The 57,671-nt window shown below is 42.5% G+C and carries 49 protein-coding genes (2 of these 49 cut by a window edge); all 49 read left to right on the forward strand.

Translation table 11 applies throughout. The features are described from left to right. Window positions 1-202 carry the 3' portion of a 1-deoxy-D-xylulose-5-phosphate reductoisomerase gene (locus D0469_RS02065; protein ID WP_117325003.1) on the forward strand. The gene continues 950 nt to the left of window position 1, outside the view, so the window shows 202 of its 1,152 coding nt (coding positions 951-1,152); its start codon lies off the left edge, out of view; it ends in the stop codon at window positions 200-202. A 21-nt stretch (window positions 203-223) separates the two neighbouring features. Continuing rightward, complete coding sequence (rseP, locus tag D0469_RS02070; protein WP_117325063.1) at window positions 224-1,483, forward strand: RIP metalloprotease RseP; 1,260 nt, start codon at window positions 224-226, stop codon at window positions 1,481-1,483. A 199-nt stretch (window positions 1,484-1,682) separates the two neighbouring features. After that, a complete protein-coding gene (locus D0469_RS02075; protein ID WP_117325004.1) occupies window positions 1,683-3,389 on the forward strand; it encodes a proline--tRNA ligase in 1,707 nt (568 codons plus the stop codon). 187 nt (window positions 3,390-3,576) lie between these two features. Beyond that, window positions 3,577-7,896 (forward strand): PolC-type DNA polymerase III, encoded by a 4,320-nt coding sequence (locus tag D0469_RS02080; protein WP_117325005.1) that lies wholly within the window; start codon window positions 3,577-3,579, stop codon window positions 7,894-7,896. A 495-nt stretch (window positions 7,897-8,391) separates the two neighbouring features. After that, window positions 8,392-8,865 (forward strand): ribosome maturation factor RimP, encoded by a 474-nt coding sequence (gene rimP, locus D0469_RS02085; RefSeq protein WP_117325006.1) that lies wholly within the window; start codon window positions 8,392-8,394, stop codon window positions 8,863-8,865. A gap of 39 nt (window positions 8,866-8,904) precedes the next feature. Further along, on the forward strand, window positions 8,905-10,026 hold the full coding sequence (gene nusA / locus D0469_RS02090) for a transcription termination factor NusA (RefSeq protein WP_117325007.1): 1,122 nt from the start codon (window positions 8,905-8,907) through the stop codon (window positions 10,024-10,026). A 16-nt stretch (window positions 10,027-10,042) separates the two neighbouring features. Continuing rightward, window positions 10,043-10,327 carry an RNase P modulator RnpM gene (gene rnpM, locus D0469_RS02095; RefSeq protein ID WP_117325008.1) on the forward strand — a complete coding sequence of 95 codons (285 nt, stop codon included), beginning with the start codon at window positions 10,043-10,045 and terminating at the stop codon, window positions 10,325-10,327. Next, entirely contained in the window at window positions 10,324-10,626 is a 303-nt protein-coding gene (locus tag D0469_RS02100) for a YlxQ family RNA-binding protein (RefSeq protein ID WP_101593918.1), read from the forward strand. Before rnpM ends, D0469_RS02100 begins: the two co-directional genes overlap by 4 nt. Window positions 10,627-10,647: 21 nt before the next feature. Further along, window positions 10,648-12,876 carry a translation initiation factor IF-2 gene (gene infB / locus D0469_RS02105; RefSeq protein WP_117325009.1) on the forward strand — a complete coding sequence of 743 codons (2,229 nt, stop codon included), beginning with the start codon at window positions 10,648-10,650 and terminating at the stop codon, window positions 12,874-12,876. Then, window positions 12,873-13,151 carry a DUF503 domain-containing protein gene (locus D0469_RS02110; protein WP_117325010.1) on the forward strand — a complete coding sequence of 93 codons (279 nt, stop codon included), beginning with the start codon at window positions 12,873-12,875 and terminating at the stop codon, window positions 13,149-13,151. Before infB ends, D0469_RS02110 begins: the two co-directional genes overlap by 4 nt. A 17-nt stretch (window positions 13,152-13,168) precedes the next feature. Further along, window positions 13,169-13,540, forward strand: coding sequence for a 30S ribosome-binding factor RbfA (gene rbfA / locus D0469_RS02115; protein ID WP_117325011.1), 372 nt, complete (start codon window positions 13,169-13,171; stop codon window positions 13,538-13,540). 157 nt (window positions 13,541-13,697) lie between these two features. Next, on the forward strand, window positions 13,698-14,612 hold the full coding sequence (truB, locus tag D0469_RS02120; protein WP_117325012.1) for a tRNA pseudouridine(55) synthase TruB: 915 nt from the start codon (window positions 13,698-13,700) through the stop codon (window positions 14,610-14,612). 367 nt (window positions 14,613-14,979) lie between these two features. After that, a complete protein-coding gene (ribF, locus tag D0469_RS02125) occupies window positions 14,980-15,930 on the forward strand; it encodes a bifunctional riboflavin kinase/FAD synthetase (protein WP_117325013.1) in 951 nt (316 codons plus the stop codon). 131 nt (window positions 15,931-16,061) lie between these two features. Further along, window positions 16,062-16,331 (forward strand): 30S ribosomal protein S15, encoded by a 270-nt coding sequence (rpsO, locus tag D0469_RS02130; protein WP_101593931.1) that lies wholly within the window; start codon window positions 16,062-16,064, stop codon window positions 16,329-16,331. A gap of 179 nt (window positions 16,332-16,510) precedes the next feature. Next, the gene (gene pnp / locus D0469_RS02135; protein WP_117325014.1) at window positions 16,511-18,631 is read left to right on the forward strand and encodes a polyribonucleotide nucleotidyltransferase; all 2,121 of its coding nucleotides are present in this window, start codon (window positions 16,511-16,513) and stop codon (window positions 18,629-18,631) included. Between the two features lie 379 nt (window positions 18,632-19,010). Next, a complete protein-coding gene (locus D0469_RS02140; protein ID WP_117325015.1) occupies window positions 19,011-19,970 on the forward strand; it encodes a polysaccharide deacetylase family protein in 960 nt (319 codons plus the stop codon). 134 nt (window positions 19,971-20,104) lie between these two features. Beyond that, window positions 20,105-21,334 (forward strand): M16 family metallopeptidase, encoded by a 1,230-nt coding sequence (locus D0469_RS02145; RefSeq protein WP_117325016.1) that lies wholly within the window; start codon window positions 20,105-20,107, stop codon window positions 21,332-21,334. 185 nt (window positions 21,335-21,519) lie between these two features. Next, window positions 21,520-21,765, forward strand: a complete 246-nt coding sequence (locus D0469_RS02150) for a YlmC/YmxH family sporulation protein (RefSeq protein WP_117325017.1) — start codon at window positions 21,520-21,522, stop codon at window positions 21,763-21,765. Between the two features lie 384 nt (window positions 21,766-22,149). Further along, window positions 22,150-23,052, forward strand: coding sequence for a dipicolinic acid synthetase subunit A (gene dpaA / locus D0469_RS02155; protein WP_117325018.1), 903 nt, complete (start codon window positions 22,150-22,152; stop codon window positions 23,050-23,052). Next, window positions 23,049-23,648 carry a dipicolinate synthase subunit B gene (dpaB, locus tag D0469_RS02160; protein WP_117325019.1) on the forward strand — a complete coding sequence of 200 codons (600 nt, stop codon included), beginning with the start codon at window positions 23,049-23,051 and terminating at the stop codon, window positions 23,646-23,648. Before dpaA ends, dpaB begins: the two co-directional genes overlap by 4 nt. 192 nt (window positions 23,649-23,840) lie before the next feature. Further along, complete coding sequence (gene asd / locus D0469_RS02165; RefSeq protein WP_117325020.1) at window positions 23,841-24,893, forward strand: aspartate-semialdehyde dehydrogenase; 1,053 nt, start codon at window positions 23,841-23,843, stop codon at window positions 24,891-24,893. A gap of 57 nt (window positions 24,894-24,950) precedes the next feature. Next, on the forward strand, window positions 24,951-26,198 hold the full coding sequence (gene dapG, locus D0469_RS02170) for an aspartate kinase (RefSeq protein WP_117325021.1): 1,248 nt from the start codon (window positions 24,951-24,953) through the stop codon (window positions 26,196-26,198). A 29-nt stretch (window positions 26,199-26,227) separates the two neighbouring features. Further along, the gene (gene dapA, locus D0469_RS02175; protein WP_117325022.1) at window positions 26,228-27,106 is read left to right on the forward strand and encodes a 4-hydroxy-tetrahydrodipicolinate synthase; all 879 of its coding nucleotides are present in this window, start codon (window positions 26,228-26,230) and stop codon (window positions 27,104-27,106) included. Between the two features lie 249 nt (window positions 27,107-27,355). Further along, entirely contained in the window at window positions 27,356-29,020 is a 1,665-nt protein-coding gene (locus tag D0469_RS02180) for a ribonuclease J (protein ID WP_117325023.1), read from the forward strand. 421 nt (window positions 29,021-29,441) lie between these two features. Beyond that, entirely contained in the window at window positions 29,442-30,185 is a 744-nt protein-coding gene (locus D0469_RS02185) for a ClpP family protease (protein ID WP_117325064.1), read from the forward strand. Continuing rightward, window positions 30,182-30,406 (forward strand): YlzJ-like family protein, encoded by a 225-nt coding sequence (locus tag D0469_RS02190; protein WP_117325024.1) that lies wholly within the window; start codon window positions 30,182-30,184, stop codon window positions 30,404-30,406. Before D0469_RS02185 ends, D0469_RS02190 begins: the two co-directional genes overlap by 4 nt. 578 nt (window positions 30,407-30,984) lie before the next feature. Next, on the forward strand, window positions 30,985-33,351 hold the full coding sequence (locus D0469_RS02195) for an FtsK/SpoIIIE family DNA translocase (protein ID WP_117325065.1): 2,367 nt from the start codon (window positions 30,985-30,987) through the stop codon (window positions 33,349-33,351). Between the two features lie 511 nt (window positions 33,352-33,862). Next, the gene (locus D0469_RS02200) at window positions 33,863-34,588 is read left to right on the forward strand and encodes a GntR family transcriptional regulator (protein ID WP_117325025.1); all 726 of its coding nucleotides are present in this window, start codon (window positions 33,863-33,865) and stop codon (window positions 34,586-34,588) included. Between the two features lie 59 nt (window positions 34,589-34,647). Then, window positions 34,648-35,742 (forward strand): BMP family lipoprotein, encoded by a 1,095-nt coding sequence (locus tag D0469_RS02205; protein WP_199478309.1) that lies wholly within the window; start codon window positions 34,648-34,650, stop codon window positions 35,740-35,742. Between the two features lie 315 nt (window positions 35,743-36,057). Beyond that, window positions 36,058-36,213 (forward strand): hypothetical protein, encoded by a 156-nt coding sequence (locus D0469_RS20920; RefSeq protein WP_158553325.1) that lies wholly within the window; start codon window positions 36,058-36,060, stop codon window positions 36,211-36,213. A 122-nt stretch (window positions 36,214-36,335) separates the two neighbouring features. Continuing rightward, the gene (locus tag D0469_RS02215) at window positions 36,336-37,871 is read left to right on the forward strand and encodes an ABC transporter ATP-binding protein (protein WP_117325027.1); all 1,536 of its coding nucleotides are present in this window, start codon (window positions 36,336-36,338) and stop codon (window positions 37,869-37,871) included. After that, window positions 37,864-38,907: an ABC transporter permease gene (locus tag D0469_RS02220; protein WP_117325028.1), complete on the forward strand. Its 1,044-nt coding sequence runs from the start codon at window positions 37,864-37,866 to the stop codon at window positions 38,905-38,907. Before D0469_RS02215 ends, D0469_RS02220 begins: the two co-directional genes overlap by 8 nt. After that, complete coding sequence (locus D0469_RS02225) at window positions 38,908-39,867, forward strand: ABC transporter permease (RefSeq protein WP_117325029.1); 960 nt, start codon at window positions 38,908-38,910, stop codon at window positions 39,865-39,867. Window positions 39,868-40,205: 338 nt separating this feature from the next. After that, window positions 40,206-41,483, forward strand: coding sequence for an EF-P 5-aminopentanol modification-associated protein YfmF (gene yfmF / locus D0469_RS02230; protein ID WP_117325030.1), 1,278 nt, complete (start codon window positions 40,206-40,208; stop codon window positions 41,481-41,483). Beyond that, complete coding sequence (gene yfmH / locus D0469_RS02235) at window positions 41,483-42,772, forward strand: EF-P 5-aminopentanol modification-associated protein YfmH (protein WP_117325031.1); 1,290 nt, start codon at window positions 41,483-41,485, stop codon at window positions 42,770-42,772. Before yfmF ends, yfmH begins: the two co-directional genes overlap by 1 nt. A gap of 102 nt (window positions 42,773-42,874) precedes the next feature. After that, window positions 42,875-43,600: an elongation factor P 5-aminopentanone reductase gene (ymfI, locus tag D0469_RS02240; protein WP_117325032.1), complete on the forward strand. Its 726-nt coding sequence runs from the start codon at window positions 42,875-42,877 to the stop codon at window positions 43,598-43,600. A gap of 89 nt (window positions 43,601-43,689) precedes the next feature. Next, window positions 43,690-43,947 carry a DUF3243 domain-containing protein gene (locus D0469_RS02245; protein ID WP_117325033.1) on the forward strand — a complete coding sequence of 86 codons (258 nt, stop codon included), beginning with the start codon at window positions 43,690-43,692 and terminating at the stop codon, window positions 43,945-43,947. 260 nt (window positions 43,948-44,207) lie between these two features. After that, window positions 44,208-44,999 carry a DUF3388 domain-containing protein gene (locus D0469_RS02250; RefSeq protein ID WP_117325034.1) on the forward strand — a complete coding sequence of 264 codons (792 nt, stop codon included), beginning with the start codon at window positions 44,208-44,210 and terminating at the stop codon, window positions 44,997-44,999. A gap of 9 nt (window positions 45,000-45,008) precedes the next feature. Further along, the gene (locus tag D0469_RS02255) at window positions 45,009-45,920 is read left to right on the forward strand and encodes a helix-turn-helix domain-containing protein (protein WP_325048924.1); all 912 of its coding nucleotides are present in this window, start codon (window positions 45,009-45,011) and stop codon (window positions 45,918-45,920) included. 108 nt (window positions 45,921-46,028) lie between these two features. Next, on the forward strand, window positions 46,029-46,607 hold the full coding sequence (pgsA, locus tag D0469_RS02260) for a CDP-diacylglycerol--glycerol-3-phosphate 3-phosphatidyltransferase (RefSeq protein ID WP_117325036.1): 579 nt from the start codon (window positions 46,029-46,031) through the stop codon (window positions 46,605-46,607). 21 nt (window positions 46,608-46,628) lie between these two features. Continuing rightward, window positions 46,629-47,873 (forward strand): competence/damage-inducible protein A, encoded by a 1,245-nt coding sequence (locus D0469_RS02265; RefSeq protein ID WP_117325037.1) that lies wholly within the window; start codon window positions 46,629-46,631, stop codon window positions 47,871-47,873. Window positions 47,874-48,377: 504 nt separating this feature from the next. Then, entirely contained in the window at window positions 48,378-49,421 is a 1,044-nt protein-coding gene (recA, locus tag D0469_RS02275) for a recombinase RecA (RefSeq protein ID WP_117325039.1), read from the forward strand. Window positions 49,422-49,691: 270 nt separating this feature from the next. Then, entirely contained in the window at window positions 49,692-51,251 is a 1,560-nt protein-coding gene (gene rny, locus D0469_RS02280) for a ribonuclease Y (protein WP_117325040.1), read from the forward strand. Window positions 51,252-51,420: 169 nt separating this feature from the next. Next, on the forward strand, window positions 51,421-52,218 hold the full coding sequence (locus D0469_RS02285) for a TIGR00282 family metallophosphoesterase (RefSeq protein ID WP_117325041.1): 798 nt from the start codon (window positions 51,421-51,423) through the stop codon (window positions 52,216-52,218). A 494-nt stretch (window positions 52,219-52,712) separates the two neighbouring features. After that, window positions 52,713-52,973: a stage V sporulation protein SpoVS gene (spoVS, locus tag D0469_RS02290; RefSeq protein ID WP_101593997.1), complete on the forward strand. Its 261-nt coding sequence runs from the start codon at window positions 52,713-52,715 to the stop codon at window positions 52,971-52,973. A gap of 330 nt (window positions 52,974-53,303) precedes the next feature. Then, complete coding sequence (locus D0469_RS02295; RefSeq protein WP_117325042.1) at window positions 53,304-55,055, forward strand: 2-oxoacid:acceptor oxidoreductase subunit alpha; 1,752 nt, start codon at window positions 53,304-53,306, stop codon at window positions 55,053-55,055. After that, window positions 55,042-55,908 carry a 2-oxoacid:ferredoxin oxidoreductase subunit beta gene (locus D0469_RS02300; protein ID WP_117325043.1) on the forward strand — a complete coding sequence of 289 codons (867 nt, stop codon included), beginning with the start codon at window positions 55,042-55,044 and terminating at the stop codon, window positions 55,906-55,908. Before D0469_RS02295 ends, D0469_RS02300 begins: the two co-directional genes overlap by 14 nt. Window positions 55,909-56,421: 513 nt before the next feature. Further along, window positions 56,422-57,462, forward strand: coding sequence for an L-threonine 3-dehydrogenase (tdh, locus tag D0469_RS02310; protein WP_117325045.1), 1,041 nt, complete (start codon window positions 56,422-56,424; stop codon window positions 57,460-57,462). 94 nt (window positions 57,463-57,556) lie between these two features. Then, window positions 57,557-57,671 carry the 5' end (the start) of a glycine C-acetyltransferase gene (locus D0469_RS02315; RefSeq protein ID WP_117325046.1) on the forward strand. It continues 1,061 nt past the right edge of the window, so only the first 115 of its 1,176 coding nucleotides appear in the window; the start codon lies at window positions 57,557-57,559; its stop codon lies off the right edge, out of view.

A 57,671-nucleotide genomic window follows, 5' to 3' on the forward strand; every position in this document is an offset into this window, starting at 1 on the left:
CGGTACAATGACTACCGTCCTAAATGCTGCAAATGAGGAAGCAGTTGCCGCTTTCCTTAAGGGGAAAATTTCTTTTCTTGACATTGAGAGTTTGATCGCCAACGCTTTGGATTGGCATCAGGTTATCTACAACCCAGGATTAGACGCCATTCAAGCTTCTGATTCTGTAACAAGAAATTATATTCAAACTTTATTAAAATGAGGTGGTTAACAGGTGCAATCTTTGGAAACGGTGATTTCCTTCATAGTAATTTTTGGGGCTCTGGTGTTTTTCCATGAACTAGGACACCTAGTCTTTGCAAAGCGCGCCGGCATCCTCTGCCGGGAATTCGCGATCGGGTTTGGTCCTAAGGTTTTTACCTTCAAAAAGGGTGAAACAATTTATACAATCCGGCTGCTTCCCCTTGGCGGATTTGTCAGGATGGCAGGCGAAGATCCGGAAACGGTTGAAATTAAACCGGGTCACCGAGTTGGATTGCTGCTCGATAGGGAAGGCCGGGTTCAAAAAATTATTGTCAATAACAAAGAAAAATACCCAAATGCTGTTATTATTGATGTGGAAGCTGCCGATCTTGAACATAAATTAAGAATTGAAGGATACGAAGAGGGCGATGATAATTCGTTGCGCTCATACTCACTCCTTCCTGATGCAGTAGTGGTGGAAGATGGAGTCCCAACCCAAATTGCTCCGTATAACAGGCAGTTTGCTTCTAAAACACTTCTACAACGGACGATGGCCATTTTTGCCGGACCGATGATGAACTTCATTCTGGCAATTGTAGTATTTATCATTATTGGATTGTTCCAAGGTGTTGTAGTAAATGAGGCCAAGCTTGGAAAGCTAACCACCGACGGGGCGGCTATTGCCTCAGGGTTAAAGGGAGGAGACTCAGTCCAATCCATCAACGGGCAGGAGGTCAATTCCTGGGCTGATATCCAAGAAACGATTCAGCAAAACCCTGGCAAAGAAATAGAATTTGTGGTTGAGCGGGATGGCAAAACGCTTGAAGTTCCTGTTACACCTAAGGAAATTGAGCGGGAAGGAGAAAAAATTGGGGTGATAGGTGTCTATCCGCCGGTTGAAAAATCTCCTTTGAAAGCTATCTCATATGGTTTTACAGAAACATATTTTTGGACAAAACAAATCTTCGTGATGCTTGGACAGCTAGTGACTGGGCAATTTTCTATTGATGCACTGTCAGGCCCTGTTGGAATATATGTTTCAACAGAGCAAGTTGCAAAGTCTGGCTTTTTCTACCTAATGAAATGGGCTGGGGTGCTTAGCATTAATCTAGGCATCATGAACCTCTTACCAATACCTGCTTTGGATGGCGGAAGACTGATGTTTTTCCTGGTGGAAGCTTTGAGAGGAAAGCCTATCGACAGGCAAAAAGAAGGATTGGTGCATTTTATTGGCTTTGCCTTGCTAATGCTGCTGATGCTGGTTGTAACATGGAATGATATTCAGCGGTTTTTCTTATAGGAACATGAAAAGTAGCCGGACTTGGGGCGATATTTTTCAAGTCCGGTTTCTTATTGGCGGATGAAAAGTTTGTATTTATTACAAATTGCAGAGTAGTTGGAGGCTAACCAGGATTATCTTTCGGCTTTTACCAGACACGCCAATCGGCTATAATTTTAAAAAGATCTTTTTCGGACTATTTCATAAGAGGTGCTAATAAATGAAGCAAAGTATGACGTTAATCCCGACTCTAAGAGAGGTACCGGCGGATGCAGAGGTAAAAAGCCATCAACTGCTTCTAAGGGCCGGTTTCATGAGGCAGAATTCCAGCGGGATATATAGCTATCTGCCTTTAGGCAGGCAAGTATTGCAAAAAATTGAAGCAATTGTACGTGAAGAAATGGATGGAGCAGGGGCTGTTGAGCTGTTAATGCCTGCTTTGCAGCAAGCTGAACTGTGGCAGGAATCCGGAAGATGGTATACATACGGACCGGAGCTTATGAGAATGAAGGACCGCCACCAGCGTGATTTTGCTCTTGGTGCAACTCATGAAGAAGTAATTACCAGCCTTGTTCGTGATGAGGTTAAATCTTATAAGCGCTTGCCTTTGACGCTTTACCAAATCCAAACGAAATTCAGGGATGAAAAACGTCCACGGTTCGGACTGCTTCGCGGACGTGAATTTATTATGAAGGATGCATATTCCTTCCATGCTAATCAGGAAAGTCTTGATGAGGTGTACAATAAATTATTTACTGCCTATTCAAATATTTTCCGCCGTTGCGGCCTAAATTTCAGGGCAGTAATCGCTGATTCAGGTGCAATGGGTGGTAAGGATACTCATGAATTTATGGTTCTTTCTGATATTGGAGAAGACACTATTGCTTATTCCGATACATCTGATTATGCTGCTAATATTGAAATGGCGCCGGTTACGGCCACTTATCAGAAAGCTGATGAGCCGTACCGGGAATTGGAAAAGGTTCACACTGAGAACCAAAAAAGCATTGAGGAAGTATCTTCATATTTAAAGGTAAGCCCGGAAAGCTGCATCAAGTCCCTGCTTTTCCGTATAGACGAAAAGCTGGTTCTGGTTCTCGTGCGGGGGGACCATGAAGTTAATGATATTAAATTGAAAAATTTGTTTAACGCAGGAACAGTTGACTTGGCGACTCCTGAAGAAACAAAAGCAGCGATGAATTGTGCTGTTGGATCACTGGGCCCAATTGGTTCAGGAGATAACATTGAAATTGTGGCAGACCATGCGGTTCGTGCGGTAGTAAATGGTGTCTGCGGTGCAAACCAAGAGGACTTCCACTTTGTGAATGTGAATTCAGACCGGGATTTCTCACATGTGAAATTTGAAGATCTCCGTTTTATCCAGGAGGGCGATCCGTCCCCGGATGGCGAAGGGACCATTAAATTTGCAATGGGAATCGAGGTTGGGCATGTTTTCAAGCTGGGAACAAGATACAGCGAAGCGATGCAGGCAACATTCCTGGATGAAAACGGGCGTACTCAGCCAATGATCATGGGATGTTATGGAATTGGAGTTTCTCGTACTCTTGCGGCAGTTGCTGAGCAATTCAATGATGAAAAAGGATTGGTCTGGCCGGCAAATCTTGCACCGTTCCAGCTGCACATCATTCCTGTTAATATAAAAGATGAAATACAGTCGTCATTGGCTTCAGAATTATATAGCAGTTTGAAGGTTAGTGGCTATGAAGTATTGTTCGACGACAGGCAGGAAAGACCTGGCGTGAAATTCGCAGATTCAGACTTAATTGGAATTCCTGTTAGAATCACTGTCGGCAAAAGAGCAGCTGAGGGTATTGTGGAAATGAAGATCCGTAAGACCGGTGAGGTCCTTGAGCTTCATAAAGATGAACTCCCTGCTGTTATTGAAAAGTTCATTTCGAATCGATAAGATTATATTAATTAATACATTCGATCCCTGCCCTTATTTTGGCGGGGGTTTTTGATTTCCAGTAGTGGCTGCGGTGTATTGGATATTTTTGCAGTCATGTTTTTAGGATAAACCATCTAAGAATTTTAATTGGGTATGGTATAATTACCTCTGAATTAAAAGAGATTTTTAGGTTAGGAGAGAGGGAATGGATTCAAATCCACAAAACGGAAGAGAGAGATTTCAACTCTTGCTCCAGCAGCTGGATTTAACGGAGGATGCTTTCGTAAAGTTTTTTTCAGGTGCTGAAATTGAGAAGCTATCGATTGAAAGAGAATCTAAAAAATGGCATTTTGTTTTTCGCCTGCAAGAGCTGATTCCATGCAGTGTATATACCCGTCTGTCCATGCATCTTATGAGTGCATTTGCACATATAGCGTCTGTTTCGTTCAGGGTTAATGTATTAAATCCAGTCGTAACAGAACAATTAATCAAAGAATATTGGAAGGGCTGCATCAGCGAGCTTGAGGGTATTTCACCGGCACTGCTATCGCTCCTAAACGAGCAGGAGCCAACAGTTACGGGCTATAAACTTGTAGTAAAAGCCCGGAATGAAGCTGAAGCTGGGCAGCTGAAACGCAAATATTCTGGAATTATTTCTAATATATACGCAAGCTACGGCTTTCCGCCTCTCACACTGGATGCTGAGGTTGCATCCTCGCCCGGGGAAGATTATCAGCAATTCCTTGAGGAAAAGAAAAAAGAAGATGAAGCTAAAGGACTTGCTGCCCTTGTTGAAATGCAAAAGAAGGAAAGTGAAAAAGGCAAGGATGACAGCCAGCATGAAGGGCCAGTTAAGATCGGCTATACCATCAAGGATGACGCAGACTTCCGCAGGATCGAGCAGATTATGGATGAAGAACGCCGGATTGCGATTGAGGGCTATGTCTTCCATGCAGAAACGAAAGAGCTGCGCAGCGGACGTACATTGCTTACCTTCAAGGTAACCGACTATACAAGTTCAATTATGGTAAAAATGTTCTCCCGTGATAAAGAGGATGCAGCTCTGCTTGAAAGAGTAAAGAAAGGTATGTGGGTCAGAGCCCAAGGCAGCATTCAAAATGATACGTTTGTACGTGATTTAGTAATGATTGCCAACGACATTAATGAAATCAGCAAATCAGGCCGCCAGGATCTGGCACCTGAAGGCGAAAAACGCGTCGAGCTCCATCTTCATTCACCAATGAGCCAAATGGACGCTGTCAGTTCGGTCAGCGCTTTAGTCGCCCAGGCAAAGAAGTGGGGCCATAAGGCAATAGCGATTACAGACCATGCTGTTGCGCAGTCCTTTCCGGAAGCATTTGGTGCTGGAAAAAAGAATGATATTAAAATCCTTTATGGTGTTGAAGTTAACCTAGTCGATGATGGCGTGCCAATTGCCTATAACGAAGCTCACAGACTGCTGGTGGAAGATACCTACGTTGTCTTTGACGTGGAAACGACCGGGTTATCAGCAGTATATGACACCATCATTGAGCTTGCCGCTGTCAAGATTAAAGACGGTGAAATCATCGATAAATTTGAATCGTTTGCAAATCCGCATCATCCTTTGTCCGCTACAACGATTGACTTGACGGGCATTACGGATGACCTTGTTGAGAACGCTCCAGAAGTGGGAGAGGTGCTTCAGCGCTTCAAGGATTGGGCTGAGGATTCAGTCCTAGTTGCACATAATGCCAGCTTTGATATGGGCTTCCTGAATGTAGGATATAAAAAAATTGGCCATGGAAAAGCTGCGAATCCGGTTATTGATACGCTTGAATTAGGGAGATTTCTTTATCCTGATCTGAAAAACCACCGTCTTAATACTTTGGCAAAACGATTTGATATTGAATTGACCCAGCATCACCGGGCAATCTATGACGCTGAAGCAACTGGTTATTTGCTTCTAAAGATGCTGAAGGATACGCTTGAAAAGGGTATCGAATACCATGATCGGCTAAACGATAATATGGGCGGAGGGACAGCATACCAGCGATCCAGGCCATCCCATTGCACATTGCTGGCACAAAATGATATTGGACTTAAAAACCTGTTTAAGCTTATCTCGATCTCTCATCTAGAGTATTTCTACCGGGTGCCAAGAATTCCGCGTTCTGTGCTGCAAAAGCATCGTGAAGGAATACTTGTCGGTTCAGGCTGTGATAAGGGTGAAGTTTTTGAAGGAATGATGCAAAAGCCAATTGATGAAGTTGTCCAAATCGCCGAATTTTATGATTATCTAGAAGTTCATCCTAAAGAGGTTTATAACCACCTGATAGAAATGGAATATGTAAGGGATGAAAAATCCCTAGAGGGAATTATCTCGAATATTATCAAGCTGGGGGAGAAACTGGACAAGCCTGTCGTAGCAACAGGGAATGTCCACTATCTGGATCCTAACGATAAAATCTATCGGAAAATTCTTGTCGGCTCACAAGGAGGCGCTAATCCGCTGAACCGCCATAAGCTTCCGGATGTCCATTTCCGGACAACTGATGAAATGCTAAAAGCATTTTCATTTCTTGGATCTGAAAAGGCGAAAGAAATTGTTGTAAAAAACACAAATAAGATTGCTGATTGGATAGAGCCGATAAAGCCAATAAAAGATGACCTCTATACTCCAAAGATTGAGGGCGCAGATGAGGAAATGAGGGAAATGAGCTATAAAATGGCCCGAAGCATTTATGGTGATGAGCTCCCCGAAATAGTAGAAGCACGCCTTGAAAAGGAGCTAAAAAGCATAATTGGCCATGGGTTTGCTGTAATATATCTCATATCTCATAAACTTGTAAAAAAATCGCTTAATGATGGCTACCTGGTCGGCTCTCGTGGATCCGTAGGTTCATCGTTTGTTGCGACGATGACTGAGATTACAGAGGTCAATCCTTTGCCGCCGCATTATGTCTGCCCGACTTGCAAAAAATCGGAATTCTTCAATGACGGCTCAGTCGGTTCCGGTTTCGATCTCCCAGATAAAGACTGTCCTCATTGCGGAATAAAATATAAAAAGGACGGTCATGATATACCTTTTGAAACTTTCCTAGGCTTTAAAGGAGACAAAGTCCCTGATATTGACTTGAATTTCTCGGGAGAATATCAGCCAAAGGCGCATAATTACACAAAGGTTCTGTTTGGTGAAGATTATGTATATCGAGCAGGTACAATTGGAACAGTAGCTGAAAAAACGGCCTATGGCTATGTAAAGGGCTATGCTTCCGATAATCACATGCATTTTAGGGGTGCTGAAGTGGACCGTTTGGTTGCCGGTTGTACAGGTGTTAAAAGGACTACCGGCCAGCATCCTGGAGGGATTATCGTAGTTCCAGATTATATGGAAATTTACGACTTTTCACCAATTCAGTTTCCAGCCGATGATAAAACATCAGAATGGAAAACTACCCACTTTGACTTCCATTCTATCCATGACAATCTGTTAAAGCTTGATATTCTCGGGCATGATGATCCAACCGTTATCAGAATGCTTCAGGATTTAAGCGGGATAGATCCTAAGACGATTCCGACAGATGATCCGGAAGTAATGAAGATCTTCAGCGGAACTGAATCGCTTGGAGTAACGGAAGACCAGATTATGTGTAAAACAGGCACGCTTGGAATTCCTGAATTTGGTACCCGTTTTGTGCGTCAGATGCTGGAAGACACGAAACCAACTACTTTCTCTGAGCTTGTGCAGATATCCGGTCTTTCCCATGGAACGGACGTATGGCTTGGAAACGCTCAAGAGCTTATTCATAATCGCATTTGTACGTTGAGCGAAGTTATCGGCTGCCGAGATGATATTATGGTATATCTAATTTATCAGGGACTTGAGCCATCGCTGGCATTTAAAATAATGGAGTCTGTCCGTAAAGGGAAAGGCCTTTCTGAGGAATTCGAAGCTGAAATGCGCAAGAATCAAGTACCTGAATGGTATATTGACTCCTGTAAAAAGATTAAGTATATGTTCCCTAAGGCTCACGCAGCAGCTTATGTATTAATGGCAGTTAGGATTGCATATTTTAAGGTGCATCTTCCTTTGCTTTATTACGCTGCATACTTCACAGTACGTGCCGAAGACTTCGAAATTGAGGCAATGGTACGAGGGTCACAGGCAATCCGGGCTAAAATTGAGGAAATCAGTGCAAAAGGGCTTGAAGCTTCTACAAAGGAAAAAAATACCCTGACAGTACTGGAGCTTGCTCTAGAAGCATGTGAACGCGGCTTCTCCTTTAAAAAGGTCGATTTATATAAATCAAGCGCTTCAGAGTTTATCATTGAAGGTAACTCGCTGATTCCGCCTTTCAATTCAATCCCTGGGCTTGGAACGAACGCTGCATTGAACATAGTCCGTGCAAGAGAGGATGGGGAATTCCTATCAAAAGAAGACTTGCAGCAACGGGGGAAAGTTTCAAAAACAATTTTGGAATACCTAGACAAGCATGGCTGCCTGGAAGCACTGCCGGACCAGAATCAGTTATCCTTGTTTTAATGGTAGAAATACACTGTTTCTCGATTATCGATGGAAACATGCTTTTCACCTGGACAGATGTCTGACTGCAGCGCCTAGCCCCGACGCACAGGACGTGCTAGTGCCGACGTCGCCACAGGACGTGGCGGTTTTAGTCGGCCTCGAGGTCATAAGCCGCCTTCCTGCGGAATCCGTCTTATGCTTGTCGGACTTGCACAGGACAAGGAATGCTGCGGCAGCGATACATCGCACGAAACAAAGCGTTAGCTTTGTGAGGATGTGCTGGCGTCGGCGTTTGGCACAGGACGTGCTAGACCTTAGCCGACGTTCCTTAGTTGCACTTCCGCTTTTCCGGTTTGCATAATAATCTTGGTTATGGTATATTTTTATTGGAAATACTTAAGATAAACCAAGGAAAAGAGTGGGGAAACCCACTCTTTCGTCTTTGTAATCAGCTTTTTTTTTATTCATTCTATCCATCACTATTAATGAGTAAAGCAGGTATGGAGGGACCATATGAGCAAAAAGGTTACAGAAATCGTAGAAGAGCTTGTCACACCGGTTGTAGATGAACTGGGGCTTGAATTAGTCGAAGTAGAATACGTGAAAGAAGGGAAAAACTGGTTCCTTCGCGTATTTATTGATAAGGATGCCGGTGTTGATATTGAAGAATGCGGCATTGTGAGTGAACGGCTCAGTGAAAAATTGGATGAACTCGACCCTATTCCTCAAAATTATTTCTTGGAGGTTTCTTCTCCGGGAGCCGAAAGACCGCTAAAGAAGGATAAGGATTTTCAAAAGGCAATCGGCAAAAATGTTTACATAAAGACATATGAGCCTATTGACGGTGAGAAGGAATTTGAAGGTGTATTGACTGCTTTTGATGGCAGCGAAGTCACCGTTGAAGTGAGAATTAAAACGAGGAAAAAAACGGTTGTAGTTCCTTATGACAAGGTCGCTAAAGCAAGGCTGGCTGTTACTTTCTCTTAAAAACTACAGTAATTAATGATCGTTGAAGGGGGATCTACCATGAGCAGTGAGTTATTGGATGCTCTTATGATTTTGGAAAGGGAAAAGGGCATCTCTAGGGACGTCTTGATTGAGGCCATTGAAGCCGCATTGATATCCGCTTACCGCCGGAATTTTAACCAGGCACAAAATGTTCGCATTGATTTAAATCTGGAAACTGGTTCGATGCGAGTATTTGCCCGTAAAGAAGTAGTGGATGAAGTATTCGACACTCGTCTTGAAATTTCAGAAGAAGAGGCAAAGCGGATCAATCCGAATTACCGGATTGAAGATGTAGTCGAAATGGAAGTAACTCCAAAGGATTTCGGACGGATTGCAGCACAGACTGCGAAGCAGGTGGTTACTCAGCGTGTGCGTGAAGCAGAACGCGGCATCATTTATTCCGAATTCATCGATCGTGAAGAGGACATCATGACTGGTATCGTCCAGCGCCAGGATTCCAGATTTATTTATGTTAGCCTTGGGAAAATCGAAGCGCTTTTGCCGATTAACGAGCAAATGCCAAACGAGAAATACAAGCCGCATGACAGGATTAAGGTATTTATTACTAAAGTGGAAAAAACATCAAAAGGCCCGCAAATCTTCGTTTCTAGAACACATCCAGGGCTTTTAAAGCGATTGTTTGAAATAGAGGTTCCTGAAATTTTTGACGGAACAGTTGAAATCAAGTCTGTTGCCCGTGAAGCCGGCGACCGTTCAAAGATTTCCGTTCACGCCGAAAATGAGGAAGTAGATCCAGTTGGCTCTTGTGTAGGGCCAAAAGGCCAGCGTGTCCAGGCAATTGTAAATGAATTGAAGGGCGAAAAGATTGATATTGTTAAGTGGTCTGAAGATCCTGTTGTTTTTGTAGCTAATGCACTTAGTCCATCTAAGGTAGTTGAGGTGCTGGTTCAGGAAGAGGATAAGGCAACTACAGTAATCGTTCCTGATTATCAGCTTTCGCTGGCAATCGGTAAAAGAGGCCAAAATGCCCGCCTTGCCGCTAAATTGACAGGCTGGAAGATTGATATTAAGAATGAAACAGAGGCACGTAATGCAGGAATTTACCCTGTTGAAGAACAGGATTTCCTATTGAGCAGAGAAAGCCTGGAAGACGACGAGTTTTCTGAAGATAATGAATAAGTAAGAGGTGACAGGTGTGAACAGCCGCAAAAAAATTCCAATGCGCAAATGCGTAGCTACCGGCGAAATGAAGCCGAAGAAGGAATTGATCCGCATTGTCCGTTCTAAAGAAGGGGAAGTGTCCATCGATCCAACCGGAAAGAAATCGGGTCGCGGGGCATACCTGTCATTGGACAGGGAGAGCATTCTTTTAGCAAAGAAAAAGAATACCCTTGCCAATCATTTAAGTGCGGAAATTGATCCTTCCCTCTACGAACAGCTGCTGGAGATGGTTGAAAAGGAGAATCATTCTACCAAATGAAACAGGAGCAATGGATTTCTCTATTAGGTTTGGCAAGTCGGGCGCGAAAGCTGATTTCTGGAGAGGAATTGGTGGTAAAGGAAGTAAGGAGCAAAAACGCAAAGCTGGTTCTGCTTTCGCTGGATGCTTCGAAAAATACAGAGAAAAAAATCTCCGATAAATGTGCATTCTACAATGTCCCTTTAAAGAGAATAGAAAGCCGGACAGTTTTAGGGCAGGCAATCGGAAAAGATGCCCGGGTGACTGTCGCTGTTCTGGATGAGGGATTTGCACGTAAACTTCTGACGCTGCTCGATTAATTTTTAACGGGGGTGTAACGTATGACCAAAATACGTGTATATGAATATGCAAAAAAACATAATGTTTCAAGTAAGGACATTATTGTGAAACTAAAAGACATGAATATCGAGGTATCAAACCATATGGCAGCTTTAGACGATTCTACAATACAAAAGCTTGATAACACATATAATCCAAAGGCAAAAGAAGAGAAAAAACCTTCTCCAAATAATAATCCGCAGAAACAGGAAAGCCCAAAGCCTGCTGAAAACACTGAACCCAAACCCGACAAATATGAGGATGAAGGCGACGATAACACAGTAAACACGCAGAAGCTAAAGAAAAAAGCGGTTGCTAAGCCGGTTGTTGGCAAAAAGACGGTTCAGGAGAACAGATCCAAAGAATCCAGAGTGTTTAATAAAGGAAATAACAACAATAATAGAAATAAAAATAACAGAAACAAGCAAAAATCTAACTACCAGCAGCAGGCACCTGTTCAAAGAAAAGTGAAAGAGCTTCCGAAGAAAATTACTTTTACAGAATCTTTAACAGTTGCTGAATTAGCCAAGAAGCTGTATAGAGAGCCTTCTGAAATTATCAAGAAGCTGTTTATGCTTGGCGTCGTAGCTACAATAAACCAGTCTCTTGACAAAGATGCAATTGAATTAATTGCAAGTGAATATGGTGTGGAAGTAGAAGAAACAATCCCTGTTGATATTACAGATCTTGAATCACATGTGACAGATGATCAGGCTGCTGATCTTGTGGAGCGTCCTTCTGTCGTAACAATCATGGGACATGTTGACCATGGTAAAACAACATTGCTCGATTCCATCCGCAACACAAAAGTAACAGAAGGTGAAGCAGGGGGAATTACGCAGCATATTGGTGCTTACCAAGTTGAAGTCAGCGATAAGAAGATTACTTTCCTTGATACACCTGGACACGCAGCATTTACAACTATGCGTGCCCGCGGTGCAAAAGTAACTGACATTACAATTATTGTTGTTGCTGCTGATGATGGTGTTATGCCTCAAACAGTGGAAGCGATTAATCACGCTAAAGCTGCTGAGGTACCAATTATTATTGCGGTTAATAAAATTGATAAGCCAGCGGCCAATCCTGACCGTGTTATGCAGGAATTAACAGAGCATGGACTTGTACCTGAAGCATGGGGTGGAGATACCATCTTTGTACCAATCTCTGCGAAAACAGGTGAAGGAATCGACAGCTTGCTTGAAATGATTCTTCTTGTCGGAGAAGTAGAAGAGTATAAAGCAAATCCGAAAACCCGTGCAAACGGAACCGTAATTGAAGCCCAGCTCGATAAAGGCCGTGGCGCAGTAGCAACATTGCTTGTCCAAAATGGAACGCTTCGCGTGGGTGATCCGATTGTAGTCGGAAACTCGTTCGGCCGTGTCCGTGCAATGGTAAATGATCTTGGCCGCCGTGTGAAGGATGCTGGCCCTTCAACTCCTGTAGAGATCACTGGGCTAAATGAAGTTCCGCAGGCAGGTGATCGCTTCGTTGTAGTAGAAGATGAGAAAACTGCCCGCCAGGTCGGAGAAGCTAGAGCGCAGGTCACGCTTCAGTCCCAACGCAATGAAAAATCACGTGTTACGCTTGATACCTTGTTTGAACAGATGAAACAAGGGGAAATGAAAGAACTAAACATCATCCTGAAAGCTGATGTTCAGGGATCTGCTGAAGCGCTTGCCGCATCTCTTCGGAAAATTGAAGTAGAAGGCGCGAAGGTGAAAATTATCCATACTGGCGTGGGAGCTATTACGGAATCCGATATTATTCTGGCAACTGCTTCAAATGCCATTGTTATTGGTTTTAATGTACGCCCGGATGTAAATGCTAAACGTGCAGCTGAATCTGAAAACGTTGATGTTCGTTTACACCGCATTATTTACAAAGTAATCGATGAAATTGAGGCAGCTATGAAGGGTATGCTTGACCCTGAGTTTGAAGAGAAAATTATCGGTCAGGCAGAAGTCCGCACTACATTTAAAGTCTCCAAAGTCGGTACCATTGCAGGTTCTTACGTTACGGATGGCAAAATCACCCGTGACAGCGGCGTAAGGCTTATCCGTCAAGGTGTAGTTATTTTTGAAGGTCAAATTGACGCTCTGAAACGCTTTAAGGATGATGTAAAAGAAGTTGCGACAAACTATGAATGCGGGATTACAATCAAAAACTTCAACGACGTTAAGGAAGGCGATATTATTGAAGCTTACGTCATGGAGGAAGTAGAACGCGCATGATTCTTTTAGCCGAGTGTGAATGCATCATACATGAGGCGCAGTCTTTAAAGGAAAAGCGGGCCGTACTGCAGCGTGTAATTACACGTCTAAAGCAGCGGTATAACGTTTCGGTTGCTGAGCTTGATTTTCAGGACGTATGGCAGCGGACTAAAATTGGCGTTGTTGCCATTACGTCCTCTAAAGCCTCCACCGAAAGGGAAATTCAGAGCGCATTGGATTATCTTGATTCGTTTCCTGAATTGGAACGCACTATAACAGATATAGAATGGCTTTAATTAGGCGGGGTGATTTTATGAGCGTTCGTTCAAATCGTGTTGGTGAACAGATGAAGAAAGAATTGAGCGAAATTATTGGACGGAAAATAAAAGATCCACGGATCGGCTTTGTTACAGTAACAGATGTGGCTGTAACAGGTGACCTTCAGCAGGCTACCGTTTATATTTCCGTGCTTGGTGATGAAGAACAGAAAGAAAATACTCTAAAAGGCCTTGCAAAGGCGAAAGGTTTTATCCGTTCGGAAATCGGGCAGCGAATCAGGCTCCGTAAAACTCCGGAAATTCTTTTTGAATTCGATGAATCCATCAATTATGGTAACCGGATTGAAACTCTGATTCATCAGATTCATTCTGAGGATAAGCCTGCCCAGGAAGATAAGGATAAATAGGCCGAAGTTCAATAGTTGCTTCGCAAAAGATGAGAACTCACACGCTGTGAGAGGCTTTTTTTCGAAGCGATGAATAGAAAAAACCTTGCCACTCATTTGTTTGGCAAGGTTTTTTGTTTTTAAATCCTTTTTATAGTAAGAACGGAGGCGGCTAGAAATGGAAGGGATTCTTCCCCTGTTAAAACCAAAAGGCATGACTTCCCATGACTGTGTCTTTAAACTGCGAAAAATATTGAAAACTAAGAAAGTTGGCCACACGGGGACGCTTGATCCGGATGTAACCGGTGTCTTGCCGATTTGTGTTGGAAGAGCCACGAAAATTGCAGAATATATAACTGATGCCGGTAAGGAATATGAAGGTGAAGTAACCCTTGGTACAGCAACAACGACCGAAGATTCCAGCGGAGATATTGTTGCAGAAAAAAAGATTGATGCCCCGCTGTCGAGAACTGCTGTTTTGGAAGTTCTCAAATCGTTAACGGGAGAGGTTACACAAACTCCGCCCATGTTTTCAGCCGTTAAAGTTAACGGAAAAAAGCTATATGAATATGCCCGGGCCGGTATTGATGTGGAACGGCCGTCTAGAATTGTTTCGATATATGAAATAGAGCTATTGGATGGACGGGAGTCTTTTGAAGGAGAGTCGATTTCGTTCAGATTCCGGGTGAAATGCAGCAAAGGAACCTATATCAGGACACTTGCCGTAATGATTGGGGAAAAGCTGGGCTTTCCTGCCCATATGTCTGATTTAATCCGAACCCGTTCGGCCTCATTTGCACTTAAAGATTGCGTTTCCTTTGAAAAGATTGAAGCAAGCGCTGAAAGAGGGGAAGTGGAGAGCCTTCTTTATCCTTTAGAAACCGGGTTGCTTCATTTGCCCAAATTTTTGATTAGTGATACAGTAGCAGAGAAAGTAAAAAATGGGGCGGTTTTGCCTCTTCCTGATGATTATGAAGTTGATAAAGGAATGCCCTTCGTACTAATTTCAGGTGAAATGGCGCTGGCTATTTATCAGCAGCATCCTTTGAAAAATGGTTTAATGAAACCTGTAAAAGTATTAAGGAACGAATAAATAAATTTTTATATTTACCAATGTCTAGCTTCAGCGCCCAACCCCTCGATTGTTGCGATCAAAGGCCATCGCAACCTTGGTCATAAACCAATCGCTTCGGAAGGCAAAAAGCGCTTTCTGTCAGCGCTTGTCTTCTGCTTGCCGGACTTGCACAGGATGTGCTGGCGTCGGCGTTTGGCACAGGACGTGCCAGAACTTAGTCGACGTTCCTTTTTTCACAACGTGGGTCAGAACGGCGTTGCCACAGGACGTGGCGATCTTAGCCGTTCTTCCTCTGTCACGATGTGCTGGCTTAGACGTTTGGCACAGGACGTGCCAGTCCTTGGTCTGGGCGCTTACGCTTTTCTATATAAGAGGAGAATGGAATGTGGAAGTAATAAAAATAGAGCATCCTCATGATTTTACAGCCGATGCTTTTCCACCGCTAGTTTTGGCGCTCGGCTTTTTTGATGGTGTCCACTTTGGGCATCAGAAGGTTATAGAGAGTGCCAAACAGGAAGCGGAAGCAAAAGGTCTGAAAACGGGTGTGATGACGTTTGACCCCCATCCTTCAGCAGTCCTTGGCAGGGATGTACAGCATGTACATTACATTACGCCAATTCAGGACAAGGCAGCCATAATGGAGCAGCTCGGTGTTGATTATCTGTTCATTGTCCAGTTTACAAAGGCATTTGCAGAACTGCTCCCTCAGCAATTTGTAGACAGGTATATTATTGCATTGAATGTAAAGCATGTTGTTGCCGGTTTTGATTATAGCTATGGCCGGCTGGGGAAAGGAACGATGGAAACGATGCCATTTCATTCACGTTCAAAGTTTACTCATACGGTGGTTGAAGAACATTCCCTTGCAGATGAAAAAATCAGTTCAACCCGGCTGAGAACAGTATTAAAAGAAGGTCGCATGGACGAGTTCAAGGCCCTGACAGGCCGTTTCTATACAACATGCGGAGAAGTAATCCATGGTGAGAAACGAGGAAGCAAACTTGGGTTCCCTACAGCCAATCTTGGCCTCGACCAAAATTATCTTTTGCCTGCAACCGGCGTTTATGCAGTAAAAATCAGGATTAAAGGCATCTGGTATCTAGGTGTCTGCAATGTAGGATATAAGCCGACATTCCATGAAGTACAGCCCGATCAGCCGTCCGTAGAAGTCCATGTGCTTGATTTTTCCGGAGATATTTACGGAGAAATGGTAGAGCTTGAATGGCATAAATATCTGCGCAATGAACAGAAGTTTAACGGACTCCAAGAACTTGTCAGCCAAATACATACTGATAAGAGGCGAGCTGAGGATTACTTTAGGGAAATCGCTGATTAAACTTGCTTTTATCGGCAAAAAGATGTATGCTATAGTATGTTAGAAATTTAACCGTTGCTTGGCTAGTCGAGTCTCCGTCGCTGGCTCGGTAACCGGTGATTTTTAAAAGAAATCTTAGGAGGTAATTGCAAATGGCAATCACACAAGAACGTAAAAATGAACTAATCGCTGAGTACAGAACTCATGAAACTGACACTGGATCTCCAGAAGTTCAGATCGCAGTTCTTACTGAGGAAATCAATAACCTGAACGATCACTTACGCGTTCACAAAAAAGATCACCACTCACGTCGCGGTCTTCTTAAAATGGTAGGTAGACGCCGTAATCTTCTTACGTACCTGCGTAACAAAGACGTTACTCGTTACCGTAACCTTATCAACAGCTTAGGTCTACGCCGATAATCTTCAAGAAAGCGGGAAATTTCCCGCTTTTTTGCTGTTAACTGATGTTTTTTTCGTACATAATAGGATTAGACTGGGTATATAGTTTGTAAACTTTCACATATAAGATTGAAAAAATATAGGGTTAAGGATTTTCTTAGGCCTCTATAGCAAAGAAGTCAGAGAGGGGTTTATTTAGAATGAAACAGGGCAAGAAGAGTTATTCATTTAATTGGGCTGGCAGAACATTGACCGTTGAAGCTGGACAGCTCGCCAAACAGGCCAATGGCGCGGCCTTGGTACGATACGGAGATACAGCAGTTTTAAGTACGGCCACTGCGTCGAAAGAGCCTAAAAACCTGGATTTCTTTCCTTTAACCGTAAATTATGAGGAAAGATTATATGCTGTCGGTAAAATTCCAGGCGGATTTATTAAGCGTGAAGGAAGACCGAGCGAAAAAGCGATCCTTGCAAGCCGCTTGATCGATCGCCCGATTCGTCCGCTCTTTGCAGACGGGTTCCGTAATGAAGTCCAGGTAATCAGCATTGTAATGAGTGTGGATCAGGACTGTTCCTCTGAAATGGCAGCCATGTTTGGATCATCGCTGGCTCTTATGCTTTCGGATATTCCTTTTGGCGGGCCGATTGCAGGTGTAATTGTAGGGAGGGTGAATGGTGAATTCATCATTAATCCGTCACTTGAACAGCTTGAAAATAGTGATATTAACCTTACAGTAGCGGGAACAAAAGATGCAGTGAACATGGTTGAAGCAGGGGCGGATGAGGTTCCGGAAGAAGTCATGCTGGAAGCAATTATGTTCGGCCATGATGAAATCAAAAAGCTGATTGCATTCCAGGAACAAATCGCTGCAGAAATCGGCAAGGAAAAAACGGAAGTTGTTTTATACGAATTAGATAAAGATCTTGAAGCGGAAATACGTTCTCTTTGCGAGCGGGAGATGAACCAGGCAGTTCAGGTTCAGGAAAAGCATGCACGTGAAGCGGCAATTAAAGAAGTAAAAGACAAAGTAATTGCTGTTTTCGAGGAGCGGGAAACAGAAGCAGAACAGTTAAAGCAGGTTAAAGAAATACTTAACAAGCTTGTAAAGGCGGAAGTTCGCCGTCTGATTACGGAAGAAAAGGTTCGTCCTGATGGCCGTAATCCAGACGAAATCAGGCCATTGGCATCAGAGGTTGGGCTTCTTCCGCGCACACATGGTTCCGGTTTATTTACAAGGGGACAGACCCAGGCATTGTCAATTTGTACATTGGGAGCGCTTGGGGATGTACAGATTTTGGACGGGTTAGGTGTTGAGGAATCAAAACGGTTCATGCACCATTATAATTTCCCGCTCTTCTCTGTTGGGGAAACTGGTCCTATGAGAGGTCCAGGACGCCGTGAAATTGGACATGGAGCATTAGGAGAACGCGCCCTTGAGCCGGTTATCCCTTCAGAAACTGATTTCCCATATACAGTCCGCCTTGTATCTGAAGTGCTTGAATCAAATGGTTCTACCTCACAGGCAAGTATTTGTGCCAGCACACTTGCGATGATGGATGCCGGTGTGCCGTTAAAGGCTCCTGTTGCTGGTATTGCTATGGGCCTCATCAAATCAGGTGAGCATTATACGATTCTTACAGATATTCAGGGTATGGAAGACCATCTGGGAGACATGGATTTTAAAGTGGCAGGGACATCTAAAGGTGTAACAGCTCTTCAAATGGATATTAAAATTGAAGGACTCTCAAGAGAAATTCTTGAGGAAGCACTGCAGCAAGCCAAGCAGGGCCGGATCCATATCCTTGAGTCCATGATGGCAACCATTGAACAGCCGCGCGGCGAACTTTCTAAATATGCTCCAAAAATCCTCACGATGACAATCAACCCTGACAAAATCAGAGACGTTATCGGACCAAGCGGAAAGCAAATCAATAAAATCATTGAAGAAACTGGTGTCAAGATTGATATTGAGCAGGATGGACGAGTATTCATTTCGTCTATCCACGAGGACATGAACCAAAAAGCCAAGAAAATTATCGAGGATATCGTCCGCGAGGTACAAGTTGGTGAAATGTACCTTGGAAAAGTTAAAAGAATCGAAAAGTTTGGCGCCTTCGTTGAAATCTTTAACGGGAAAGATGGTCTTGTCCATATTTCCGAGCTAGCAGAAGAGAGAGTAGGCAAAGTCGAGGATGTTGTTTCTATTGGCGATGAATTACTTGTGAAGGTAACAGAAATCGATAAGCAGGGACGTGTCAACCTTTCCCGTAAAGCCGTATTAAGGGCCCAAAAAGAAGCTGCAGAAAACTCACAGTCATAGGACAGAAGCTTAATTGCCCTAAGATAGGGTTGATTCCGGATGGGATCAAAGTTTGCTGCTCCAGGTTTATTCATTTTGCTGTCTGATAGTATGGAACAGCAGGCGATTAGACAGCAAACGTAAAAAACTTCTTTCTAATTCATAGAGGCAGGCATGTGGTTCGAAAAGAATTCGCATGCCTTTTTTTAAAACTATAAAATGCGCTTTAATTTGATTTTTCTTTAACCCGTGAAAAATTATCAATGAAGGCGATAATCGAAAACTGCCTTAGTTACCATAAGGTGAACACCGCTAATCAGCTCAAAAATCGGCTTTTCTGTTCTACTCGTTCTACCTTGTCCCATATTTTCATACATTTTGGTATGGAGGAGGACGGAAAATGGATGAAAAGTGGAGACGTATTATAGCTGTTCCTGCTATTGCAGTAATTTCATATTCGCTGGTGCAAAGTCCTTATGTTGATCAATACATAGCAGAAATTAAAGACAGGCCAATGGAAGCTGCAAGCCAAAAAGACCCATTGTTTGCAGAAATAAATTCTAGGGCCAAGGAGTATGAGCAACAACCAAAAGACGCTCTTATCGATCCGGTGTGGAAAACAATTCCAGGTTATAATGGACTTAAGGTTGATTTAAATGCTTCCTATAAAAAAATGAAGCCAGATGGGTTATTTGATGAAAAAAAATTAATTTACCAGCAGGTTCCGCCAAAGATTCACATTACGGACCTAAAACCTGCACCTATCTACAAGGCAAATCCCGAAAAGCCGGTGGTTTCATTTATAATAAATGTTGCCTGGGGAAATGAGTATTTACAGGAAATACTCGAAATTCTTAAAAAGCATGAAGTAAAAGCCACTTTTTTTCTAGAGGGAAGATGGGCCAAAAATAATCCAGTTTTAGCAGAAATGATTGCGGAAGGCGGTCATGAAATCGGCAATCATTCATATAGCCATCCGCTAATGGAAAATACATCCGCAGAGAAGACAAGGGAAGAAATTTTAAAAACCAACGAAGCAATAGAAGCGGTAACTGGCGTACAATGTAAATGGTTTGCCCCCCCAAGCGGCAGCTTCCGTGATGAAACTGTTGATATTGCCCATTCGCTTAAGCTTGGTACAGTGTTGTGGAGTGTGGATACAATCGATTGGCAAAAGCCGACACCTGAAGTATTGACTAAGCGAGTGCTGGACAAGGTTCATCCAGGAGCGTTTATCCTGATGCATCCTACTGAATCAACAACGAGATCTTTAGAGATATTAATTACGAATATCAAAAAGAAAAATCTGCATCTTGTTACGGTTTCAGAAGCGGTAAGTGAAGAGCGGATCATGCATTGAAATAGCTTTTTTCAGGATAGGTTGCAGAAAGCTCAAGTCGTCTTCTTTTTCTATAAGTCCAAGTAATGGTATTATTCTTTTATGCAACAAGAGTTGTTACTGTTTTTGTAACGACTATTAGGGAGGAATGTTTGTTGATCAAAAAGTACACATGCCAAAATGGAGTAAGAATCGTATTAGAAAATATTCCCACTGTTCGTTCGGTAGCGTTAGGAGTTTGGATTAAAACTGGCTCCAGGGATGAAACACCTGAGTTAAACGGGATATCACACTTTCTTGAGCATATGTTTTTCAAAGGGACCAAATCGAGAAACGCCAGGGAAATTGCCGAATCCTTTGATAGCATTGGCGGCCAGGTGAATGCGTTTACCTCTAAGGAATACACTTGCTATTACGCAAAAGTTCTTGATAACCATGCAAGCTTCGCTCTGGATATCCTTTCAGATATGTTCTTTAATTCGATATTTGACCCAGAAGAGTTAAAAAAAGAAAAAAATGTCGTTCTTGAAGAAATAAAAATGTATGAAGATACTCCAGATGATATTGTCCATGATTTGCTTAGCAAAGCCGTGTATGAAAAGCATTCGCTTGGTTATTCAATTCTTGGAACGGAAGACACGCTCAATACATTTACAAGTGAGACACTAAAACAATATGTTCACGATATGTATACGCCTGATAAAATCGTAATCTCCATTGCGGGTAATGTGACAGAGCAGTTCATTAAAGAGGTAGAAAAGCACTTTGGCAGCTTTAAAGGCGGAGAAGGCAGAAGGGAACCGGAGCGGTCACAATTCCATTTCAACCATCTTACACGAAAAAAGGAAACGGAACAGGCTCACCTTTGCCTTGGTTTTGAAGGCTTACACATTGGGCATGATGATGTGTATAGTTTAATCGTTCTAAACAACGTTCTCGGGGGCAGCATGAGCAGCCGCCTCTTCCAGGATGTAAGGGAGCAAAAAGGACTTGCCTATTCGGTTTATTCCTATCATTCCGGATTCCTTGACAGCGGTCTAGTCACGATCTATGGCGGGACCGGTGTTGGACAGCTTGATAGTCTATATGAAACCATCCAGGAAACGCTAAAAACGTTAAAAGCAGAAGGAATTACCGAGAAAGAGCTGCGAAACAGCAAAGAGCAGCTTAAAGGCGGATTGATGCTAAGCCTGGAAAGTACAAACAGCAGGATGAGCAGAAATGGCAAAAATGAATTGCTGCTCGAGCACCACCGTACACTTGATGAAATTGTCGAGCAGATAGATCAAGTTACCCAGGAAAGTGTAAACACTATGGGAAGAACTATCTTTACAGATAACTATGCCTTAGCGCTGATCAGCCCGTTGGATGAGTGGGAAAAATAAATACAAATGAAAGGCTTGGCTTATGCCGAGTCTTTTTTAGTATAAAGGTATTTAAACAAAGTATTTAGGGCGAGTGGCTTCCGAATTTATCGGTTCTGACCATTTGCCTTAATTGCCAAAAATGCTTCTAACTTTACGGTCTGACCGATATAGATAAGTAAGAAGGCAAATAGGAGGCGTGAAACATGAGGCTCAGTGAATTAAGCGGCAAGGAAATAGTGGACGTTAAACGCGCGGAGCGCCTTGGAGTATTAGGCCAAACTGACCTGGAAATAAATGAATCGGGTCAGATAACCGCCCTGATTATTCCGTCGGTAAAATGGTTTGGATTTAAGAGAAACGGCAACGAAATCCGGGTGCCATGGCAACACATTAAAAAGATTGGTACTGATATGATCATTATTGATATTCCAGAAAACCAAATACAATAAATCTATTGTAATCATTCCGTTAAAGTCAGATAGGACGTTGTTTCTCAATCTGTATTTTTAACCTCCTTCATGCACGCGTTACTTAACGGCTGGCATTAAACAGTGCTTTATCTAAAAGGAAACCTGTATATTTGAAATTAACAGCCTTTTGCAGCCTGTATCTCTTTGATGCAGGCTTTTTCCAATTGTCCAACTCTTCGATGCCATTCGGAGATCTTTTCTCCTTCTGTTCCCCGATGCATTTAGTCCTCGTTTGGCCATTAACTTTCTTTTGTAAAAGCCTATAAACCCATTCACCGTTTCCATCACCAATTCATACTATGTAGAGGTAGTGCTGTTAAACTTATTGCTGTTGTTATTTCAATTAAAGAAGGTGAGAGTGTAATGCTCACAGGCATCCAAATTGCTGTGATTGGCGGGGACGCCAGGCAGCTTGAAGTCATCCGCAAGCTGACTGAACTCGATGCAAAGCTCTGGCTGGCGGGTTTTGAGCAGCTGGATCATGCATATTCGGGCGCAGTAAAAGAAAAACTGGGAGACATAAATATGTCAGAAATTGATGCAATCATTCTCCCAGTTCCCGGTACGAATTCCAAGGGGAAAGTTGAAACGATTTTTTCAAATGAAAATGTCTATATAACAGAAGAGCTGCTTTCGAAAACACCTGCACATTGTACAGTTTACTCCGGCATCACCAATGACTATTTGAACGGAATCATTAAAAATGCCAATCGGCGCCTTGAACAGTTGTTTGAGAGGGATGATGTGGCCATCTATAATTCTATCCCCACCGTGGAAGGGACCATAATGATGGCGATCCAGCACACAGATTTTACAATCCACGGATCGAACGTAACCGTATTGGGACTGGGACGGGTTGGAATGAGTGTCGCCAGGACATTCCAGGCATTGGGCGCGAAGGTGAAGGTAGGCGCAAGAAAAACTGAGGATCTCGCTAGAATAACAGAAATGGCCATGACTCCTTTTGATATCAATAACTTAAGTAATGCAATCATCAATACAGACATATGCATCAATACGATTCCAGCACCAATAGTAACGGCGGCAGTCATCGCTAAAATGCCTGCACACACGCTGGTTATAGACCTCGCTTCAAAGCCTGGCGGGACGGATTTCCGGTATGCAGAAAAACGTGGAATTAAAGCACTTCTGGCACCTGGGCTGCCTGGTATAGTCGCTCCAAAAACTGCCGGCAAGATTTTAGCAAATGTTTTGGCTCAGCTCCTGATGGATGATTTGAGTAAACGAAAGGGGAAATTGTCGTGAGTTTAAAAGGGAGAAGGATCGGATTCGGATTAACAGGCTCTCATTGCACCTATGATATTGTATTTCCTGAGATTGAAAAACTGATAAATGAGGGAGCGGAAGTCATTCCAGTCGTAACCGGTACGGTAAAAAATACAGAAACGCGTTTTGGGAAAGGTGAAGACTGGGTGGATAGACTTGAAAAGCTGACCGGTCATCATGTTGTTGATACAATTGTAAAGGCTGAACCACTAGGTCCTAAGCTGCCTCTTGATTGCATGGTTATTGCTCCACTAACCGGGAATTCTATGAGCAAGCTTGCCAATGCGTTAACAGACTCTCCGGTTCTAATGGCTGCCAAAGCCACAATGCGTAATCATCGCCCAGTAGTTGTAGGCATTTCCACGAATGATGCCCTTGGGTTAAACGGAGTAAATTTGATGAGGTTACTGTCAGCAAAGGATCTGTATTTTATCCCGTTTGGCCAGGACGATCCCTTCAAAAAGCCAAACTCTATGGTAGCTAGAATGAGCATGTTGAGAGATACGGTTATTGCAGCGATAAATGGGGAACAGCTTCAGCCGGTAATCGTTGAAAGGTATAAGGACCTCCCTTAAAAGCTAATTATCTAGTTCATATAAATCACGTATCCAACAGCCTTTTACTGATCTATTCGGAAAAAGGTTGTTCCTTTCGTGCGGGAATATGTTAAAATAAATCATATTATTTGGGGTTTCCCGTAATGAAATCATATGATTAGATAATTAATTTTCGCTATGGTATGGTGAAGTGGAAAAGGGGTAATTTATATGGAACAAAGAGGATTAACAATAGCGGTTGTAGGAGCTACTGGAGCAGTGGGGCAGCAAATGATTGCCACATTGGAAAAAAGGGAATTGCCTATTAAAAACATCATGTTTCTTTCATCCGCACGTTCGGCTGGTACGAAGGCTGCATTCCGCGGGAAAGAGATTGTAATACAGGAAGCAAAGCCAGAAAGTTTTGAAGGCGTAGATATTGCCCTATTTAGCGCTGGCGGCAGTGTTTCAAAGGAGCTCGCTCACGAAGCGGTAAAACGCGGTGCAATTGTAGTAGATAATACGAGCGCATTCAGAATGGATGAAAACGTTCCTCTCGTTGTGCCTGAAGTTAACGAAGAAGCTTTGAAGGCACATAATGGAATTATCGCCAACCCGAACTGTTCAACGATCCAAATGGTTGTCGCTCTTGAGCCAATCAGAAAGGAATTCGGGTTAAAGAAGGTGATTGTTTCCACGTACCAGGCTGTTTCTGGAGCCGGGGCAGCGGCCATTTCTGAACTGAAGGATCAGGCAAAGGCCCTGCTAAATGACGAAGAAATCAAACCGGAAATTCTGCCGGTAAAGGGAGACAAAAAGCATTATCAAATTGCTTTTAATGTCATACCCCAAATTGATAAGTTTGTCGATAACGGGTTTACTTATGAAGAAATGAAAATGATTAATGAAACGAAGAAGATTATGGGAATGCAAGATCTTAATGTCGCTGCAACATGTGTCAGATTGCCGGTTGTTACAGGGCATTCTGAATCTGTGTATTTTGAAATTGAAAAAGAAGGCGTTACAGCCAGTGAATTGAAGGAATTGCTGAGGAATGCTCCTGGAGCAATTTTAGAGGATGAGCCCGAAAACCAGATTTATCCAATGCCTGCAAATGCTGTCGGCAAGAATGACGTGTTTGTCGGCAGGATTCGTAAGGATTTGGATGAGGACAAGGGCTTCCATATGTGGGTAGTATCCGACAACCTTTTAAAAGGTGCGGCATGGAATTCGGTTCAGATCGCTGAAAGCCTCCTGAAATTAGGGCTTGTAACAGTGAAATGATAACGGAATCGGCCAGCTAAAGCCTTACTTTAGCTGGCTACTATTTGGGGTGTTAACATGAAAATCATCGTTCAGAAATTCGGCGGGACTTCTGTACGGAATGAAGACAGCAGGGCTAAGGCACGAAAACATATTCAAAAAGCCGTTCAGGAAGGCTGCAAGGTAGTAGTTGTTGTGTCTGCAATGGGAAGAAAAGGTGATCCATACGCAACAGATTCACTTCTTTCATTATTGAATGGTGGTACGGAAAACATCTCGAAACGCGAGCAGGATCTTTTGCTATCAGTAGGTGAAACGATTTCCGCTGTTGTATTTTCAAGTATGCTGAATCAGCATGGGATGAATTCTACAGCGCTGTCAGGTGCTCAGGCCGGCTTTCGGACAAACAATGATCATACAAATGCAAAAATTATTGAAATGAAGTGCGAGCGGCTTTTAAAGGAGCTGGAAAGCCATGATATTGTGGTTGTGGCAGGTTTCCAGGGAGCGGCACGAAATGGCGATATCACTACTATTGGCCGTGGTGGAAGCGATACCTCAGCAGCAGCCCTTGGAGCCGCATTAGGAGCTCAGTGGGTTGATATCTTTACTGATGTGGAAGGAATAATGACTGCTGACCCCCGAATTGCCCAGAATGCTAGACCTCTTTCTGTTGTAACATATAATGAGGTTTGTAATATGGCTTATCAGGGGGCGAAGGTTATCCATCCGCGTGCAGTGGAAATAGCGATGCAGGCCAAAATTCCGATCAGGATTCGTTCTACGTATTCAGATGGGGTGGGAACGTTAGTTACTTCCTATTCCCGCGATAACCGGGGAATCGATATTAAAGAACGGCTTGTTACTGGTATCGCTCATTTATCGAGGATAACCCAAGTCAAAGTTAACGCTAAAAAAGGTCAATATAATCTGCAGGCGGAAGTTTTCAAGGCGATGGCTAATGCTTCGATCTCCGTTGACTTTATCAACATTTCGCCAAACGGTGTTGTTTATACTGTTGCAGAAGATATGACACAGAAAGCAGTACATGTGTTAACAAACTTAGGCCATGAGCCGATAGTGGAAGAAAGCTGTGCAAAGGTTTCAGTAGTTGGTGCAGGGATAACTGGGGTACCAGGAGTAGCGGCTAAGATTGTAACAGCATTGTCGGAAAAGGGGATTGGCATCCTTCAATCTGCTGACAGCCATACAACCATTTGGGTTCTAGTTAAGGAAACTGATCTGGTGGATGCGGTCAACGCCCTTCATGATGCGTTTGAACTTCATGAAGATACACTTGAAACACAGCCTGCAAAATCACAGTGACGTCTTATTAAACAATGAGGTGTAAAAATATGATACATTTTGGAAGAGTTTCAACGGCAATGGTAACTCCGTTTGATAAAAAAGGGAACATCGATTTTGTAAAAACAACACAGCTGGTCAATTATCTAATCGAAAATGGATCGGATTCATTGGTCATTGCTGGTACAACTGGGGAGTCTCCTACTTTATCCACAGAGGAAAAACTGGCGCTGCTTTCACACGTAGTAAAAGTGGTAGATAAACGAGTTCCGGTAATAGCCGGAACAGGCAGCAATAATACGTATGCTTCCATTGAACTGACAAAAAAAGCTGAAATAGCAGGTGCCGATGCGATCATGCTAGTTGCACCTTATTATAATAAGCCAAATCAAGAGGGGCTGTACCAACATTTTAAAGCGATTGCCGAAAATACTTCTCTCCCGGTGATGATTTATAACATCCCTGGCAGATCAGTAGTAAATATTTCTCCTGAAACAGTAATCAGGCTCTCGAAAATTCCTAATATTATCGCGGTAAAAGAGGCAAGCGGCAACCTGAACTCAATGACGAGAATCCTCGCTGAAGCAGAGGAAGGCTTTATGCTGTACAGCGGTGATGACAGCCTCACTCTTCCAGTGCTTTCAATTGGGGGTACCGGTATTGTTTCTGTTTCCTCTCATCTCATTGGAAACGAAATGCAGGCAATGATTAAAGCGTTCTTCCAAGGAAATCTTGCAGAAGCAGCAAAACTTCACCAAAGGTTGCTTCCGATAATGGAAGGCTTGTTTGCAGCACCAAATCCTGGCCCTGTCAAAACAGCTATGCAGCTGAAAGGGATTGATGTTGGGTCAGTCCGTTTGCCGCTAGTGCCGCTGACAGAGCAGGAACGAACTATACTGGGCGGACTATTGTCCGAATGGTCAAATTAAGCATTTTCATTTTTATCTTGAAAGCTGATCCCGCCAAATGGCGGGGTTTTTTGTGTGCAATTTAATGTCCGCTCCAAAGGTATCTCCTTGTCTATTAAGCTGTATAATCCCGACAACCAGAATGAAATTAAACTGCTGAAAATTTACCATTTCCCAAAGGTATGGGTTGTCATGTTTTTTTTGGTTACGTTATAATAGAAACAATTGGAATGTGTACGGCTACCAACAAGATTACAGGAGGATTAAATATTGAGCTCAAATAAAAACCAGACTATAAAACTGCTTTCCCTTGGCGGACAGGGAGAACTGGGCAAGAATATGTATGTCGCCGAGGTGGATTCCGACCTGTATGTACTGGATGCAGGATTGATGTTTCCCGAAGAAGAGATGCTCGGAATTGACATGGTTATACCGGATATTTCTTATTTGATCGAAAATCAAGACCGAATTCAAGGAATCTTCCTAAGCCATGGACATGAAGATCATACCGGTGCCCTATCTTATATCCTTCGGCGTATAGAGGTACCAGTATTTGGGACAAGACTTACCCTTGCCCTTGCTAAAGCGAAACTGAAAGAAGACGAATTTAGAGGGGCAACACAATTCAATGAAATAGATTCAGATACAATCCTCCAGTTCCCGAATGCGAACGTTTCATTTTTTAGGACAAACCATAGCATTCCTGACTCAGTAGGAATTGTCATTCATACTTCAGAAGGTGCTATTGTTTACACAGGAGATTTTAAATTTGACCAGTCTGCTTCAGGTTTGTACAGCCCTGAAATAGGAAAAATGGCGGCGCTCGGTGAAAAGGGAGTCCTTTGCCTGATGTCTGATAGCACAAGGGCGGAGTCTCAAGGATATACCCCGTCTGAAGCAATTGTAGCTAAAGGCATGGCGGATGCATTTCACAATGCGTCTGGCAGGATTATCGTGGCTTGCTTTGCCTCTAATTTAAACAGGATTCAGCAAGTTTTCGATACGGCAGCACGATTGGGGAAGAAGGTGGCCGTCGTTGGCAAAAGCCTTCAGCGTGTATACCAAACTGCACTAAATCTCGGTTATTTAAAAACTGAACCAGACACCATTATTCCGGTTTCTGAAATAGATTCCTATACTGATAAAGAGATAGTGATTCTTTCTACCGGACAGCATGGTGAGCCTATCCAGGCACTACAAAAGATGGCAAAGCAGACTCATAAACAGGTGAACATACGAAAAGGTGATACCGTGTTAATAGCCGCATCTCCGCTAAAAGGGGGAGAACTGATCCTCTATAAAACGGTTGACCTGCTTTTCAGAGCTGGCGCAAATGTTGTTTCAGGAAAATATAAGGTTCATGTTTCCGGACATGGAAGTGAAGAAGAGCTAAAGATGATGCTCAATCTCATGAGGCCTCGTTTTTTAGTACCTGTTCACGGTGAATATCGGATGCTAAAGGCTCATGAAAAAATCGGGAAAGCCTACGGGTTGCCTTCAGACCAGATTGTTGTCGCTGAAAACGGAGAAGTCATTGAAATAAAACCTAATAAAATCCGTGTCGGCAGTAAGGTAACATCAGGCAATACCTTAATTGACGGAAGCGGTGTCGGGGATGTAGGCAATATTGTTCTGCGTGACAGAAGGCTGCTTTCGCAGGATGGAACTCTGATTGTCGTCGTTACCTTGAACAGATCGGATAAAAGCATTGCGGCTGGACCTGAAATTATCTCTCGCGGTTTTGTCTACGTTCGTGAATCTGAAAAATTAATGGAGGAATCCACGAACATTGTTAGTGATATTGTTCGAAAAAACGCTGCGCAAAAATTCGACTGGGCGACTTTAAAGCAGGAGATCCGAGACTCGCTAAACCAGCATTTATATGAAAAAACAAAGCGCCGCCCAATGATTTTGCCAATCATAATGGAGATTTAAACGGCGAAATACCATTCCAAGAATGAAATGAACAGCTCTCTGGCCTTTTGTCCAGGGAGCTATTTTTCATTTGTCTTTTTTCTTAGCTGGCGGAACGTTTTACCTTTACCCAGTATTTCAAAATAAAGGAATGAATGAAGATACTTCCGTTCATACTACTGATATGCAAATAGGGAAAGGGGATTTAACCATTATGGAATACAATCCAATGTCAAACATGCCTCTGAATAACGGGCAAGCCGCAAACATGCCATTCCAAAGCTCACCGTCAACTGGCTTACCATTTAACAGGCCATTTACTAACTCGCCAATGCAAAATAACCTGCAGCAAAATAATGGGGCTATGCCATTTTTTACGCCAACATCTGATTCACCAATGCCAAGCCCTTCGCTGCCTAGAGCACCAATCCCGAATGCGCCAATGCCAAACGCGCCCTTACCAAATGATGGCGGTCAGCAGGAAACTAAAGGCTCTTCCTTGATTGAAAGAATACAGCAGCTGGGCCAAACGAATGTACCGCAAATGTCACAGGATTCAAACATTCATTGTTTAACGATTGTTGGACAAATTGAGGGTCACATGCAGCTTCCACCACAAAATAAAACAACTAAATATGAACACGTAATTCCACAGATAGTAGCTATTGAACAAAACCCTAATATTTCTGGATTGCTCGTAATTTTAAATACGGTGGGCGGAGATGTAGAAGCGGGTCTTGCTATTTCTGAGATGCTTGCATCTTTGTCTAAGCCAACTGTATCAATAGTACTTGGCGGGGGCCATTCCATCGGTGTTCCGATTGCTGTTTCATGTAATTATTCTTTTATTGCTGAAACCGCGACAATGACGATTCATCCAATCAGGCTTACCGGGCTTGTAATCGGTGTGCCGCAAACCTTTGAATATCTGGATAAGATGCAGGATCGGGTGGTTAATTTCGTAACCAAGCATTCAAAAGTATCAGAAGATGATTTCAAGGAATTGATGTTTGCTAAAGGAAATCTGACTCGTGATATCGGAACAAACGTTGTCGGTACGGATGCTGTTAACGTCGGATTGATTGATGAAGTGGGTGGAATTGGAGCTGCGATGAAAAAGCTGAACAGCTTGATAGAAATACATCAGCAAAACAATCCTGAGCCAGGGAAGGAGATTCTGCAGTGATTCTTTACACAATGATGCCGCTAGATCTTGTCTTTCCGCCGGAGGCAGAATATGAAAAGCACATTAGTATGCATTATAAAGGCATCCCGGTTGAGGTAATCATGGACTCCCATTCATCTTGCCGGATTTCAAGAATCCTGAGTACGAATCCTGCCCATTTTTTGGATGGAAATGTTCAGCCAGGGACGAGTTTCAGCCTGTGGCAAGAAAATATTCAGTAAATAGGACATGGTAAAGAATAATCACATGTAAACCGTGATAATATGCTATAATGGTAATACTGGAAAATGAAAGCAGCCTAAAATGGCTGCTTTCTTTATTCACTAGTTAAGGAAGTGTACCTTTTTTAACTAATACAGATGTCTAGCTCCAGCGCCCAGCCCCTCGAATGTTGTGACCAAGAGCCGTCACAACCCTGGTCATAAGCCAATCGCTTCGGAAGGCAAAGAGCGCCTTCTGTCAGCGCTTATCTTAATCTTGCCGGGCCATAGGATGGGGGTTAGAACGGCGTTCCCACAGGACGTGGCGAATTTAGCCGTTCTTCCTCTAGAACAGGGCGCATGCGCTTTTCTATGATGTCTTGCTCAGCAACTTTTTCACTTAAGAAATAAAGGCCCGACGCACACAACGTGATAGTGCCGGCGTCGCCGCAGGATAAGGAATGCTTAGGCAGCGATACATCGCATGAAACAAGCGTAAGCTTATTTGGGGACGTGGCACCCTTGCCGTTTTTCCTCTTGCAGGGAGCTTGTGCATTTCTTAGATGGAATTGTATTACATATTAAAAACAGGTGATAATATGGCAAAACAAAAACGCAGGAAGACTAAGGGTTCTGAGGCCCTTAAAACTACACTTAAATTTGAACTGATTGGCCTTGGCCTCATCAGTTTATCAGTATTTGCTATAGCTGAACTGGGTAAGGTAGGCATCAAAATAAAACTGTATATTGCTAGATTTTTAATGGGTGAATGGGATATCTTGCTGTTAATGGGGCTTATAATCCTGGGTTTTTATTTTATCATTAAAAGAAAGGTTCCATTTTTCTTTAAAAGGCAGCTTGTGGGTATCTATTTAATAACAGCCAGTATCTTATTGCTGGATCATGTCTATGTTTTCAAACTCATTTTTGAAAGGGAAACTTTTCAGAACTCCAGTGTAATTGTTAACACACTTGAAATATTTAATAATGAAAGAACAGGACAGATAAGCAGTACCCATGATCTTGGCGGAGGTATGATTGGAGCACTTCTTTTTGCCGCTTCCTATTTTTTGTTTGATGAAGCTGGGGCGAAAATTATTGCTGTACTCCTTGTTATCATTGGTTTTGTCCTGGTAACAGGAAAAACTTTGGGAGATACGGCCGGTAAACTTGGATCTTCCATAGGTACGTTTATCGTAAACCAATGGCAGGCGTTTATCGATGATATGAAGGTGTGGGGTACCGAACGAAAGGAAAGGATAAGGCAGCAGAGAGAAGATAGGCGTGAAAGAGAAAGCCAAGAGGCGGCTGAACAAACTGAGCAGCCTTTGGTCGTGCCTGTAAATACGAGTGCGCCTGCACAAAGACTGATTTCAAACTTTGCCGAAAATGCCTATCAAGAGGAAATAGGTACCGAGAATCCTGCTGAGCCAGCAAACTTTATTGATAATAACAGTTCTGAGAATGAAGAAATGGATGATAGCGCGCCTCAAATCAATTTTTCAGAAGTGGAAAATAAAGAATATTTCCTGCCTCCGTTATCTTTGCTTCGGCAGCCCAAGAAAACAGATCAAAGCGGTGAATATCGGCTAATACATGAAAATGCAGCAAAACTGGAACGGACTTTTAATAGTTTCGGCGTAAAGGCAAAGGTTACACAGGTTCATTTAGGCCCTGCTGTAACAAAATATGAAGTCCATCCAGATGTGGGTGTTAAGGTTAGTAAGATTGTGAGCCTTGCTGATGACCTGGCCCTTGCTTTGGCAGCGAAGGATATTCGGATTGAAGCACCGATACCAGGAAAATCGGCGATTGGTATCGAAGTACCGAATTCAGAGATAGCAATGGTTTCATTGCGGGAGGTTCTCGACTCAAAAGAATTGGACAAGCCGGATTCCAAGCTTCAGATAGGGCTTGGCAGAAATATCTCAGGCGAAGCAGTTCTATCTGAACTTAACAAAATGCCGCATTTGCTTGTAGCGGGTGCAACTGGCAGCGGTAAATCAGTCTGCATTAATGGAATTATTGTCAGCATTTTAATGAGAGCTAAACCGCATGAAGTGAAGATGATGATGATTGACCCGAAGATGGTTGAGCTTAATGTTTATAACGGCATCCCGCATTTGCTCGCACCAGTTGTAACTGATGCAAAAAAGGCTTCGCAGGCTTTAAAGAAGGTAGTAAATGAAATGGAACGCCGTTATGAGCTATTTTCACATACCGGGACAAGGAATATTGAGGGTTATAATGACCATGTTAAACGCCATAATGCCGAAGATGATGCAAAACAGCCACTACTTCCGTATATAGTAGTCATCGTTGATGAGCTTGCGGATCTAATGATGGTTGCTTCCTCCGATGTTGAGGATGCCATCACCAGGCTGGCCCAAATGGCCCGCGCTGCTGGAATTCACCTAATTATCGCGACACAGCGACCTTCTGTTGATGTAATTACAGGGGTCATTAAGGCGAATATCCCGTCAAGGATAGCCTTTAGTGTTTCTTCAATGACAGATTCCAGGACCATTCTTGACATGGGCGGAGCAGAAAAACTGCTAGGACGCGGTGACATGCTGTTTTTGCCAGTTGGTGCTTCCAAGCCGGTCAGGGTACAAGGGGCTTTTCTTTCGGATGAAGAAGTAGAAGAGGTGGTCAATTTTGTTATTGGCCAGCAAAAAGCTCAATATAATGAAGAAATGATACCCGATGAAGTAACCGAAGCTGTCGGAGAAGTAGATGATAACTTGTATGATGAAGCGGTACAGCTGATCGTTGAAATGCAGACAGCTTCTGTTTCCATGCTGCAGCGAAGATTCAGAATCGGCTATACCCGTGCAGCCCGCCTTATTGACGAAATGGAAGCAAGAGGGATAGTCGGTCCGTATGAGGGCAGTAAACCAAGGGTAGTTTTAGTTGCAAAGGAAACCAGTGAGGACGCTCATTTATCCCATATAAACGGGCAGTAAGCTCATCCAAGTGCACAAGCCAGCAAATTATATAAAAACATGTCAAAGATTCAATCTTAGAATAAAAATAACGAATGCATTTGACTTTTGCTAAACTTGAGCCGGTAGCTGCTGTTTTCTGAATAAAATAATTAATTTTCCCTGTCAGTACAGAAAAGGCTCTGGCAGGGTATTTTTTGTATAAAGAACTTAGAATCTATTATCAAAACTGTGGTTTGTAACTGTTTTCAATTGTATATCACAATGATAATTATTAATTTATCAGGTTTATTATAGATGAAAGGGGTTAAAACACTATAGTGACTTTCTTAAGGAATTCCTCAGAGGAAAATGCCGGAGAATTCAATAAACTACAGCGAAAAACAAAGAAGATCACCCATTTGCATTTTTCCACAAAATATTTTGATTCCTATTTCCTTATATAAGAAAAAGTGTTATAGTATTTTCGATTAGTAGGAATGATACGTCATCAGATGTCTGATGACTCTAGATTTTTGGGTGGTGGACTTGCATGTCAATTAAGTCAGATGCACGGCATTTATATCTACAAGTTATCGATCGCCTAAAGCGGGATATTGAGAAGGGGCATTATAAAGAAAAAGAAAAGCTTCCTTCAGAATTCGATCTTGCCAAACAGCTTGGAGTTAGCAGAGCAACACTAAGAGAGGCGTTGCGCATACTTGAAGAAGAAAATGTGATAACCCGCCGGCATGGTGTGGGTACATTTGTTAATGAGAAGCCGTTGTTCACTTCAGGCATCGAGCAGCTAAACAGTGTCACGCATATGATCGAACAGGCAGGCATGAAGCCAGGAACCATTTTCTTAAGGTCAATGACTCAGAGTCCGACTGATGAAGATATCAGGAGATTGTCATGTTCCGAGGAAGAAGATATTGTGCTCATTGAGCGGGTCAGAACTGCCAATGGAAAGCCGGTTGTCTATTGTGTTGATAAAATCCGTGAAGCGATATTGCCGGGGGCTTTCTTGCATGAGGATGAATCGCTGTTCGAAATTCTTAAAAGGGAAGCAAACCGCAGCATTTCCTATGCCGTCACGCAAATCGAACCAATTGGCTACCATGAAAAAGTATCTCCTATTCTTGAATGTGAACCTGAAGCGGCTTTGCTCGTTTTAAAACAGCTTCATTATGACGTCAGAGATGAGCCAATTCTTTATTCAGTCAATTACTTTAAAGCGGATAAGTTCAGTTTTCACGTACTGCGTAAAAGAGTGTAATTTTCCAGCTTTATGTCCATTTCTACTAAATCAACAATTAATCTTAGGGGGTACTTACCTTGAAAAAGCGTAAATTCGGTTTAGCGATGTCACTTGTTCTTGCAGCCGGTACAATGCTTGGAGCTTGCGGTAAAAGCGATGAAAAAGACACATCAAACGGCGGTGGCGGTGGAGATGCCGAAAAGGATAATTTCACTGTTGCAATGGTAACTGATATCGGTGGCGTTGATGACAAATCATTCAACCAGTCTGCATGGGAAGGGCTTGTGGAATACGGGAAAAAGAATAATCTTGAAAAAGGAAACAAAGGCTATGATTATCTTCAATCCAAATCAGATGCTGATTATTCCACTAATCTAAACCGTTTAGCTCGTGAGGATTATGACTTGATTTATGGAATTGGATACTTATTGGCTGAGCCTGTTAAAGAAATCGCAGATCAGAGAAAAGAAACGAAATTCGCGATTGTTGACTCTGTTGTTGAAGGAGATAACGTAGCGAGCATCACTTTTAAAGAACACCAAGGTTCATTCTTGACAGGTGTTGTTGCGGGGCTAACAACTAAAACAAACAAAATTGGCTTTGTTGGCGGTATGGACAGTGAACTGATCAATAAATTTGAAGTTGGCTTTGTTGCAGGAGTTAAATCTGTAAACCCTGACGCTAAAGTCGACATCGAGTATGCAGGTTCATTTGGAGATGCAGCGAAAGGAAAAGCTATTGCCGGAAAGATGTATAACAGCGGCGCTGACATCATTTATCATGCTTCAGGCGGAACAGGAAACGGTGTATTTGCAGAAGCGAAAGAACTGAAGGCAAAAGACCCGAACAAAGAAATTTGGGTAATCGGTGTGGATAAAGACCAGCATCAGGAAGGTTTCGTTAAAGACCTAAACAAGAGCGTTACTCTAACTTCTATGGTGAAGCGTGTAGACCTTGCGGTTGCTGACGTTGCTCAAAGAGCGAAAGATGGAAAGTTCCCTGGCGGAGAAGTGATTGAGTACGGCTTAGAAGAAAACGGCGTTTCGATTGCTCCTACTCAGGATAATGTTTCAGAGGAAGCTCTTAAAGCAGTTGAGGAATGGACTGGAAAAATCAAGAGTGGAGAAGTTACAGTTCCGGCAACTCGTGATGAATTGAAAAGCTTCAAATAAGGGAAATTTGACTGCTCTCCTTCGTAGGACAGCAACATATAGAGGAAGTAAGGCCGGCGGGTTGGCTGGCCTTATTCCTTGAAAACATATAAAAAAGCTAACTGAAAAATTAAAGGATTTCATTTAATGTTTCAGTTAGCTTTTTTATAAAGATAAGAAAGTTTTATTTTTTTAACTAAACTATTATAGATGTCTAGTTCCCGCGTCCAGCAACTTTTTTCCGCAGGAAAAAAAGCCCCGGCGCACAGGACAAGGAATGCTTCGTCAGCGATACATCCACGAAACAAAGCGACAGTTTTGTGAGGACGTGCTAGTTTGCCGTTGCCACAGGACGTAGCGATGGTAGGCGGCCTCGAGGTCATAAGCCAAGTGTTTATGAAGCCAAAAATCACCTTCCTAAGCGCTTGTCTTATGCTTGTTGGACTAGGACAAGATGTGCTGGCGTCGACGTTTGGTACAGGACGCTCCTGACCTTAGTCGACGTTCCTTTTGCCAGGGCGCTTACAATTTTTCATCTAAAAGGTCCGACCTCTTACTACTCAAGAATAGGAAGGGTCTAATATGTACCTTCATATAAAAAGGAGTGAATCCCGGTGGAACATGTAATTGAAATGCTGAATATCCGGAAAGAGTTTCCCGGTATTGTCGCCAATGATAATATCACTTTGCAGCTCAGGAAGGGGGAAATCCATGCCCTTCTCGGAGAAAATGGAGCAGGGAAATCTACTTTAATGAATGTCCTGTTTGGACTTTATCAGCCGGAACAAGGTGAAATTAAAGTAAATGGAAAGGCTGTGCAAATTACCAACCCAAACATCGCAAATGAATTGGGAATTGGTATGGTGCATCAGCACTTTATGCTGGTTGACACGTTTACGGTAACTGAAAATATCATTTTGGGGAAAGAACCGAAACAAGGCGGACGAATAGATATTAAACGTGCTGAAAAAGTGGTTCGTGAAATTTCGGAACGCTACGGGCTGTCCGTTGATCCGCAGGCTAAAATATCTGAAATTTCTGTTGGGATGCAGCAACGTGTAGAAATATTAAAAACTTTATACCGCGGCGCTGAAATTTTGATTTTTGATGAACCGACTGCTGTACTAACTCCACAGGAAATCAAAGAATTAATTCAAATCATGAAAACTTTGATACAGGAAGGTAAATCTATTATCCTGATCACTCATAAACTGAAAGAAATAATGGAAGTTTGCGATAGGGTAACAGTTATTCGTAAGGGGAAAGGAATTGGAACTGTTAATGTAAATGAAACCAATCCTGTTGAATTGGCAAGCCTTATGGTAGGCCGCGATGTTGTTTTTACGACTGAGAAAAGGGAACCAAACCCGAAACAGAATGTTCTGGAAATCTCAGGGTTAACTGTTAAAGACCCGCGAGGCATAAATATTGTTAATGAGCTTGACCTAAACGTAAGGGCAGGTGAAATTGTTGGTATTGCAGGAGTTGACGGCAATGGCCAATCCGAGCTTATTGAGGCCATTACTGGGCTTACCAAGTCTGAAAAAGGTACGATTAGGCTAAATGGAAAGGAAATCCAAAATTTGCCTCCAAGGAAGATTACTGAACAGGGTATTGGCCACATTCCTCAGGACAGGCATAAGCATGGTTTGGTACTTGATTTTCCAATCGGAGAAAATATGGTTCTTCAAACGTATTACCAAAAGCCATTTTCCAAAAATGGAGTGCTGAATTATAAAGAAATTTATAAAAAAGCGCGTACGCTAATTAAAGATTTTGATGTCCGTACTCCAAGTGAAAGCACCCTGGCACGAGCCCTTTCGGGTGGAAACCAGCAAAAAGCGATTATCGGACGCGAAATGGACCGTAATCCTGATTTACTTATTGCGGCACAGCCGACTCGTGGTCTGGATGTTGGGGCTATAGAGTTTATCCATAAGCGACTGATTGAACAGCGAGACAACGGCAAGGCTGTATTGCTTATTTCTTTCGAGCTTGAAGAAATTTTGAATGTTAGCGACAGGATCGCGGTTATATATGAAGGGAAAATTGTGGCTATCGTTAATCCGAAAGAAACTTCAGAGCAGGAGCTTGGTCTTCTAATGGCCGGAAGTAAACGCAAGGAAGCAGGTGAAACCGCCAATGGCTAATCGTTTAAGAGGACTAATCATTCCAGTCATATCAGTATTGTTAGGCTTGATTGCCGGAGCGATAATCATGCTAATAAGCGATTATGACCCGATTGCCGGATATGCTGCTTTATGGGACGGTATATTCGGGGAAATATTTTATATTGGTGAAACAGTCCGTCAGGCTACTCCATACATTTTTGCAGGGCTTGCAGTCGCTTTTGCCTTCAGGACTGGCTTGTTTAATATCGGGGTTGAAGGGCAGTTAATTGTTGGCTGGCTTGCAGCAGTATGGGTGGGAATATCGTTTGAAGATCTTCCAAAATTCATTCATTTGCCGCTTGCCGTCCTTGCCGCTGCTGCAGCAGGAGCTCTTTGGGCATTTGTTCCAGGCTTCCTAAAAGCTAAATTCAGAGTGCATGAAGTAATTGTCTCAATCATGATGAACTATGTCGCACTTCATACAACGAATTATTTAATTAGAAACGTTCTAGCTGAAGAAGGGGATTCTACAGAAAAGATCTTTCCTTCTGCGTCATTGAGATCAGAAATGTTTGAACAGATAACAGATTATTCAAGGATGCACTGGGGCATATTAATTGCATTTGTAGCTGCTTTTATTATGTGGTTTTTGCTTGAGAAAACATCAAAGGGATATGAACTGAGGTCCGTTGGCTTTAATCATCATGCCTCGCAATATGCCGGAATGAATGTCAATAATAATATCATTCTTTCGATGGTGATTTCCGGAGCTTTTGCAGGGCTTGGCGGAGCGATGGAAGGACTTGGTACATTTGAATATGCTTCTTTAAAATCCGCCTTTACCGGTGTCGGTTTTGATGGTATAGCGGTTGCCCTGCTGGGAGCAAATTCAGCTTTGGGTGTAGTTTTGGCAGCATTCTTGTTTGGCGGCCTAAAAATGGGTGCCCTGAATATGCCAAACGCTGATGTTCCTAATGAATTAGTAGATATAGTCATTGCACTCATCATTTTCTTTGTGGCTTCAAGCTATATGATTCAATGGGTGTACCGACGCTTTAAGAAAGGGGTGAAATAAGTGGATTTCATGCAGATACTCGAAATACTTATTTCTTCCGCGATTTTTATGGCTGCCCCGCTTATCTTTACGTCTATCGGAGGAGTTTTTTCAGAAAGATCCGGTGTCATTAACATAGGTTTGGAAGGTTTAATGGTCATTGGTGCGTTCATAAGCATTGTTTTTAACCTTGCGTTTGTAGATTCTCTAGGAGGCGCAACACCATGGGTTGCATTGCTTGTTGCAATGGCCGTTGGCGGACTTTTATCATTAATCCATGCGGTTGCATCGATTTCGCTACGGGCAGACCAAACTGTCAGCGGTGTTGCTTTCAACTTGCTTGCCCTTGGGCTTGCCCTGTTTTTGGTTAAGAAATTGTATGGAAAAGGCCAGACAGATATGATTCAGGAACGGTTCCTGCGCACGGATATACCGGTTCTAAGCGATATACCAATTATTGGGCGCCTCTTCTTCTCTAACGTGTATTACACATCCTTCATTGCGTTGGGTGTGGCTGTTTTAGCCTGGTTTATCCTGTTTAAAACACCATTTGGCCTGCGGCTGCGATCAGTCGGTGAACACCCAATGGCTGCAGATACAATGGGTATCAATGTTTCACAAATGAGATATATAGCAGTAATGATCAGCGGAATGCTCGGTGGCCTAGGAGGGGCAGTATATGCCCAGACAGTTACGCTGGACTTTAGCCACTCTACCATTACTGGCCAAGGTTTTATGGCCCTGGCAGCTATGATTTTCGGTAAATGGCATCCGCTTGGTGCATTTGGTGCGGCTCTGTTCTTCGGTTTTGCACAAAGCCTAAGTGTAGTAGGCACCAGTATCCCGTTCCTTGAGGACGTGCCAAGCGTTTATCTGCTCATAGCTCCTTATGTTTTAACTATCCTGGCACTAACAGGGTTCATAGGACGTGCCGATGCGCCTAAAGCTTCAGGTATTCCTTATGTAAAAGGAAACAGGTAAATGTTATAAAACTGAGTGAACATTTCTTGGATTTCACTAATATTCTTAAACCCGGACTTTTTCAAGGTTCGGGTTTTTTCATATATTCAATCACATACAATAGAAAAACAGTAATAAAATATTTATTTTCCATAATATTATTATGTAAACAAAAATCATTAAAACTTGCCAGAATTTTTTTTGAACATGTATAGTTTAGGTATCAAGAATTAACGTGTTTGCCAAATTTTATGCAGTGGGGCAAAGCAAAGTCCCAGTATATGTTTAAAATTATTCCATAAAACAAACAATAATTCTTATTCACCTCAAAACTAATCAATTTTCAAGGAGGATTACCGATGTCGATAGCTTCCGAAATCATCAGGCCAAAACAAGGTTATAAACTACATTTTGTTCAAACGGCTAAATATAAAACCAATACATTAGTCTGGAAAATGAAAGCACCGCTTGAAAAGGAAACCGTAACATTGAGAGCCCTGCTTCCCCATGTGCTTCAGAGCAATTCACGGCAATTCCCAACTACTACAGAACTAAGGTCATATCTTGATGAATTGTACGGTGCAAGCCTTTATGTAGATGTAGCGAAAAAGGGCGAGTACCATATCATGACCTTTACAATGGAAATTGCTAATGAGAAATTTCTTTCAGACCCAGCTCCATTGCTCGAAAAAGGCTTCGATTTGCTGACAGGGATTCTTTTTGAGCCCAATGCTTCAGGTAATGCTTTTCATCAGTCAACAATTGAAAAGGAAAAGCGGACTCTAAAACAGCGGATTCAATCAGTTTATGATGATAAAATGCGTTATTCTGCTTCCCGCCTGATTGAGGAAATGTGCAAGGGGGAACCATATGAAGCTGAGGCTACAGGAATAAGTGAGATGGTTGAAGAAATTACAGCTTCAAGTTTATATGAATATTACCAAAAGGCTCTAAATGAGGATGAAATAGACTTTTACGTGATTGGCGACATTGATGCCACTGAGGTAGAAAGGCTTGCCGACAATAAGCTGAAACTTGCTGACCGTACACCCCTTAAACTTTCTGCAACTCAAATTAAAGTTGAGAAGGTAAATGATATTATTGAACACCAGGATGTGAAGCAAGGGAAATTGAATATTGGTTATCGCACCCATATAACATACGCGGACAAGGAATATTTTGCTCTGCAGCTCTTTAATGGCATATTTGGCGGATTCGCTCATTCAAAGCTATTTATCAATGTCCGTGAGAAAGCAAGCCTTGCTTACTATGCTTCATCCCGGCTTGAAAGCCATAAAGGTCTGTTATTGGTTATGTCAGGTATCGAAAATGAGAATTATGAGCAAGCGGTCAGCATTATTAAAGAACAAATGCAAGCCATGAAAAATGGAGATTTTACTGATCAGGAGCTTTCCCAGACAAAAGCAGTGGTTCGCAACCAAGTTCTTGAAACCATCGACGTCGCGCGCGGACTCGTGGAAATCCTTTATCATAATGTAGTGGCGGGTACTTCCATTTCACTTGATGAATGGCTGGAAAAGACTGAAACCACTACAAAAGAGGAAATTATTAAGGCAGGCGAAAGAATTGAAATGGATACGATATATTTCTTAACGGGGATGGAGGGAGAGAAATAATGGAGAAAATTTTATTTGAACAGCTGCAGGAAGAGTTATTTTATGAAAAAATGGCAAATGGCCTGGATGTTTATATTTTGCCTAAGCAAGGGTTTAATAAGTCATATGCAACCTTTACAACAAAATATGGCTCCATTGATAATCATTTTAATCCTCCGGGGAAGGACAGCACTGTTAAGGTCCCAGACGGCATTGCTCATTTTCTGGAGCATAAGCTCTTTGAGAAGGAGGATGGAGATGTATTCCAGCAATTCAGCAAACAGGGTGCGTCAGCCAACGCCTTTACTTCGTTTACAAGGACATCCTATTTATTTTCCAGCACCTCTGATTTTGAAAAGAACCTTAAAACGTTGATTGATTTTGTCCAGGAACCGTATTTTACTGAAAAAACGGTTGAGAAAGAAAAGGGTATCATCGGCCAGGAAATTAAAATGTATGAAGATAATCCAGACTGGCGTTTGTACTTTGGCTGCATAGAGAATATGTACTATAACCATCCAGTGAAAATTGATATCGCCGGTACGGTAGAATCCATTGCAGATATTACAAAAGATATGCTTTACCAGTGTTATGAAACCTTTTACCATCCGAGCAACATGCTCATCTTTATTGTGGGGCCTGTGGATACCGAAGAAACAATGACATTTATCCGTCAAAACCAAGAGAGCAAACCATTTGTAGACCTTCCTGAAATTAAGCGTCATTTTGAAAATGAACCAGAGGAAGTAGCCGAGAAGAAACGGATTTTGGAAATGAACGTACAATCTTCTAAGGTAATGGTAGGGATAAAGGCGGCAAAAACTGACCTGCAAGGAATTGAACTGCTAAAATATGAGCTGGCTGCGAATGTGCTGCTTGATATTTTATTCAGCAAAAGCTCGAATCATTTTGATGAACTCTATTCAGAGGGGCTTATAGATCAAACTTTTTCCTATGATTACACGCAGGAATACGGATTTGGATTCGCAATGATCGGTGGTGACACACGACAGCCCGATACCCTAACAGATAAGCTTACAGCTATATTGCTGAATTCCAAAAGTGGAGAAGGGGTGACCGAGGCCACATTAAATAGGACAAAAAAGAAAAAAATCGGCAGCTTCCTTAGAGCACTAAATTCTCCGGAATATATTGCCAACCAATTTACAAGGTATTCTTTTAATGAAATGAATTTGTTTGATGTGGTAACCACGCTGGAAAACCTTACACTGGACGATATTTGTTCAGTCGCGGATAGCCTGATTAAGGAAAGCAGGTTAACCGTTTTCCAAGTCGTACCAAAAAAATGACAGTTTGAACGCTCGCCGATTGCGAAACAAACGAAGGCCTTGCCAGCTGCTGCAGGGTCTTTTACATGAATACAAAATTAGAGATAAAGGAGTGGCAGGCAGATGGAGAAACGCTTTGCCCTTATAACGGGAGCAAGTGGGGGGATTGGACGGGCAATCGCAAGGAAATTGGCGAAACAGGGATATTCGCTATATCTGCATTATAACCAGAATTCTGCAGCGATCCAGGAACTTATGGCTGAACTGGATGAACCGGGTTTGGAATTGATTCCGCTCCAAGCTGATCTGGGTCAAAAAGATGGCTATAAAAAAATTATCAGCGGAATCTTTTCCCTTCATGCCATTGTCTTAAATAGCGGCAATAGCTATTTTGGGCTTATTTCAGATATGAAAGAGGAAAAAATCGAGCAGATGATCCAACTGCACACAACAAGTCCTTTTATGCTTACACAGGCCCTCCTGCCCAAACTATATGGCCAGAAAGACGCCGGCATAGTGGCTGTAAGCTCAATATGGGGACAAACTGGTGCCTCATGTGAAGCGCTATATTCGATGCTAAAGGGAGGACAAAACGCTTTCGTTAAGGCCTTAAGTAAGGAAGTGGCTTTAAGCGGAATTCGCGTAAATGCAATTGCTCCAGGAGCAATTGCAACCGCAATGCTCGAAGGTTTTACTGAAGATGATCTTGAATACATAAGGGAAGCTATCCCATTGGGCAGAACCGGAAGACCTGAAGAAGCGGCTAATGCAGTATCTTTTCTGCTTTCTCCGGAGTCATCTTATATAACGGGTCAAATCCTTGCAGTCAATGGGGGATGGTATACGTGACTTCTTTAAAATGAGTGAGAATTAGATGAATAATTAGTAATCATCCTTCAAACAATAAACTTGTACTACACCAGGAAAGGATGATTATGATGTCAGTATTAGAAAACTGGGACCAGTGGAAAAATTTCCTTGGCGACAGATTAAATCGCGCTGAAAATGAAGGTGTTGACCAAGGAACAATTTCTAATCTTGCATACGAAATCGGTGATTATCTTGCTAAACAGGTTGATCCGAAAAACGAGCAGGAACGCGTCCTTGCTGATCTTTGGTCAGTTGCTTCTGATGATGAGAAGCATGCAATCGCAAACATCATGGTTAAACTTGTTGAAAATAACGGTACACGTTAACCTGCCAAAATGAAGGCCCGTCTTGTAAAAAAGGACGGGCCTTTTTCAGCTTCCTGAGCTGCTGGCAGGGATTTATTTTTTTGCGGAAAAGCCACGCTATGAAATTTATCTGACTAGCTATGATAAGCAATCTTTTATTGTACAACCTTCAGGAAAATCAGGCTGATAGATTGTTTTTCCTTTAATCTTAAAACAAAATACTATATGATAGAAGCTAGATAACGGGACTGTCATTACTGAGAGTCCGAGGAGTGGTATAATTGGATAGACAAGAATGGTATTTTGAATATGAGATACAAAAAAACCGTCCGGGCTTGCTGGGCGATATCTCCTCTTTGCTTGGAATGCTATCTATTAATATAGTTACGATAAATGGAGTAGACGAGGGAAGACGCGGTCTCCTTTTGCTTGCAAAGGATTCGAAAAACATTGAAAGACTTGAATCAATACTCCGTACGATGGATACGATAAAAGTGATTAAACTAAGGGAACCGAAGCTTCGGGACCGTCTCGCCGTACGGCACGGGAGATACATACAGCGTGATGCAGACGATAAAAAAACATTCCGCTTCGTTCGCGATGAACTTGGGTTACTCGTAGACTTTATGGCTGAGCTATTTAAGCAGGAAGGCCATAAATTAATCGGAATAAGGGGAATGCCAAGAGTAGGCAAAACGGAGTCTATTGTGGCTTCAAGCGTTTGTGCAAACAAAAGGTGGCTCTTTGTGTCTTCAACCCTTTTAAAACAAACTATCAGAAGCCAGCTTATTGAAGATGAGTATAACAACAATAATCTTTTTATTCTGGATGGTATTGTATCGACCCGCAGAGCAAACGAGCGCCACTGGCAGCTTGTAAGGGAAATCATGAGGCTGAATGCTGTGAAAGTTATTGAACATCCGGATGTATTCGTACAAAACACAGAATATACCCTCGATGATTTTGATTATATAATTGAACTTCGCAACGACCCAGACGAAGAAATTACATATGATGTGGTCGACCAAAACCATATGTTTGAGGCGTCTGACTTTGGATCATTTGATTTTTAAAATTGGCAGGTGGTTATTTTGACAGAATTAGGAAATCGGCTGAAAGAGGCCAGGGAGGCCCGAGGATTAACGCTGGATGATCTTCAAAACGTTACTAAGATACAGAAAAGATATTTGGTAGGTATTGAAGAAGGAAATTATGCAATGATGCCGGGTAAATTTTACGTCCGTGCTTTTATAAAACAATATTGTGAGGCAGTAGGCCTTGAGCCGGAGGAGATTTTTGATACGTTCAAGAATGACATCCCTGCTGTTCATAATGATGAAATGCCAGAGCTTTCAAGAGTGAAAAGCCGAAAAACTATCGATCCGGGCAATTCAAAAATTGCTGAAATGCTGCCCAAAATATTGGTGGGGGCTTTTGTAATTGGAGCGGTTGTGCTTGTCTGGGTTCTTTTTTCCCAAAATGCCGGAAAACCTGACGATACTGCCAGTGGTGATAATGATGAGAGTGTAGTAATGGGAGAGAGAAAGGACTCCCCGTTAAAGAATGAAGCTGACAAGGAAGAACAAGCGGGCGAGGAAGCCCTGACAAAAGAAGCAGACAAGCAGCAGGCGGAAAAGCCGCCAGCACCTGAAACAGAAGTAAAGGTCAAACAGGAGCTTGCTTCAGTTAGCAGCAGCGGCCGTGACAGCAGCTACCAGCTAAAAAACGCTGAGACATTTAAGGTTAAGCTGTTATCGAAAGGTACATCCTGGGTAAATATTAAGAACGGGAAGGGCCATTCTTTTTACCAGGGAACTCTCCAAAATAATGCCAGCCAGGAAGTTGACTTGACAAATGAAACGCAGGCAGTGCTGATAATCGGGAATGCCGCTGATACTGAAATTTATGTTAATGGCGAAAAACTTGCGTATTCCGTTTCACCTCAGGAAATTGTGAGGCAGGATATTACGATAGATTTTGTAAAGGCCGAATAGTCATCTGATAGATGGCTATTTTTCTCTTACTCCTGATTCCAAACGATCTACACCCGGCACTGTTTGATAATTTGCTTAGTTTGAAAGAGATATTTTGGAGGTTTTGTTGTGAATTTGCCTAATAAAATTACCGTATCAAGAGTTTTATTAATCCCGTTATTCTTAATCATTATGATGGATCCCTTTAGTTGGGGAGAATGGGAGCTGGCGGGGGAAAGCATCCCTGCTGCACATGTGTATGGAGCTCTCATTTTTATTTTTGCATCAGCAACTGACTGGGTGGACGGTTATTACGCCAGGAAACTGAATCTTGTCACCAATCTGGGGAAATTCTTGGATCCCCTTGCCGATAAACTGCTTGTTTCAGCGGCACTTATTTTATTAGTGGACCTGGGATTTGCACCAGCATGGATTGTTATTGTAATACTTAGCCGTGAATTTGCGGTAACAGGATTAAGGGCTATCCTTGCTGGCTCTGGAGAAGTTGTGGCTGCTAATATGCTTGGGAAAATTAAAACTTGGACACAGATTGTAGCTATATCAGCGCTTTTGCTTCATAACCTTCCGTTCGAGTTTATTTCTTTTCCTTTTGCTGATATCGCTCTATGGGTTGCTTTATTCTTTACTGTTTGGTCCGGTTGGGATTACTTTAATAAAAATAAAGCAGTTTTTACTAATTCAAAATAACTGTCAGGGGGAGAAATTAAGATGAATGCAGAAATAATTGCGGTCGGTTCTGAGCTGCTTCTTGGGCAAATCGTTAACACGAATGCACGTTTTCTTTCCCAGCAGCTCGCTGAACATGGTATAAATGTTTACTACCATACGGTGGTTGGGGATAATGACAAAAGGCTAAAGGGTGTTATCGAATCAGCGGAACAGCGGTCAAATTTGATCATCTTTACTGGCGGCCTCGGTCCTACAAAGGATGACTTAACGAAAGAAACAATTTCCCGCCATATTGGGAAGAAACTTGTGTTTGATGAAGAGGCCCTTGTATCCATTAAGCAGTACTTTGCTCGTACAGGCCGGGAAATGACGGAAAATAATAAAAAGCAGGCTCTAGTAATTGAGGGTTCCGATGTCCTGCCGAATGATCACGGTATGGCGCCTGGAATGGTAATTACAGTCCAAGGAATTACCTATATTCTTCTGCCGGGCCCTCCAAAGGAAATGGAACCAATGTTTTTGGAATATGGTATTAAGAGCATTCTCTCCAAGATGGATAAACACGAACGGATTGAATCCAAGGTTCTGCGTTTCTTTGGTATCGGGGAAGCCGCTCTGGAAACTGAAATAGAAGATTTGATTGAAAAACAGCAAAATCCTACCATTGCTCCACTAGCAGCAGATGGAGAGGTCACCCTGAGGATTACCGCTAAACATACGTCAAGGGAAATATGTGAAAATATGATTGCGGTTGTAGAGGAAGAAATCCTTGAACGAGTTGGGCAGTTTCACTATGGTAATGACCAAACCTCATTGATGAAAGAATTGGTTAGAGAGCTTACAGCCAGGAATATCAAGATAGCAAGCGCTGAAAGCCTTACCGGCGGAATGTTCCAGGAAAATCTGACTGCAATCCCCGGTGCCGGCAAGATATTCATGAGCGGTATTGTCAGCTATACGAATGAGGCAAAGGCAAAACTGCTCAATGTAAAGCGAGAAACCATTGAAAAACATGGTGTTGTCAGTGAACAATGTGCCACCGAAATGGCAGAAAACGTGCGAAGCATCCTGGATGCAGATGCCGGTATCAGCTTCACAGGTGTTGCAGGGCCAGAAGAGCTGGAAGGGAATCCAGTAGGAACCGTTTATATCGGCATTTCTTTCAGGGATAGCGAGCCGAAATCATTCAAGCTTAATTTTTCCGGAAGCCGTGAACAAAACCGGGTCCGTTCCGTGAAATATGGCTGCTACTATTTGCTTCGGGAGCTTGCTGCTAGAAAGTAAGGCTGTCTGCCAGAACATTTTAACAAGGGTCCTGCTTCTATCATATAAGCGGGGCCTTTTGTTCATTTTTCCATATTAAAAGCAGTTAAGAGGGAGTTGCCTTGGACGTCAGTCACCGCGGCAGACTCTGGTCAAAAGCCTATTCACCGAAGATACTCAGCCGCCAGCGGTCATAGTGTGGCAGATGCTATTCTTGCAGAAAAAGCCCCTTTTAGGGGAAATTCAAATTTTCTAAACGAAAACAAATTAATTCTTAAAACTCCTTTTTTTTGCATTTGGCTTGGCGGAAAATTGGATTTTGTCCTGGAAGAAAAAAGGATTTTTAAGGTAAATCAGCATTTAAAAAAAACGAATGAATGTTCGTTTTTTTGCTTGGCAAACGGAATAAAAAGGTATATAGTAGTGATAGAGGTTTTGAGATGAGACAAACCTTTCACACAAACCAGACATATAGAATGATTTTTAATCGGTATCGATTAATTGGAATATAGAGGAGGAACTCTAGTGAGTGATCGTCAAGCTGCATTGGAAATGGCATTAAAGCAAATAGAAAAACAATTTGGAAAAGGTTCAATTATGAAGCTTGGAGAACAAACCGACCGCAGGGTTTCGACTGTGCCAAGCGGCTCTCTGGCACTTGATGTTGCCCTTGGAGTGGGCGGTTATCCGCGCGGAAGAATTATCGAAATTTACGGTCCTGAAAGTTCAGGTAAAACAACAGTGTCCTTACACGCAATTGCTGAGGTTCAGGCTAAAGGCGGACAGGCAGCGTTTATCGATGTCGAACATGCGCTTGATCCATCATACGCGCAGAAGCTTGGAGTAAACATTGATGAATTGCTTCTATCTCAGCCAGATACCGGGGAGCAGGCACTTGAAATTGCAGAGGCACTTGTTCGAAGCGGTGCAGTAGACATCATCGTTGTTGACTCTGTTGCTGCCTTGGTGCCAAAAGCAGAAATTGAAGGTGAAATGGGAGATTCCCATGTAGGCTTGCAGGCCCGCTTAATGTCGCAGGCGCTCCGAAAGCTTTCAGGTGCAATTAATAAATCAAATACTATTGCTATCTTCATTAACCAAATTCGTGAAAAGATCGGTGTAATGTTCGGTAACCCGGAAACAACTCCGGGAGGGCGAGCACTAAAATTCTATTCATCAGTCCGCCTTGAAGTCCGCCGAGCTGAACAATTAAAGCAAGGCAATGACGTAGTCGGAAACAAAACAAAAATAAAAGTCGTCAAGAACAAGGTAGCCCCTCCTTTCCGTACGGCTGAGGTTGACATTATGTACGGTGAAGGGATTTCCCGTGAAGGTGAAATCATTGATATGGGTTCTGAGCTGGATATTGTCCAGAAGAGTGGTTCATGGTATTCATACAATGATGACCGCCTTGGACAGGGGCGTGAAAATGCGAAGCTGTTCTTAAAAGAAAATAAGGAAATTCGCAATGAAATTGCCCAAAAAATCAGGGACCACTATAATCTGGATGGAGAACACACAGCTCCTGAGGATGATAAAGACGAAGAACAATTTGAATTGATTGACTAATAGAAATACGACAAAGACTCAGCAGAAATCGAAGCTGAGTCTTTCCGGTTTTCAGGTATTCCAGACATAACACAACTAAAAGAGGGGTGGGAAAGTACAACCCCTTGACAATAAAAATTCACACCTATACAATTAATATGTATATTTTACATTTTTCAAACAACGAATTTGAAAAGCCTAAGTGCTGTATATTGAAGTGATGTAACAATGTACATGCCGACATTTCAATCTTAGTAAGAAACCAAGTTCATAGCAAGGGGAGGTGAAACGATGGAACCCATGACAATCATCTTCGCTTTGCTTGGCCTAATCGTCGGTGCAGTTGTTGGCTATTTTGTACAAAGGTCTATATCCAATAACAAAATAGCAGGGGCTAAAAGCTCTGCTGAACAAATCCTTGAGGATGCAAAACGGGAAGCAGAAGCAGTTAAAAAAGAAGCCCTATTGGAAGCAAAGGATGAAATTCACAAACAGCGTACGGATGCAGAAAGAGATATCCGTGAACGTAGAAGTGAATTACAAAAACAAGAAAATCGATTATTGCAAAAAGAAGAGAACCTTGACCGGAAAGATGAAACGTTAGATAAACGTGAAACACTTTTGGAAAAAAAGGAGGATTCTCTTAACCAAAGACAACAGCATATTGAAGAGATGGAAAGCAAAGTAGAAGAAATGGTGTTAAAACAGCAGACTGAGCTCGAACGTATATCCGGACTAACTCGTGAAGAGGCAAAAGCAATCATTATTGATCGCGTAGAAAAGGAATTAGCTCATGATACTGCAGTGATGATTAAAGAAATCGAAAACCGAGCGAAGGAAGAAGCCGACAAAAAGGCGAAGGAAGTGCTTTCTCTTGCCATCCAGCGTTGTGCGGCAGACCATGTTGCAGAAACAACCGTTTCTGTGGTTAACTTGCCTAATGACGAGATGAAAGGCCGGATCATCGGTCGTGAGGGACGCAATATCCGGACGCTTGAAACTCTTACAGGTATTGATTTGATTATTGATGATACACCTGAAGCGGTTATTCTGTCAGGATTTGATCCAATTAGACGTGAGACTGCGCGCCTGGCTCTTGATAAACTAGTTCAGGACGGACGGATACATCCCGCCCGAATTGAAGAGATGGTGGACAAGGCAAGACGTGAAGTGGATGAACATATCCGTGAAATTGGTGAACAAACTACCTTTGAGGTGGGTGTTCACGGGCTCCATCCGGATCTCATTAAAATTCTTGGCCGCTTAAAGTTCCGTACTAGCTATGGCCAAAATGTTTTAAAGCATTCGATGGAGGTTGCCCAGCTTTCTGGCTTGCTTGCCGCCGAACTGGGTGAAGATGAAACATTGGCACGACGAGCTGGATTGCTGCATGATATCGGTAAAGCGATCGATCATGAAGTAGAAGGCAGCCATGTGGAAATTGGTGTTGAGCTTGCAACAAAGTACAAGGAACACCCTGTTGTCATCAACAGTATTGCTTCCCACCATGGCGATTTTGAGCCAACTTCAATCATTGCTGTTCTTGTTGCTGCCGCGGATGCGCTTTCAGCGGCGAGGCCGGGTGCGCGCAGTGAGACGCTTGAAAACTATATCAGAAGGCTTGAAAAGCTTGAAGAAATTTCTGAATCCTATGAAGGTGTTGAGAAGTCGTTCGCCATTCAGGCTGGCCGTGAAGTGAGAATCATGGTTAAACCTGAACAGATTGGCGATTTGGAAGCTCATCGTCTTGCGAGAGATATCAGAAAACGTATTGAAGAAGAACTCGATTACCCAGGGCATATTAAAGTAACGGTTATCCGCGAAACGAGAGCTGTGGAGTATGCGAAATAAAACAGCTGAAAAGACTGGCTGACATATGTGCATAAATGGACCCTGCCAATTATTAAAATGGCAGGGTTTCTTTATGCTGATGATGTTTCAACAATAGATGTTTAGTATATAGAATATGATACAATACTCATATTATTAATAATTACGTTTCACAGAAAGGATTTTTTTTATGAAGCTGCTTTTTATAGGAGATGTGGTCGGTTCACCTGGAAGGGACATGCTTAAGGAGTACTTGCCCAGGATAAAAGAGAAATATAAGCCGCACATCACAATAGTAAACGGAGAAAACTCTGCCGGCGGGAGAGGGATTACGGAGAAGATATACCGCGAGTTTTTAGAGTGGGGAGCGCAGGCTGTAACTTTGGGAAACCATGCGTGGGATAACCGTGATATCTTTGAATTTATCGAGTCAGCCAAAAATTTAGTACGCCCAGCAAATTTCCCTAAAGGTACTCCTGGAGAAGGGTTAAAGTATGTTCGCTTCAATCAGCTTGAGGTTGCAATCATTAACCTTCAGGGCCGAACTTTTATGCCGCCATTGGATGATCCTTTTGAAAAGGCAGAGGAGCTTGTGGAAGAAGCACGGAGGCGAACCCCGATCATTTTTGTTGACTTTCACGCAGAGGCAACAAGTGAAAAACAAGCGTTATCATGGTTTTTGGACGGCAGGGTATCTGCTGTCATTGGTACACATACCCATGTTCAGACTGCCGACAACCGTATTTTGCCAGGAGGAACTGGATATTTGTCTGATGTCGGTATGACAGGTCCGTATGATGGTATTTTGGGGATGGAAAGAGAAGCGGTTATTCACCGGTTCCTGACCAGTCTGCCAACGCGATTTGAAGTGCCGAAGGAAGGCCGTACAGTACTGAGTGCTGCTATATTAGATATTGATGAAAAGAGCGGCAGCTGTAAAAAGATTGATCGTATCTTAATTAATGAAGACAATCCATTCTTTCATTAATTACTTTATCGAAGGTGTCTGGAGAAACTCTGTTCCTATATGGGATAGAGTTTTTTTATTGATTTACAAAATTATTAAATTTCAAGCTGTGGATAACAAACATAGCGGGACTCATCCAGTTCCAGCGCCCAGTACCTTTTTTTTGAAGGAAAATAAAACAACGGCGTACAGGACAGGGAACACTACGGCAGCAATACATCCCACGAAACAAAGCACCAGTTTTGTGAGGATGTGCTGGCATCGACGTTGGCACAGGACGGAGGCAGGGCGCTTGTCTTTTATTCTTTTAAGGAAAGCCTTACTTTGAGGTATGTTTCCTTTCCATAGCTAAAAATCTTAAGCGAAACTAGAGCCTGTCGCATTTCTGAGATGGACAAGAAAATTCCCGTACTTGGTATACAGCCGTTCCTCTATGAATATAGTAACAGTGGAAAGAGTTTTACCTACCTGAACAAAGCCACAAAAGGTAAGGGATAATACAAGGAGGACTAGGAATGGAAATATTAAAGGTTTCAGCAAAATCTAATCCTAATTCTGTAGCAGGCGCACTTGCGGGGGTTTTAAGGGAAAGAGGAGCCGCAGAAATTCAGGCCATAGGGGCCGGTGCGTTAAATCAAGCCGTAAAGGCAGTAGCAATCGCGAGAGGGTTTGTAGCACCTAGTGGAGTAGACTTGATTTGTATTCCTGCCTTTACAGATATTATGATTGACGGAGAAGAACGGACTGCAATTAAGTTGATAATTGAGCCCAGATGAAATCCGGCCTGTTTGCCTGAGCAAACAGGTTTTTCTGTGTGTAATTACGATAAAATAAAGCAGTTTTTTACTACGAAAAACTTATTATGTTAGAATATAAAAATAATTTTTAAAATACGAGTCTTTTAAACCATTATTTCCCTTGAAAGGGTTGCTTTTTTTAAATTATAGGTCTAGAATTAAAGCATTTAGTACACCTTTCACCGCGGTAAAGAACAACTTGAAATACGGTATTTTACATATTCGGGGGCATTCTATTTATTCCTAGTGAAGGGGTTGCATTAATAGATTTAAGTTTTTCATTTGAACGTATCTAAAGGGGTGTAAAACATGATCAATCAACTTTCATGGAAAGTTGGCGGACAGCAAGGGGAAGGTATTGAAAGTACAGGGGAAATATTTTGTATTGCCCTCAACAGACTTGGTTACTACTTATACGGGTATCGTCATTTTTCGTCTCGAATTAAAGGTGGGCATACCAACAACAAAATTCGCGTAAGTACAGAACAAACGCGTTCAATTTCAGATGATCTGGACATTCTGGTTGCATTTGACCAGGAAACGCTGGATGTGAACTGCCATGAGCTTCAAGATGAAGGGATTATGATTGCCGATGCAAAGTTTAATCCGGTGCGTCCTGAAAATACACAAGCTAATTTGTATGCGGTTCCATTTACAGATATCGCTACTGAGCTTGGTACGTCCTTGATGAAGAACATGGTCGCAGTAGGTGCTTCATGTGCTATTCTTGGTCTCGATATTAGTGTTTATGATGAAGTAGTAGAAGAAATTTTCGGCCGTAAAGGCGAACAGATCGTTCAAAAGAACTTGGAAGCCATCAAGGCAGGCTATGAATATATGACCGGTCTTTTAGGGGACAAGGTTGGCTCAATGGAGCTGGAAAAAGCGGATGGAAAGAAGCGTTTGTTTATGATAGGGAACGACGCAATCGCATTGGGAGCCCTAGCCGGAGGATGCCGTTTTATGGCTGCATATCCAATTACGCCCGCTTCTGAAATTATGGAATATTTAATCAAAAAGCTTCCTGCATTTGGAGGTACAGTAATCCAAACAGAAGATGAGATTGCTGCAGTAACAATGGCAATAGGCGCCAACTACGGCGGTGTACGGACAATGACAGCTTCTGCAGGTCCTGGACTTTCTTTAAAAATGGAAGCCATCGGTCTATCAGGTATTACAGAAACACCAGTAGTAATTGTTGACACTCAGCGCGGAGGCCCATCAACAGGTCTACCGACAAAGCAGGAGCAGTCAGACTTGATGGCGATGATTTATGGGACACACGGTGAGATCCCAAAAATCGTTATGGCGCCGAGCACGGTTGAGGAAGCCTTCTATGATTCAGCAGAAGCGTTTAACCTTGCAGAAGAATACCAATGCCCAGTTATCTTGCTGTCAGACCTGCAGCTCTCTTTAGGAAAACAGACTGTAGAGCCGCTTGATTACAGCAAGGTGGAAATCCGGCGCGGAAATTTGGTAACCGGTGAGCTTCCAGAAATGGAGAACAAAGGTTATTTCAAACGTTATGAAGTAACAGAAGATGGAGTATCACCTCGTGTTATTCCTGGAACCAAAAATGGTATTCACCATGTTACGGGTGTTGAGCACGATGAAACAGGCAAACCTTCCGAGTCTGCTCAAAACCGTATTGCGCAAATGGATAAAAGGATGCGAAAAGTACAGAATATTCGCTTTAACACACCTGTACATAAAAACATCAAGCACGAACAGGCTGATTTGCTGATTGTTGGTTTCAATTCGACACGTGGTGTGATTGAAGAAGCGATGGAACGTCTGGAAGCAGACGGCATCAAAGTAAATCATGCACATATCCGCCTGATTCATCCGTTCCCGACAGATGAAATGCTGCCATTGATCCAAGCAGTGAAGAAAGTGGTTGTTATTGAAAATAATGCGACAGGACAACTGGCAAACATCATGAAAATGAATGTAGGCCACGTCGATAAGATCAAGAAGGTCTTAAAATATGACGGAAATCCTTTCTTGCCGCACGAAATTCACACACAATGCAAGGAGTTGTTCTCATATGGCCACATTTAAAGAGTTTAGAAATAATGTAAAACCAAACTGGTGTCCAGGATGCGGCGATTTCTCTGTTCAGGCCGCCATGCAGCGTGCAGCTGCTAATGTAGGCCTTGAGCCTGAAGGTTTGGCGGTCATTTCCGGAATTGGCTGTTCTGGCAGAATTTCTGGTTATATCAATTCTTATGGGTTCCATGGTATCCATGGACGATCCCTCCCGATTGCACAGGGAGTAAAAATGGCTAATCGTGAGTTAACCGTAATCGCTTCCGGTGGTGACGGTGATGGCTTTGCGATTGGAATGGGCCATACTATCCATGCTATTCGCAGAAATATTGATATTACCTATATCGTTATGGATAACCAAATCTATGGTCTGACAAAAGGACAAACGTCGCCACGGTCAGCTGCAGGCTTTAAGACAAAGTCAACGCCACAAGGCTCAATCGAACCAGCTCTTTCTCCTATGGAAATGGCCTTATCGGCTGGCGCAACCTTTGTTGCCCAAAGCTTCTCTACTGACCTAAAGGATTTAACGGCTATTATCGAAGCCGGCATTAATCATAAGGGCTTTTCTTTAATCAACGTCTTCAGTCCTTGTGTAACTTACAATAAGATAAACACATATGATTGGTTTAAAGAAAATCTAACTAAACTAAGTGATATTGAAGGATATGACCACACGAACCGTGAAGAAGCAATGCAAACTCTAATGAAACATGATGGCCTCGTGACTGGAATTATTTATCAAAACACTGAAAGAAAATCATATCAGGAGCTTATCCCAGGGTACGCACCAGAAGCCCTTGCTAAAGCTGATCTAGACCTAAGCCAGGAAAGCTTTGATAAACTTGTAGCTGAATTTACGTAATAAGTAATTGTGAGAAACCTGCCTGCTATTCATTAGCGGCGGGTTTTTTCGTTGTATAGGAAATTATAAAATTAACAAATGTAGTGGGTCTATCTTTAGCTCCAACGTCCAGCCCCTCGAGGTCATACTCCAATCGCTTCGGTAGGCAAAAAGCGCCTTCTGTCAGCGCTTGTCTTATGATTGTCGGGGCTAACCAGGACGCTTGCGCTTTTGTGCTTAAAGGGTATTTCATCATTTTCCTTTCACTAAAACAATATCATGAAAATTATTGCTTCGTTATTATTACTTCCTCATGTATTTTTCACGCTTTTAGATTAGTTCAAGCCTGCTTTTAAAAAAACAATCGTAATCTCATAGATCCTGAAATACGCTAGAAAGAAAACAAAATAAAATTTCCAGTGTGAATTCAAATGTTCTCCTCAAGAGGACAGAGCCGTTAACTAAAAATCTCCATTGATAAAGTTTGAATATACCAAAGTATATTGATATATCCTGATAAGGAGAGTGTACAAATTGAACGGAAAAATGAAAGCCGTTGTTAAGCATCACTCAGGATTTGGAGCAGAAATGCAAATGGTTGATATTCCGCAAATTAAAGAAGGTGAAGTACTGATTAAGGTAAAAGCTACATCCATTTGCGGCACGGATGTTCATATTTATTCATGGGATGAATGGTCACAGAGTAGAGTCAACCCTCCATATGTATTTGGTCATGAATTTTCAGGTGAGGTTGTCGAAGTAGGTTCAAATGTTACGTCTGTTCAATGTGGTGATTTTGTTTCTGCTGAAACGCATTTGGTGTGCGGGACCTGCCCGCAATGTTTAACCGGACAATTCCATATCTGTAAAAACACGAAAATAATCGGTGTGGACACTAACGGATGTTTCGCTGAATATCTCACGCTTCCGGCAGGAAACCTGTGGAAAAACCCAAAAGAGATGCCTTTTAATGTTGCTTCTGTTCAGGAACCGATGGGAAATGCTGTGCATACCGTCCTGTCAGGGGAAGTGGCAGGTAAAATAGTGGCTGTTATTGGCTGCGGTCCAATCGGGATCATGGCGGTAGGGGTTGCAAAAGCGGCTGGTGCAGCGCAAATAATTGCCTTGGATTTAAATGATTACCGACTTGGTTTGGCGAAGAAAATGGGAGCAACATCAGTTATTAATTCGAAGAATCAAAACCCCCTGGAAACTGTCAGCCGTTTGACGCATGGAAATGGTGTGGATGTCGTGTGTGAAATGAGCGGCCACGCAGTCGCAATTGATCAAGGGTTTAAAATGGTGACAAATGGAGGCCGTGTTTCCATTTTAAGCCTTCCTGTAAGGCCGGTACAAATTGATGTGACAAATGATATCGTATTTAAAGGAATAACCGTAAAAGGAATTACAGGCCGGCTCATTTTCAAAACGTGGCAGCAGGTTTCCAGTTTACTAGCATCCGGGCAGGTTGACCTTACTCCTATGATTACACATCATTTTCCATTAGAAGAGTTTAAGACAGGCTTTGATCTTATGTTAAAGGGCGAATGCGGGAAAGTGATCCTGCACCCATAACTACCTGTGGCGGCAATCTATTCTTTTAAACTTATTTTACTTGCACCGTACAAGGGGTTTATCTACTATTAAACTGCTTTAAGGAGGGTAATGAATGAAGGGTTTTGAATATCTTCAATTAGAATTGGATGCGATGAAAAAGGAAGGAACATTCCGTCAGCTGGTACCGCTAGAATCAGAGCAGGGATCAAAGGTAATTGTTAAAGGAA

This window comes from Peribacillus saganii (assembly GCF_003429095.1).
Classification (GTDB): Bacteria; Bacillota; Bacilli; order Bacillales; family DSM-1321; genus Peribacillus; species Peribacillus saganii.

What these genes read in the sequence shown, in the direction of transcription:
- D0469_RS02075 (WP_117325004.1), top strand. Translation starts at nt 1,683, where the DNA reads ATGAAGCAAAGTATGACGTTAATCCCGACTCTAAGAGAGGTACCGGCG.
- D0469_RS02080 (WP_117325005.1), top strand. Translation starts at nt 3,577, where the DNA reads ATGGATTCAAATCCACAAAACGGAAGAGAGAGATTTCAACTCTTGCTC.
- rimP (WP_117325006.1), top strand. Translation starts at nt 8,392, where the DNA reads ATGAGCAAAAAGGTTACAGAAATCGTAGAAGAGCTTGTCACACCGGTT.
- nusA (WP_117325007.1), top strand. Translation starts at nt 8,905, where the DNA reads ATGAGCAGTGAGTTATTGGATGCTCTTATGATTTTGGAAAGGGAAAAG.
- D0469_RS02100 (WP_101593918.1), top strand. Translation starts at nt 10,324, where the DNA reads ATGAAACAGGAGCAATGGATTTCTCTATTAGGTTTGGCAAGTCGGGCG.
- infB (WP_117325009.1), top strand. Translation starts at nt 10,648, where the DNA reads ATGACCAAAATACGTGTATATGAATATGCAAAAAAACATAATGTTTCA.
- D0469_RS02110 (WP_117325010.1), top strand. Translation starts at nt 12,873, where the DNA reads ATGATTCTTTTAGCCGAGTGTGAATGCATCATACATGAGGCGCAGTCT.
- rbfA (WP_117325011.1), top strand. Translation starts at nt 13,169, where the DNA reads ATGAGCGTTCGTTCAAATCGTGTTGGTGAACAGATGAAGAAAGAATTG.
- truB (WP_117325012.1), top strand. Translation starts at nt 13,698, where the DNA reads ATGGAAGGGATTCTTCCCCTGTTAAAACCAAAAGGCATGACTTCCCAT.
- rpsO (WP_101593931.1), top strand. Translation starts at nt 16,062, where the DNA reads ATGGCAATCACACAAGAACGTAAAAATGAACTAATCGCTGAGTACAGA.
- pnp (WP_117325014.1), top strand. Translation starts at nt 16,511, where the DNA reads ATGAAACAGGGCAAGAAGAGTTATTCATTTAATTGGGCTGGCAGAACA.
- D0469_RS02140 (WP_117325015.1), top strand. Translation starts at nt 19,011, where the DNA reads ATGGATGAAAAGTGGAGACGTATTATAGCTGTTCCTGCTATTGCAGTA.
- D0469_RS02150 (WP_117325017.1), top strand. Translation starts at nt 21,520, where the DNA reads ATGAGGCTCAGTGAATTAAGCGGCAAGGAAATAGTGGACGTTAAACGC.
- dpaA (WP_117325018.1), top strand. Translation starts at nt 22,150, where the DNA reads ATGCTCACAGGCATCCAAATTGCTGTGATTGGCGGGGACGCCAGGCAG.
- asd (WP_117325020.1), top strand. Translation starts at nt 23,841, where the DNA reads ATGGAACAAAGAGGATTAACAATAGCGGTTGTAGGAGCTACTGGAGCA.
- dapG (WP_117325021.1), top strand. Translation starts at nt 24,951, where the DNA reads ATGAAAATCATCGTTCAGAAATTCGGCGGGACTTCTGTACGGAATGAA.
- dapA (WP_117325022.1), top strand. Translation starts at nt 26,228, where the DNA reads ATGATACATTTTGGAAGAGTTTCAACGGCAATGGTAACTCCGTTTGAT.
- D0469_RS02185 (WP_117325064.1), top strand. Translation starts at nt 29,442, where the DNA reads ATGCCAAACGCGCCCTTACCAAATGATGGCGGTCAGCAGGAAACTAAA.
- D0469_RS02195 (WP_117325065.1), top strand. Translation starts at nt 30,985, where the DNA reads ATGGCAAAACAAAAACGCAGGAAGACTAAGGGTTCTGAGGCCCTTAAA.
- D0469_RS02200 (WP_117325025.1), top strand. Translation starts at nt 33,863, where the DNA reads ATGTCAATTAAGTCAGATGCACGGCATTTATATCTACAAGTTATCGAT.
- D0469_RS02220 (WP_117325028.1), top strand. Translation starts at nt 37,864, where the DNA reads ATGGCTAATCGTTTAAGAGGACTAATCATTCCAGTCATATCAGTATTG.
- yfmF (WP_117325030.1), top strand. Translation starts at nt 40,206, where the DNA reads ATGTCGATAGCTTCCGAAATCATCAGGCCAAAACAAGGTTATAAACTA.
- yfmH (WP_117325031.1), top strand. Translation starts at nt 41,483, where the DNA reads ATGGAGAAAATTTTATTTGAACAGCTGCAGGAAGAGTTATTTTATGAA.
- ymfI (WP_117325032.1), top strand. Translation starts at nt 42,875, where the DNA reads ATGGAGAAACGCTTTGCCCTTATAACGGGAGCAAGTGGGGGGATTGGA.
- D0469_RS02245 (WP_117325033.1), top strand. Translation starts at nt 43,690, where the DNA reads ATGTCAGTATTAGAAAACTGGGACCAGTGGAAAAATTTCCTTGGCGAC.
- D0469_RS02265 (WP_117325037.1), top strand. Translation starts at nt 46,629, where the DNA reads ATGAATGCAGAAATAATTGCGGTCGGTTCTGAGCTGCTTCTTGGGCAA.
- rny (WP_117325040.1), top strand. Translation starts at nt 49,692, where the DNA reads ATGGAACCCATGACAATCATCTTCGCTTTGCTTGGCCTAATCGTCGGT.
- D0469_RS02285 (WP_117325041.1), top strand. Translation starts at nt 51,421, where the DNA reads ATGAAGCTGCTTTTTATAGGAGATGTGGTCGGTTCACCTGGAAGGGAC.
- spoVS (WP_101593997.1), top strand. Translation starts at nt 52,713, where the DNA reads ATGGAAATATTAAAGGTTTCAGCAAAATCTAATCCTAATTCTGTAGCA.
- D0469_RS02295 (WP_117325042.1), top strand. Translation starts at nt 53,304, where the DNA reads ATGATCAATCAACTTTCATGGAAAGTTGGCGGACAGCAAGGGGAAGGT.
- D0469_RS02300 (WP_117325043.1), top strand. Translation starts at nt 55,042, where the DNA reads ATGGCCACATTTAAAGAGTTTAGAAATAATGTAAAACCAAACTGGTGT.